Origin of the sequence: Spirosoma sp. 209 (assembly GCF_002006735.1) — a bacterium.
Classification (GTDB): Bacteria; Bacteroidota; Bacteroidia; order Cytophagales; family Spirosomataceae; genus Spirosoma; species Spirosoma sordidisoli.
On the sequence record NZ_MVEC01000011.1, the window covers coordinates 229700 to 272225 of the forward strand.

General features: G+C 54.2%; 36 protein-coding genes and 1 pseudogene (1 of these 37 only partly in view). 23 read left to right on the plus strand and 14 right to left on the minus strand.

Annotation, left to right across the window (positions count from 1 at the left end; translation table 11 throughout):
* Positions 1-1327, plus strand: partial view of a molecular chaperone HtpG gene (htpG, locus tag B1C80_RS19230; protein ID WP_077922829.1) — the 3' portion only. 503 nt of this gene lie to the left of the window's left edge; 1327 of the gene's 1830 nt are visible here — the last part of the coding sequence; its start codon lies beyond the left edge, outside the window; it ends in the stop codon at positions 1325-1327.
* A gap of 81 nt (positions 1328-1408) precedes the next feature.
* On the opposite strand, the gene B1C80_RS19235 is transcribed toward htpG, so the two are convergent.
* Together B1C80_RS19235 and B1C80_RS19240 are read right to left on the minus strand one after the other, a co-directional pair.
* Positions 1409-1987: a DUF4126 domain-containing protein gene (locus B1C80_RS19235; RefSeq protein ID WP_077922830.1), complete on the minus strand. Its 579-nt coding sequence runs from the start codon at positions 1985-1987 to the stop codon at positions 1409-1411.
* A gap of 100 nt (positions 1988-2087) precedes the next feature.
* Positions 2088-3581 carry an ATP-dependent RecD-like DNA helicase gene (locus B1C80_RS19240; protein ID WP_077922831.1) on the minus strand — a complete coding sequence of 498 codons (1494 nt, stop codon included), beginning with the start codon at positions 3579-3581 and terminating at the stop codon, positions 2088-2090.
* A 58-nt stretch (positions 3582-3639) separates the two neighbouring features.
* On the opposite strand from B1C80_RS19240, the gene B1C80_RS19245 reads away from it, so the two are divergent.
* From B1C80_RS19245 to coaD, 4 genes are all read left to right on the plus strand, one after another.
* A complete protein-coding gene (locus B1C80_RS19245; protein WP_077922832.1) occupies positions 3640-4077 on the plus strand; it encodes a CBS domain-containing protein in 438 nt (145 codons plus the stop codon).
* A gap of 142 nt (positions 4078-4219) precedes the next feature.
* Positions 4220-4750 (plus strand): NUDIX hydrolase, encoded by a 531-nt coding sequence (locus tag B1C80_RS19250; protein ID WP_077922833.1) that lies wholly within the window; start codon positions 4220-4222, stop codon positions 4748-4750.
* Between the two features lie 78 nt (positions 4751-4828).
* Entirely contained in the window at positions 4829-5719 is an 891-nt protein-coding gene (locus B1C80_RS19255; RefSeq protein ID WP_236648840.1) for a DUF3822 family protein, read from the plus strand.
* 62 nt (positions 5720-5781) lie between these two features.
* Complete coding sequence (coaD, locus tag B1C80_RS19260; protein WP_077922835.1) at positions 5782-6246, plus strand: pantetheine-phosphate adenylyltransferase; 465 nt, start codon at positions 5782-5784, stop codon at positions 6244-6246.
* A gap of 8 nt (positions 6247-6254) precedes the next feature.
* Here coaD and B1C80_RS19265 read toward each other — a convergent pair whose 3' ends face one another.
* On the minus strand, positions 6255-6989 hold the full coding sequence (locus B1C80_RS19265; protein ID WP_077922836.1) for an NUDIX hydrolase: 735 nt from the start codon (positions 6987-6989) through the stop codon (positions 6255-6257).
* A gap of 115 nt (positions 6990-7104) precedes the next feature.
* Between B1C80_RS19265 and B1C80_RS19270 the strand changes: the two genes are divergently transcribed.
* Both B1C80_RS19270 and B1C80_RS19275 read left to right on the plus strand, forming a co-directional pair.
* Complete coding sequence (locus B1C80_RS19270; protein ID WP_077922837.1) at positions 7105-8394, plus strand: hemolysin family protein; 1290 nt, start codon at positions 7105-7107, stop codon at positions 8392-8394.
* A gap of 64 nt (positions 8395-8458) precedes the next feature.
* Positions 8459-8788 (plus strand): hypothetical protein, encoded by a 330-nt coding sequence (locus B1C80_RS19275; protein WP_077922875.1) that lies wholly within the window; start codon positions 8459-8461, stop codon positions 8786-8788.
* Between the two features lie 43 nt (positions 8789-8831).
* Here B1C80_RS19275 and B1C80_RS19280 read toward each other — a convergent pair whose 3' ends face one another.
* On the minus strand, positions 8832-10607 hold the full coding sequence (locus B1C80_RS19280) for an ABC transporter ATP-binding protein (RefSeq protein WP_077922838.1): 1776 nt from the start codon (positions 10605-10607) through the stop codon (positions 8832-8834).
* Positions 10608-10761: 154 nt separating this feature from the next.
* Here B1C80_RS19280 and B1C80_RS19285 point away from each other — a divergent pair, with 154 nt between their 5' ends.
* Positions 10762-12018 carry a DUF2264 domain-containing protein gene (locus B1C80_RS19285; RefSeq protein ID WP_077922839.1) on the plus strand — a complete coding sequence of 419 codons (1257 nt, stop codon included), beginning with the start codon at positions 10762-10764 and terminating at the stop codon, positions 12016-12018.
* Between the two features lie 58 nt (positions 12019-12076).
* The gene (locus tag B1C80_RS19290) at positions 12077-12538 is read left to right on the plus strand and encodes a hypothetical protein (RefSeq protein ID WP_077922840.1); all 462 of its coding nucleotides are present in this window, start codon (positions 12077-12079) and stop codon (positions 12536-12538) included.
* A gap of 42 nt (positions 12539-12580) precedes the next feature.
* Here the strand turns inward: B1C80_RS19290 and metG are convergent, their stop codons facing one another.
* Complete coding sequence (metG, locus tag B1C80_RS19295; protein WP_077922876.1) at positions 12581-14647, minus strand: methionine--tRNA ligase; 2067 nt, start codon at positions 14645-14647, stop codon at positions 12581-12583.
* Between the two features lie 146 nt (positions 14648-14793).
* Between metG and B1C80_RS19300 the strand changes: the two genes are divergently transcribed.
* The 4 genes from B1C80_RS19300 to B1C80_RS19315 all read left to right on the plus strand — a co-directional run bounded on the left by B1C80_RS19300 (position 14794) and on the right by B1C80_RS19315 (position 18926).
* Positions 14794-15858 carry an ATP/GTP-binding protein gene (locus B1C80_RS19300; RefSeq protein WP_077922841.1) on the plus strand — a complete coding sequence of 355 codons (1065 nt, stop codon included), beginning with the start codon at positions 14794-14796 and terminating at the stop codon, positions 15856-15858.
* Positions 15851-16369 (plus strand): hypothetical protein, encoded by a 519-nt coding sequence (locus tag B1C80_RS19305; protein ID WP_077922842.1) that lies wholly within the window; start codon positions 15851-15853, stop codon positions 16367-16369. The genes B1C80_RS19300 and B1C80_RS19305 overlap by 8 nt, the downstream gene beginning before the upstream one ends.
* The gene (locus B1C80_RS19310; RefSeq protein WP_077922843.1) at positions 16347-17363 is read left to right on the plus strand and encodes an NAD-dependent epimerase/dehydratase family protein; all 1017 of its coding nucleotides are present in this window, start codon (positions 16347-16349) and stop codon (positions 17361-17363) included. Before B1C80_RS19305 ends, B1C80_RS19310 begins: the two co-directional genes overlap by 23 nt.
* A gap of 159 nt (positions 17364-17522) precedes the next feature.
* Entirely contained in the window at positions 17523-18926 is a 1404-nt protein-coding gene (locus B1C80_RS19315; RefSeq protein ID WP_077922844.1) for a tetratricopeptide repeat protein, read from the plus strand.
* A gap of 53 nt (positions 18927-18979) precedes the next feature.
* Here B1C80_RS19315 and B1C80_RS19320 read toward each other — a convergent pair whose 3' ends face one another.
* The gene (locus B1C80_RS19320) at positions 18980-19825 is read right to left on the minus strand and encodes a DUF2490 domain-containing protein (RefSeq protein WP_077922845.1); all 846 of its coding nucleotides are present in this window, start codon (positions 19823-19825) and stop codon (positions 18980-18982) included.
* 113 nt (positions 19826-19938) lie between these two features.
* Positions 19939-20850, minus strand: coding sequence for a mechanosensitive ion channel family protein (locus B1C80_RS19325; protein WP_077922846.1), 912 nt, complete (start codon positions 20848-20850; stop codon positions 19939-19941).
* Positions 20851-20964: 114 nt separating this feature from the next.
* On the opposite strand from B1C80_RS19325, the gene B1C80_RS19330 reads away from it, so the two are divergent.
* Positions 20965-22131: a cysteine desulfurase family protein gene (locus B1C80_RS19330; protein ID WP_077922847.1), complete on the plus strand. Its 1167-nt coding sequence runs from the start codon at positions 20965-20967 to the stop codon at positions 22129-22131.
* 82 nt (positions 22132-22213) lie between these two features.
* Here B1C80_RS19330 and B1C80_RS19335 read toward each other — a convergent pair whose 3' ends face one another.
* Together B1C80_RS19335 and B1C80_RS19345 are read right to left on the minus strand one after the other, a co-directional pair.
* Positions 22214-22816 carry an NAD(P)H-dependent oxidoreductase gene (locus tag B1C80_RS19335; protein WP_077922848.1) on the minus strand — a complete coding sequence of 201 codons (603 nt, stop codon included), beginning with the start codon at positions 22814-22816 and terminating at the stop codon, positions 22214-22216.
* 427 nt (positions 22817-23243) lie between these two features.
* The gene (locus B1C80_RS19345) at positions 23244-24371 is read right to left on the minus strand and encodes a PLP-dependent aspartate aminotransferase family protein (protein WP_077922850.1); all 1128 of its coding nucleotides are present in this window, start codon (positions 24369-24371) and stop codon (positions 23244-23246) included.
* A gap of 155 nt (positions 24372-24526) precedes the next feature.
* Between B1C80_RS19345 and B1C80_RS19350 the strand changes: the two genes are divergently transcribed.
* The 4 genes from B1C80_RS19350 (at position 24527) to B1C80_RS19365 (ending at position 29559) form a co-directional block, all read left to right on the plus strand.
* Positions 24527-26173: a DUF1800 family protein gene (locus tag B1C80_RS19350; RefSeq protein WP_077922851.1), complete on the plus strand. Its 1647-nt coding sequence runs from the start codon at positions 24527-24529 to the stop codon at positions 26171-26173.
* A 16-nt stretch (positions 26174-26189) separates the two neighbouring features.
* Positions 26190-27695, plus strand: a complete 1506-nt coding sequence (locus B1C80_RS19355; RefSeq protein WP_077922852.1) for a DUF1501 domain-containing protein — start codon at positions 26190-26192, stop codon at positions 27693-27695.
* A 54-nt stretch (positions 27696-27749) separates the two neighbouring features.
* Positions 27750-28589, plus strand: a complete 840-nt coding sequence (locus tag B1C80_RS19360) for a crotonase/enoyl-CoA hydratase family protein (protein ID WP_077922853.1) — start codon at positions 27750-27752, stop codon at positions 28587-28589.
* A 70-nt stretch (positions 28590-28659) separates the two neighbouring features.
* A complete protein-coding gene (locus tag B1C80_RS19365; protein WP_236648841.1) occupies positions 28660-29559 on the plus strand; it encodes an SDR family oxidoreductase in 900 nt (299 codons plus the stop codon).
* 112 nt (positions 29560-29671) lie between these two features.
* Here the strand turns inward: B1C80_RS19365 and B1C80_RS19370 are convergent, their stop codons facing one another.
* Positions 29672-31570, minus strand: coding sequence for a TlpA disulfide reductase family protein (locus B1C80_RS19370; protein WP_077922855.1), 1899 nt, complete (start codon positions 31568-31570; stop codon positions 29672-29674).
* Between the two features lie 49 nt (positions 31571-31619).
* Complete coding sequence (locus B1C80_RS19375) at positions 31620-33083, minus strand: sodium:solute symporter (protein ID WP_077922856.1); 1464 nt, start codon at positions 33081-33083, stop codon at positions 31620-31622.
* 170 nt (positions 33084-33253) lie between these two features.
* On the opposite strand from B1C80_RS19375, the gene B1C80_RS19380 reads away from it, so the two are divergent.
* From B1C80_RS19380 to B1C80_RS19390, 3 genes are all read left to right on the plus strand, one after another.
* Positions 33254-33532, plus strand: a complete 279-nt coding sequence (locus B1C80_RS19380; RefSeq protein WP_077922857.1) for an ATP-dependent Clp protease adaptor ClpS — start codon at positions 33254-33256, stop codon at positions 33530-33532.
* A 92-nt stretch (positions 33533-33624) separates the two neighbouring features.
* The gene (gene recR / locus B1C80_RS19385; RefSeq protein WP_077922858.1) at positions 33625-34236 is read left to right on the plus strand and encodes a recombination mediator RecR; all 612 of its coding nucleotides are present in this window, start codon (positions 33625-33627) and stop codon (positions 34234-34236) included.
* Positions 34237-34375: 139 nt separating this feature from the next.
* A complete protein-coding gene (locus tag B1C80_RS19390) occupies positions 34376-35077 on the plus strand; it encodes a superoxide dismutase (protein ID WP_077922859.1) in 702 nt (233 codons plus the stop codon).
* A 64-nt stretch (positions 35078-35141) separates the two neighbouring features.
* Here B1C80_RS19390 and B1C80_RS19395 read toward each other — a convergent pair whose 3' ends face one another.
* Positions 35142-36716 (minus strand): ATP-binding protein, encoded by a 1575-nt coding sequence (locus tag B1C80_RS19395; RefSeq protein WP_077922860.1) that lies wholly within the window; start codon positions 36714-36716, stop codon positions 35142-35144.
* A gap of 180 nt (positions 36717-36896) precedes the next feature.
* On the opposite strand from B1C80_RS19395, the gene B1C80_RS19400 reads away from it, so the two are divergent.
* A complete protein-coding gene (locus B1C80_RS19400; protein ID WP_077922861.1) occupies positions 36897-37853 on the plus strand; it encodes an isopenicillin N synthase family oxygenase in 957 nt (318 codons plus the stop codon).
* 94 nt (positions 37854-37947) lie between these two features.
* Positions 37948-39150 carry a chromate efflux transporter gene (gene chrA, locus B1C80_RS19405; RefSeq protein ID WP_077922862.1) on the plus strand — a complete coding sequence of 401 codons (1203 nt, stop codon included), beginning with the start codon at positions 37948-37950 and terminating at the stop codon, positions 39148-39150.
* A 15-nt stretch (positions 39151-39165) separates the two neighbouring features.
* On the opposite strand, the gene B1C80_RS19410 is transcribed toward chrA, so the two are convergent.
* Together B1C80_RS19410 and B1C80_RS28900 are read right to left on the minus strand one after the other, a co-directional pair.
* The gene (locus tag B1C80_RS19410) at positions 39166-41247 is read right to left on the minus strand and encodes a putative Ig domain-containing protein (RefSeq protein ID WP_369822715.1); all 2082 of its coding nucleotides are present in this window, start codon (positions 41245-41247) and stop codon (positions 39166-39168) included.
* 387 nt (positions 41248-41634) lie between these two features.
* Positions 41635-42216: pseudogene (locus B1C80_RS28900) on the minus strand (sorbosone dehydrogenase family protein); the annotation flags it as partial.
* Positions 42217-42526 lie beyond the last annotated feature (310 nt).

Consider the following 42526-nt stretch of genomic DNA (forward strand, 5'->3'; position numbering starts at 1 on the left):
ACGGGCCGAACGCGGTACCGATGTGGTGCTGCATATTGCACCCGATTCCGAAGAGTTCCTGGACAAAACCCGGCTGCGGGGTATACTCGACAAATACGCCCGGTTCCTGCCGGTAGCGATCGAGTTCGACGGGCAGACGATCAATAATACCGCACCCATCTGGACAAAAGCGCCCGCCGACCTGACCGACGAGGACTATAAGTCGTTCTACCGGGAGCTGTACCCGATGAGCGAAGAGCCCCTGTTCTGGATTCACCTCAACGTCGACTACCCGTTTAACCTCACCGGTATTCTATATTTCCCGCGGGTGAAAAACGAACTGCGGTTCCAGCGGGAGAAAATCCAGCTCTACAGCCGGCAGGTGTTTATTACCGACGAGGTAAAAGACGTGGTGCCCGATTTCCTGATGATGCTGCACGGCGTAATCGACTCGCCCGATATCCCGCTGAACGTGTCGCGCTCCTTCCTGCAGGCCGACTCGAACGTGAAGAAAATCAACGGCTACATCACCCGTAAAGTGGCCGACAAGCTGAACGACCTGTTCAATGCCGATCGAACAGCTTTCGAAGAAAAATTCGATGATATCGGACTCTTCATCAAGTACGGTATTCTGTCCGATGACAAGTTCTGGGAGAAGGCAAAAAACTTCGTTCTGCTCAAAAATACCGACGGCCAGTACGCGACACCCGATGAGTATCGCGAGAAAATTCAGGCGAACCAGACCGATAAGAACGATACGCTGGTGTTGCTCTATACCAGCGACCGCAAGCAGCAGGACGCTTATGTGGCTTCGGCCGTTCGGCGGGGATACGATGTGCTGCTGATGGATAATGTGATTGATCCTCACTTCATCAACGCGCTCGAATACAAGCTGGAGAAAGTACATTTCGTACGCGTCGACGCCGACACGCTCGACAAGCTCATCGACAAAGGGCTTAGCAACGAGAGCGTGCTGTCTGAAGACGATCGTACAAAAGTGAAAGAAGTATTCGAGCAGGTTCTTGACAACAAAACGCTGACGGTTAGTGTAGAAGCGCAGCCAACGGATGAGCTGCCCGTAACGATCACCCTGCCGGAGTTCCTGCGTCGGATGAAAGATATGTCGGCGCTGTCGGGCGAACAGTCGTTTTACGGAAACATGCCGCTGGGCTATAATGTGGTCGTGAATGCCAACCACCCCCTCATCGGAAAGCTGCTGGCCCAAACCGATGCCGACGCGCAGAAGTCATTGGCCAAGCAGGTGTACGACCTGGCTCTGCTGTCGCAGAATATGCTGACTGGAGCTGACCTGACCGCTTTTGTTAAGCGTACCGTCGAGACGCTGTAATTAGCCATAGGGTCAGAAAGCCAAACGAGAGCTGGGACCGATGTCCCAGCTCTCGTTTTGTATAGGGCACTCTCGTTGGAGTTACTCCCGTCGGGTGAACCACACTTTCCGCCGGGTGGTCATCCGCTTGATGACGTAGATAAGCACCAGCGCGACGAAAATGATGGCCACCAGCGGTAAAAGAACCGTCAAAAGTGACAGAACGAACGACGCGATATTCTCGCCGGTGGCTACGACCGGGTTGGCGGCCCCGCCGGTTGTGGTGGTAGAACCGAGCCGGAGCAAACTCGTACCCGCCTGAATAATGCCAGCCGAGCCTCCGCCCAGCATTAACCCCAGCCCCCAGTGCAGAATCGGATTCTCGATCTGAAGAAACGAGGTGCTGAGCAGCGTACCGGCAATGATGGAAGCCGGGGTGGCGATGCCATCGAGCAGGTTGTCGAGCCACGGAATGTAGTAGGCACCCACTTCAACGATGGTGGCCACCGTCAGGCCTGCCAGCGCGGGCCAGCTGCTGAGCCACTCAAAGCCCTCAAACGTACCAACGATGCCCAGCTTAGTGGCCACGCTGGCAATCAGCATTGGTACAAAGACCCTGAAACCGCAGCAGGCAGCCAGGCCAAGGCCGACACAGGCACTCACAATCCAGTCGTAGGTCATAGGGCAAAAAAAATAATGGTTTACGCTTATTGATTTCGGGCTTCTGGCCTCAGCGGAGACCATAGACCGTATAGCAAAACCGAACTAGGGCCTGGGTTGTTTAGCCGAAGAACTGCGGGTTGAAGTTCATCAGAAACGCTTCATCCGTGGCGCGGGTGAGTGCCGTATAGAGCCAGCGGACAAACTCCTGGTTCACCTGGCCGTCTGGCAGGTAGCCCTGATCAACGAATACGGCGCTCCACTGGCCGCCCTGGGCTTTATGGCAGGTGAGGGCGTAGGCAAACTTAACCTGTAAGGCATTCAGGTACGGGTCGCGCCGGATGGCTTCGGTTCGCTCTTTCTTGCTAGTGATGTAGAAATAGTCACGCTGAACGCTCTCATACAGCGCTTTATGCTGCTCGGACGAGAGCGAAGGCGTAGGCGAGTGCAGCGTATCCAGAATGATTTTGGCTTCAAAATCGGGTTGCTCCTCGTAGTCGACCAGCCGCAGCGTGACGGTAGCAAACCGGAAGCCGTGAATCTCTTCGTGGTTGCGGATTTTAAGCACTTCGGCAAACTCGCCGTTGGCCAGAAAGCCTGCCGGCGAGTCCTCTTCCAGGGTCGTGTAGTTGTTGCGGGCAATCATCAGCATATCGCCCGCGTCGAGTTCTTCTTCACATTGGTCAATCATCCGCCTGACAAACTGGTTATACTGCACCGCTGTCTTGTTCGACCGACAAAGGATCACCGTATTTTCGCGGCCATATTTGTTGTAGGCGTACTGAATCCCGTCTTCCAGCTTGTTGGCCGGCATTTTATAGATGTCACTGAATGAGCGTACATTGAGCTGAATAGGGGGGGCATCGGTGGCTGATTCGGCACTATCTGTGCCAAGCAGGGTTTCGAACGAGACGGCTTTGGGAGCCGGACTGAAGGTACCCGACAGCAGGGTGCGCAGATTGGTGGCGTTATAAAGAATACCCGACTCTTCGTCCTGCCGCATAACTTCTGTCAGCTCCTGTTCATAGACCGTCATGTCGAACTGGGCGGCCAGGAATCCCCGGTCGAGCGCCGGACTCAGCTCGCGGCCCACGGGGGGCAGCTGGGCCGTATCGCCAACGAGCAGCAGTTTGTTGCCCTGGTTCTCGAAAACAAAATCGATCAGGTCAGTCAGCAGGCCTTTACCCCCAAAATCAGCTTCGTCGGAGATCATGGAGGCCTCGTCAACGATAAAGAGGGTGTCTTCGTGGTAATTTTTTTGCCGTTGAAAACTCAGCGTACCCGACGCCGGGTCGGCCACCTGCCGATAAATTTTGCGGTGGATGGTCTGAGCTGGCTTCTTGGCGTAGCTCGACATCACCTTCGCAGCCCGGCCGGTAGGGGCCAGCAGCACCGATTTGTAGCCAAAACGGGGAAGCACTTTGATGAGCGTACCAACCAGGGTTGTCTTACCGGTACCGGCATATCCCCTGAGCAAGAAGCAGTCGCGATAGTGTTCAAACTCTTCGTGGGTGATGAACGCGCCGATCTGTTCGAAGAATTGTTCCTGACCGGATGTGGGCTTGTAAGGGAAACGTTTGGCCAGCAATTGGGCGGCCGTATGGGTTTCGTTCATGGTTCTAATTTACGAAATATTTCGCTAACTTCACCCCCATACTAAACCCTTCTATGTCATGAAAATACGCCAGATTTTGCAAGGAAAGGCCGTCAACGCGCTCTACTCGGTATCGTCCCATCAATCCGTGCTGGATGCCCTGAAACTGATGGCCGAAAAAAATATCGGCGCGGTGCTGGTGATCGATGAGGGTGTGCTGACGGGTATTTTCTCGGAGCGGGATTACGCCCGCAAGGTTATCCTGAAAGGGCGTCACTCCGACGATACGCCGGTAGCTGATGTTATGACCCCCAATGTCATTACCATCGAGCCAGACCAGCGGCTGGACGAGTGTATGCTGATCATGTCTGAGCGGCACATTCGCCACCTGCCCGTCATGAGCGGGGGGGAGCTGACGGGTATTATCTCGATCAATGACGTGGTAGCGGCCATCATCCGCGACCAGAAGACCCGGATCGACTCGCTGGAAAGTTATATATCGGGCAGCCCCTACTAAGCCCGGAGCCAACTATAGGTTTCGCTCTGAACTACCCGAATCTGGACGTAACTCCCCACGTATCTTACCATAAACCAGAAACGGTAACCTAAATTCTTCTACCTTTGCGTCCCAAAATTAGCTGTGACTTGTGACGCATGTAATGGATCGACCCGGGGTGGATACATCCCGTCAGGAAGTGTTGAAGTTATACGGAAACCGGCTGCGACTGCGCGTTTGCGGACTTTATCGGGAAGACGACCGGCTCCTGATGGTACGACATCGGGGTATTGGCCCCACCGATACGTTCTGGTGCCCGCCGGGTGGGGGCGCTCAGTTTGGTGAGACCGCCCCCGACGCGCTGACCCGTGAGTTTATCGAAGAAACCGGTTTGTCGATCAGTGTCGGAGAGCTGCTGTTCGTCAATGAGTTTATGCTGCCGCCCCTGCACGCTATGGAGCTTTTTTTCGATGTGCGCGCAACGGGCGGCTCGATCCGGCAGGGTATTGATCCCGAAATGGGGCTCGATGAACAGATTATCTCGGACGTTCGGATGATGAGCTTCGACGAAATCAAGCGGTATCCGCCCGAGGAAGTACACGACCTGTTCCGGTATTGCCAGTCGATGGACGATGTTTTCCACCTGCGTGGCTACCTGCCCAATCGGGACCGAATGGTAGGTTCGGGCCGCTAAGTTTGGGGTAGGCCGCGCCAATGTGCTATTTTTTTGTAAACTTAGCGTTCTGCTAAACCGTTATCCTTTCTCTGAATCGTGCAAATTGCTGTGACATCCGCACCTACCGTAACGATCCGTTCTGATTCGTTCGACCCCAGCCAGACAGCCCAATCCGTGCTGTGTCTGGAAGTGGGGCGCGATCGGTTTCGGTTTCTGGTGCAGAACGCCTTGCAGCAGGTCTGTTATCTCGAAGATTACACGTTTCCGTCGCTCCTGACCGATCGGCCCCTGGTTGGTCTGCTGCCTGATGTGATCCGTGGGCACTCGGTTTTGTCGGCCGGTAACTGGCAGGAGATTCGGGTGGGCGTTAATTCGTCATCGTTTACGTTTGTACCGCAGCCGCTGTTCCGGAAGGAATACGCCAGCAGTTACCTTACCCTGATGCGGGGTAGCACCTTACCCGCCCATGAGTTTGCCCAGGCCCACCTTCACGAAGCGGAAGGTTTTTTGTCGGTCTTCAACCTGGAGCACCCGGTAGCCGATTATTTTGCAGAAACGTATCCGCTTCAGCCACTGACCTTTATTCATCAGACGGGCTCGCTGATACAGGCCACGGCCGCGCTGGCCCGCCATTCGCTGCTGTCACAGCAGGTGTGGCTGTATTTCGAAGATGAATTTGTAACCATTATCTACCGGCAGAACAGGCAGCTTCGGTACTGTAACCGCTTTGGCTACAAGAATGCCAGTGATCTGACTTATTACGTGCTATATGTGCTGGATGAGCAGCAGATCAAGGCCGATGAGGTGCCTATAGCTCTGTACGGAGAGATAACCCCCTTTGCCGACACATACAGCGCGCTCAGCCGGTTCCTGCCCAATCTGACCTTTGGCCGGGCTCCGCAGCCGATGACCCTGACGGCTGAATTTGACGAACTACCCGAACATCGGTATTTAAGTTTATACGGACTTTCTTTACTTAATGAGTAAGAAGGACCAGCGGGCATAAACACGTTTCTGTTCGTGCCAGCGGCCCTGTCTACTCGCTCGCTATGAAGCGTACTGCTCTGTTTCCCGGCTCATTCGATCCATTCACTAAAGGCCACGAAGACATTGTGCGGAGGGGACTGAAGTTATTTGATGAAATAATCATCGGTATTGGCCGGAATGCACGCAAGGAACGCTACTTTCCGCTGGAGCAAATGATTCAGCTGATTGAAGAAGCGTTTTCTGACGAGCCCGCTGTGCGTATCATCAGCTATGAAGACCTGACGGCCAGCGTCGCCCGGTCCGAGGGGGCCCGCTTCCTGCTGCGGGGCCTGCGCAACACCACCGATTTCGAATACGAAAACGGCATTTCTCAGGTAAACCGATTTGTCTACGAAGAAGTAGAGACCGTCTTTCTGATCACCTCTCCGCATCTGGCACCCATCAGTTCGAGTATCATTCGGGATCTGCACCGCTACGGCCAGAACGTAGACGAGTTCCTGCCGTATAAGCTGGTTCAGCCATCGTAAGCAGGCAGTTACTTCCGAACGGTAAGTTCCTGCAGTTGTTCAATTACGTACCGGATCGAACTGAACGAGTTGGTCAGGGCCAGCTGGGTTTCGCGCCAGTCGAGCCAGGCCAGCTTTTCGATGTCCTCGTCTTCCTGTGGCGCCATATGCGAATCGTCGACGACGCTCATCCGGTACCATTTGGTGCGTTTGAGAATGCGGCTTCCATTCAAGGTGTAGGTGTGCCAGGTGGTGCAGATCCGGTCGCCGACGTCAACCGCTACCCCCGTTTCTTCCTCAACCTCACGGGCCGCGCCCTGCCTCGACGATTCACCATCGTCGAGTTTGCCTTTGGGTAAATCCCAGACGCCCCGGCGAAACATCAGCAGTTGTTTACTGTCTTTAAGAACGACCCCACCAGCTGCTTTGATGATTTTGAATGGTTTTTTGATCGCTTCTTCGCAGTCATTTTTGTTCAGACAGCCTAGTGTGATCGATAAAAGTCGACTGGGATTGGCTTTTTGAAGCAACGACAGCAACCGGTCTACGGTAGCGGGTGTGGCGTTGAGTACGAGCAGATGACCATGCAGCGCATCCACTTTCAGCACTTCGAGCCGGGCGTCGATAATCTGGTCAAAGTCGGCAAATGAATTGTCAGACAGCGAGTTAGACTCGGACGGGCGAGTGGGCCTGGCACCCGTTAGTTGGGTGGTAGTTTTGGGGCCAACCAGCCGGATGGGGCGGTCGTTGATAAAAACAATCATCAGAGCGGGGCGATAAAGGCCTCAAAAGTACTAAAAGCCTGTCTGATCGCACAGATGAATCGAGTGGAAACAAACCTGCTTTCGTTATTTTTGCAACCAGCCAACCCGCTCCTTTGTGGAAATTTTAATCATTCTATTACTGACCATTCTGAATGGGGTGTTCTCCATGTCAGAAATTGCCCTAGTTTCCTCGCGTAAATCCAAGTTAGAAACGGCTGCTAAAAATGGCGATCGTCGGGCACAGGTCGCTCTTGACCTGGCCAGTTCTCCCAACCGGTTCCTGTCGACGGTACAGATTGGCATTACGCTGATCGGTATTTTACTCGGTATATTTTCGGGCGATAAGCTAACTACCGATGTGCAGCAGGCGGTGGCCCAGGTAGAGGTGCTCCAGCCGTATGCTCATTCGATCGCGGTTGTGCTGGTGCTGCTGTTGCTCACCTATCTGTCGCTGGTGCTGGGCGAGCTGGTACCCAAACGCATCGGACTGTCCAATCCTGAAGGCATAGCCAAGACCATGGCCGCGCCCATGATTCTGCTGTCGCGCGTTACCTCGCCTTTTATCGCTTTGCTAACCTTTTCCAGCGATTTACTCATTAAACTCCTGCGCATTACCCCAAACGAGAGCGCCGTAACGGAAGAAGAGATCAAAAGTCTGATTCAGGAAGGAACAACGGGCGGGGCCATTGAAGAAATTGAGCAGGAAATCGTACAGAACGTTTTTCAGCTGGGCGACCGCCGGATCACATCGCTGATGACGAACCGGCAGGAAATTGTTTATCTCGATCTTGACGATGAGCTCGAAGAAAACCGGGCCAAAATTCTCGAATACCGGCATTCGGTATTTCCACTCTGCAACGGCGGGGTCGATGAAGTCGTAGGGCTTATCTACACCAAAGATTTTTTGGGGAAGGACCTGGATACGGAGTTAACCCGCCTGGCGGATATCAAGCGGGATGTGCTGTTCGTGCCCGAAAACAACCGCGCCTATCAGGTGCTGGAGCGGTTTCGCGAGCGCAAGCAATACGTAGGCATCATCGTCGACGAATACGGCGGGGTGCTTGGTGTCGTAACCCTCAACGATATTCTGGACGTACTGGTGGGCGATATCAACGACGAGGCTGATTCCGATTACGAGATCCGGGCGCGGGAAGACGGCAGCTACCTCATCGATGCCCAGCTGCCATTCGAGGATTTTCTGTCTTATTTCGATATCAACATCACCGCTCAGAACCGGCGCGACCTGACGGGCTTCGATACGCTGGGCGGTTTTGCGCTCCATATCCTGAAAGACATACCCAAGACCGGCGAAACCTTTGTTTGGCAGGCTTACCGGTTCGAGATTGTTGACATGGACAAAAGCCGCATCGACAAGATGCTGGTTCAGAAGCTGGACGAGGAGTAAAAGCCGGTTCAAACAGCAGCCCCGGTGTTTTAGTTAAGGTTGTATACCAAACGCGATGAAACCTATGCGTTACTACAGCCCAGACTCCAGCGATTCATCAACCGGTACTACCGACTCCAGTCGGATACCTTCTGTGATGGACAATGATCCCGGTGCCGACGAGCAGGTTATCAACCAGCAGGCGGGTGAGCAGTATCCGAAAGACGTTGAAACCCCGGCCGATACGCCAGCGCGGATTGCGCCAGACGAACTGGCCGATTCCATAGCCTATGCCATTGACGGAAGCGGCCCCGGCCCGACCAATGACAAGCCAAATGTATCGGGACATAAAACCGTGTCGGAAGGGATAACCGGCGCGGGACCGGACGAGGAGGAAGACGCCCTGCGGGACTGATAGTATTTGGCCAAGCTTGGCTGGCAGTCCTTGTTTTGCCCGACTAGACCACTTCTTTGTACTGCATCCGATACAGGTTCGCGTAGAAGCCTTCCTGCTGCAGAAGCTCCTCGTGTTTACCCTGTTCAACAATACGGCCTTTGTCTACTACGATGATCTTATCGGCTTTCTGAATGGTCGAGAGCCGGTGCGCAATGACAATGGCCGTACGTCCTTTCATGAGCTTGTCGATAGCATTCTGAATCATTTCCTCCGTTTCGGTATCGACCGACGACGTGGCTTCATCGAGCACAATTATCTTGGGGTCCTGCACCATAGCCCGAACGAAGGAGATCAACTGGCGCTGGCCAACCGACAAGGTAGAGCCGCGCTCCATAACGTTGTAATCATAGCCGTCGGGCAGACGGTCGATGAACTCATGTACGCCAACGAGCCTGGCCGCTTCGATCATTTTTTCACGGCTGATCCGGGTGTCGCCCAGCGTGATGTTGTTTTGTATCGTGTCGGAGAAGAGAAAAACATCCTGCAAAACAACCCCTATATTCCGGCGCAGCTGACCGAGTTCGTACTCGTGAACGTCAACGCCGTCGATATTGATGTGGCCCTTGTTGATGTCGTAGAAGCGGCTTAACAGGTTAATGATCGACGATTTTCCCGCTCCGGTTGCTCCGACGAATGCAACCGTTTCGCCAGCCCGTACCCGAAAGCTGATGTCGCGCAATACCCAATCTTCATTGTTGTAGGCAAACCATACATTTTTAAACTCCACTTCGCCTTTGAACGTAGCGGGTGCATAGGTGCCATCGTTGACCGTAAACTCGTCGCTGTCGAGAAGTTTGATGATCCGGTCGGTGCTGACAATGCCCATCTGTAAGGTATTGAACCGATCGGCCAGCATCCGGATCGGCCGGAAAAAAAGGTTGATAAACATCACGAAGGCCGTAACGGTCCCGAACGAGACATCGGCGTGGATGATCTGGCGGGCACCGTACCATACGACCAGCCCCACCGCCACCGCCGAAATAATGTCAGCTACCGGGTAGTATACCGAATAATACCAGATTGACCGGATGTTGGCCTGCCGGTGTTCATCATTGATGGCCCGGAATTTTTCGGCCTCTATTTTTTCGCTGCCGAAAATCTGGACGATGTTCATGCCGGTAATGTGCTCCTGCACGAATGAATTCAGGTTGGCTACGGCCGTACGAACCTCGTTAAACGACGATTTTATTTTTTCCTTGAATACGTACGTACTGAACAGCATCAGTGGAATGGTCGACAGGCTGATAGCCGCCAGCCGCCAGTCGGTATAAAACATGACCCCAATGATCAGTATCAGCTGCAGAATGTCGCCCGCAATGGCAGCCATGCCTTCGCTGAAGACATCGGCCAGGGTTTCAACGTCTGAGATAGATCGAGTAACCAGTCGGCCAATTGGTGTGTTGTCGAAAAATTTAAGCCGAAGCTGCAGAATCTTACGATACAGCTGCACCCGGATGTCGCGGATAACGTGCTGGCCCAGCCAGCCAGACAGGTAGGTATTGGAAAACTGAACGATAGCCTGAACCACGAGCACCCCGATCATGAGCATGAGCATAACCGTCAGGCGGCTTCCGTCGCCGGTGGCAATTACGTTATCGATGGTATAGCGAATGAGCAGGGGCGTCAGTGGGGCCAGACAGGCGGCCAGCATGATAATGCCAATCAGGAGGTAGAAGCGTGTCTGGTACGGTTTAACAAAACCATAGAGCCGTCGGAGAATGACCAGGTCGAAAATTCGGCCCGAAGGAGATCCGGTGCTTTTTGTGTCTGCGTTCACAGGGGAGTGTCAATAGGGGGCGTATAGTCGGGTAACAGCGTTGGTGGGTCGAACGTTTCAGCCCGCGCCGGATTTGGCCGTTAGCAACGGCCCAAAACAGTAAGAAATCGGCCGGTCTGCTTTACTTCTGAAACATCTGACTGAAATCTGATTTATGAAACGGCGGTTATTTACCCGGCTCGTCACGGCGCTACCGGTAAGTTGGCAGATTGGTAATGAACGCCCGGGCGACCCTGCGGCTCAGTCCGGCCATGCGCTGACAACCGGCCAGGAGGACCGCGCGTACTGGTTAAAAACAATACTGGCTGTGGCCGACCCGGTCCTGTCGGCGCTGGCCCAGAACCGGCTGAAGGCAACGATGCCCGTCGAGTCGGCAGCCGGGCAGGAGGTGGGGCGCCGGGCCGTGTCGCATCTCGAAGCGCTCGGTCGCACAATGGCGGGGCTGGCTCCCTGGCTGGAGTTAAACACCCCAGACGGGGCCGAGAGTCAGTTGCGCCAGCGGTATCTGTTACTCGCCCGGCAGGCAATCGCCAATGGGGTAGACCCCAATTCGCCCGATTACCTGAACTTCACCAAAAACGGCCAGCCGCTGGTCGACGCTGCTTTTCTGGCCCACGGCCTGATTCGGTCGCCCCGGCTATGGCAGGCCCTGAGTCCGACTGAACAGGCCAATCTGGTGCGGGCCCTGCAAGCCAGTCGGGTTATCAAGCCGGGCTACAACAACTGGCTGCTGTTCAGTGCCATGGTAGAAGCGGCTCTGCTGAAGTATACCGGCTCGGGCGATGAGATGCGTATGGATTACGCTATTCGTCAGCACCAGGCCTGGTACAAGGGCGATGGCGTGTATGGCGACGGTCCCGATTTTCACTGGGATTATTACAACAGCTACGTCATTCAGCCTATGTTACTGGATGTGGTTCGGACGCTGGTCGATGCTGGTAAAGCGGATAAAAATCTGCTGGAGACGTTGCTGGGCCGCGCCCAGCGGTACGCCATCGTACAGGAGCGGCTCATCCATACCGATGGGTCGTTTGCCGCCTTTGGCCGGTCGCTGGCCTATCGGTGCGGGGCGTTCCAGCTGCTGGCCCAGGTGGCGCTGCAACAGAGCCTGCCGCCCGAATTACCACCCGCTCAGGTCCGCTCGGCCCTGACGGCGGTTATGCACCGGACTATGGATGCGCCCGGCACCTTTGACGCCAAAGGCTGGCTGCGAATCGGGCTGTGTGGCCATCAGCCATCCATCGGCGAAACCTATATTTCTACAGGCAGTTTGTACCTGTGTTCGGTCGCTTTCCTGCCGTTGGGGCTACCCGCAACCGACCCGTTCTGGGCGGCCCCGGCAACCGACTGGACGGCCCGAAAAATCTGGTCAGGTCAGGACGTTAAAGCCGATCATGCTATCAAAGGATAAACCGCCAATACCGATTTGACTTACTTGTTATTGCCCAACCTCTATAACCAACAGGCTCATGAAAAGGTACGTCGCTTTCGCGTTCGTTCTACTGGCCGGGTGCTCGCCTAAAGCCGGGCCAACACTTACCCTACAGCCCAATCGGCTGCTGTATACCAGCGCGGATATCAACCGGGTTAGCCTTGTCGACTCGATACGCCGGATAAGGTCGGGCGGTTTACTGTTGGGGAGAAACGTAAAAATTACCCTGCGTGATGGGACACAAAAGAAAATACCCCAGCACGAAATCTGGGGTTACTCTGATGGGAAGGGAAACGTATGGCGCCATTTCCGTAAATCGTTCTTTCAGGTGGTACGCGTAAGTGACGTGGTCGAGTATGTCAGTACGCGGAGTCGATTCGTTGGGCAGGGCGTTACTGTACACGAACCTGTTTGGCTGTATAGTAAGACGCTGGACAGCCGGATTGTTGGCAGTCGGAAGCGAGCGCTTAAGATCGATGGCGAACCCCTGTCAGATTAGAAGGAGAGGAGCCAGCTTACAAGCTGGCTCCTCTCAGGTTACTCAGGAGACCGTACCGCCGTTCCAGACGGCATCGCCGGGTGCGATGAGGGCCAGCTTGCCGTCCCGGTCTTCGGCCATCAGGATCATTCCCTGCGACTCGAAGCCCATCATTTTGCGGGGAGCCAGGTTAGCCAGAAAGGTTACCTGTTTGCCAATGATCTCTTCGGGTGAAAAATGTTTGGCGATGCCGCTCAGAATCTGCCGTCCGCCCATACCGTCGTCTACTTTCAGCTTCAGCAGCTTATCACTTTTAGGAACCCGTTCAGCCTCGGTGATGGTGCCGATGCGGATGTCCATTTTGGCGAAATCGTCGTAGGTGATTTCGTCGCGCAGGGGTGCTACAGTTTTGGTTTCTAATTCATTCATGCGTTTGGCATTCTGTAATTTCTGAATCTGTTTGTTGATCTCCTCATCTTCGATCTTGGCGAACAGCAGCTCGCTTTGGCCCAGTTCATGACCGGCTACCAGCAGGTCGGCCCGGCCCGCGTTCTGCCAGTCGAGCCGGTCCTGAATCCGGAGCTGATCACAAAGCTTACGGGCCGTAAACGGCAGGAAAGGCTCGGAGACGATAGCCAGGTTGGCCGCAATCTGCAGCGCCAGATTCAGGATGGTGTGTACCCGGCCCGGATCGGTCTTGATTACTTTCCAGGGCTCGGTTTCGGCCAGGTATTTGTTCCCGAGCCGGGCCAGATCGATCAGGTGACCCAGTGCCTCGCGGAACCGGTACTGCTCAATCGATTGCCCGATGCGGTCAGGAAACTGAGCCAGCTCGTCCAGCACGCTCCGGTCATAGTCGGTCAGGTCGCCCCGAACCGGCACCCGGTTGTCGCAGAACTTCTGGGTCAGCACCACGGCGCGATTGACGAAGTTGCCGAAAATACCCACCAGCTCGGCATTATTGCGCGTCTGAAAGTCTTTCCAGGTGAACTCAGAATCTTTGGTCTCGGGGGCATTGGCAGCCAGCACGTAGCGTAGCACGTCCTGCTTGCCGGGCAACTCGTCGAGGTATTCGTGCAGCCAGACGGCCCAGTTCCGGGAGGTGCTGATTTTGTCGCCCTCCAGATTCATGAATTCGTTGGCGGGCACATTGTCGGGCAGGATAAACGAACCCTCCGCCATCAGCATGGCCGGGAAAATAATGCAGTGGAAAACGATATTGTCCTTGCCGATAAAATGCACCAGCTTGGTCCGTCCGTCCTGGGTATGATCATTGCGCCAGTACAGCTCCCAGTCGCGCCCCTGCTGGGCGGCCCATTCCTTGGTCATCGAGATATAGCCGATCGGGGCGTCGAACCAGACGTACAGTACTTTACCTTCGGCATCGGGCAGGGGAACGCTGACGCCCCAATCGAGGTCGCGGGTCATGGCGCGGGGACGCAGGCCTTCTTTCAGCCACGACTGGCATTGGCCCAGCACGTTCGTTTTCCACTCGGGATGGCTGTTGACGAAGTTCTCAATAGCCGGCTGCATCCGGTCGAGTGGCAGGTTCCAGTTCCGGGTCTGGCGCAGCACCGGTTTCGATCCTGAAAGGGTCGAGTGGGGGTCTATCAGCTCGAGTGGACTCAGGGCGGTGCCGCAGCGTTCGCACTGATCGCCGTACGCACCGGGATTACCGCAAACGGGGCAGGTACCTACAATGTACCGATCGGCCAGGAACTGATTGGCTACTTCATCATAGTACTGTTCCGTCACTTCTTCGTCGAAATCGCCTTTGTCGTATAAGGTCGTGAAAAACGCCTGCGACGTCTGGTGGTGAATCGGGTTCGACGTTCGTGAATAGATATCGAAGGAGATACCAAAGTCAGCAAAGGCCTGTTTGATCTGTCCGTAGTATTTGTCGACCACCTGCTGGGGTGTCAGTCCTTCTTTTTTGGCCCGGATCGTGATCGGTACGCCATGTTCGTCGGTGCCGCTGATGAACGCCACGTCTTTACCCGTGGCCCGGAGGTAGCGTACGTAGATGTCAGCTGGCAGGTAACAGCCGGCCAGGTGGCCAATATGAATGGGCCCGTTGGCGTAGATTAGAGCCGCTGTGACGGTGTATCGTTGGGGATTTTCGAGTGACATGTGTAGAGGGTATACGGCCGTTAAGTACGATGTAGCGGATCGGCGCCCGACCGTAACCGGAGCGTCGTAAACCGTTTTGGCCCGCAAAATTAGCAATTCAGGGCCGAACGTTGTTATGTTTACGCACACAGCAATGCCAGACCGCGATGGAGAACACCAGCCAAGAGTCGAATAATTTCCTAAACTGGGTTGAAATCAAAAACTTCAAGTCGATTAATGATCTTCGCTTCGACTGCAAGCGGGTGAATGTTTTTATTGGCAAACCAAACGTAGGAAAGTCAAATATTCTGGAGGGGTTAGGGTTACTGGGTGCGGGGTACAGCGTTGGGAAAATCCTGAATGGATTCGTTCGGTATAGAGACATAAAGCAGCTATATCGGGATAATGATAAGCGGGCTAAAATAGAAGTAGTTACTGACAAGCAACAAATCCAAATTAATGCCCTTCCATCCTTATCCGCAATCGGTGCACAGGGTACTACTAGTATCAATAAAGAAAATTACAGCATAGGCGGACGCGATGGAATCAGCCGTATCATCAGCGCTTCTGGTGCTCCGTCGCGAGAGATCAGTGTTGGCAATGAAGATCATGAAGAGCGGTTCCAGCGCTATTTTCGGGCCGTTAAGAAATATGACTATGGTAACCTTGTAGATTTTACTGACTCACTGGAAACCTATTTAAGTCCTCCCAACGGCTCAAATTTGTATTCCTTAGTTCGGAGTGACAACGTCTTGTGGGCTGAGTTTGCCAAGCTCTTTACCGAGCAACAGCTAGAACTTGTTCTCTATGATGAAAAACAGGAGTTTATTCTGCAAAAAAAGAATGGCCCGTTTGTTACGCAGTATCCTTACTTTTCCATTGCCGATACGTTCAGGCGGTTTATGTTTTACATCACGGCCATTGAATCGAACAGGAACTCTATTCTAGTTTTTGAGGAGCCGGAAGTGCATTCATTTCCTCCTTATGTAAAAGCTATGGCGCATCGAATTGTAGGAAGTGAATCCAACCAATTTTTCGTGTCTACGCACAGCCCTTACTTACTGCAGACGTTGATTAGCGAATTAGATGAGTCAGAATTAGCCGTGTTTATTACGTTTTACAAAGATTACCAAACACAGGTACGCCAGCTAACTGTCGATGAATTACAGGAAGCGCAGGATTTGAGTATCGACTTGTTTTACAACCTTAGTCGCTACGAACCCAATGCCTGATCGCCCAGTTCAATTTCTGCCCGAGTGCCATGCCGACACTGCGCTGATTCGTTTCCTTTTTCCTGACCCATTATTGAGCATTCACACACTGGGTTGCACTGAAGTGGCGAGAACCATGATGTCGCCCCGTGCTCAGCAGTATATGTTGGTTGGTATTGTTGACAACGATAAGAAGCTTGATATTCACTGCAAAGGATTTTTTAGAGACTTTGTTCTGACTGAAGAACGTGATCGGCTTTTAGTGAAAAGATATGTTCAAGCCAACCAGCACATCATAGTTATCGATAAAGCAATCGAAAGCTTCCTGTTGTGGAATGCAGAAACGGTAGATATTGATGTGAGTCAGTACGGGTTTGAGAAGTCGGTCAAGCGGTTGGGTCTTCAACTTAAAACGCCAACGATAGAAACGGATGTTGGCTATCACCAGTTACTAACTGACATTTACAACCGCCAAGCTCCTGGCCTCATCACCCTCGAACGTATTTTGAATGACCTCACCGCTACGCACTAATTCGGTTTTTATCACGGGGGCTACCGGATTTATTGGCTCTCACATGGCCCGTCATTACCTGCAGGCGGGGTATACGGTCTTGGCCCTGGTCAGACCCGGAAAGGGATACGGTATGCTGGCCGACGTTGCCGATCAGATTACCTGGGTCGAAGGTGATGTACTTGATATTCCGGCCCTGGAGACCGCAATTACTCCCGGTATCGACGTCATTCACGCGGCTGCAGTTGTGTCATTCGTTCCGAAAGACCGACGCCTGATGGACCAGATCAATGTGGAGGGTACGGCTAATGTGGTCAATGTATGCCTGAAGGCAGGCGTGCGTAAGCTGGGCTATGTAAGCTCCGTAGCCGCCCTGGGCCGACCAACGGCGAAAGGAGCAAAACCGGGCGAGGCCGTAGTCGTTAACGAGACGCAGAAGTGGGAAGAGTCACCGAATAATTCGGCATACGCCAAGTCGAAATACCGGGCTGAACTGGAAGTCTGGCGCGGGGTGGCAGAGGGACTAAACGCCGTTATGGTTTGCCCCAGTATCGTGCTGGGGGTCGGTGACTGGAGCCGGAGCAGCCTGCAACTGGTCAACTACGTCAATAACGAACGACCCTTTTACCCGGCGGGGCTTGTCAACTATGTTGATGTGCTGGACGTGGTCGAATCGCTGTTCTGGCTCATGCAGGCTGAGGTAACGGCCCAGCGCTATATCCTGAATGCAGGCACCATTCCGTACCGATCTTTGTTAGAACAATTGGCAGGTTCATTGGGCAAACGGCCACCTACGCTACGAATAGCCCCTGTACTGACGCAATGGCTATGGCCGCTGGAAGCAGTTCGCGCCTGGGTTACGGGCAAACCCCCGTTGATCACCCGCGAAACAGCCCGGTCGGCCAGTTCGTTATACCGGTACGAAGGTCAGAAAATAGAGCAGGTGGCTGGGTTTCAGTACCGTCCGTTAAACCAGACGCTGCAACGCATTGCCCGCTCCATTTCAGGGGGCTGAACAAGCCGAAAAGAGGCTTAATCGGGCAAGGGAAACGGTTCGTAATTTTTTGAATCGCGGTGTTGCAGTTTCGTTTTTTTGGTTTAAATTTCACTGCCAAAGGATAAACCGCGCCAATGGCTGCGGCCCCTATCCGCCCCACAATTTTAAGGCAATAGCATGGAGCAAGAGTTCGAGGAACGAGAAGGTGACATAAAAGAATCAATCCGGCGTTTTGAGCAAATGCTGGATCAGCAACAGAGTCAGTTTTTCGATCTGGACGTCTATGAGCAAATGGTTGAACATTATCTCAACCAGGGCGATTTAGACAAGGCGTTTAAAGCCGCCGAAGCCGGTTTGGAAAACTTTCCGTACGCGCTGGAACTAATGCTCGATAAAGCCCAGATTCTGGCCAACTACCAACGGTTCGATGAATCGCTGGAGTTACTGGAACGGGCTTCGTTGTTTAATCCGGGTGATCTCGACGTACCCTTTATGCAGGGATCCGTTCTGAACATGGCCGGTCGGTATGAAGAATCAATTTCAGTGCTGGAAGATCTGCTCGACCGCGCTGATGAAAAAGAAGATATCTTATTTCAACTCGGTCAGAGTTATCAGAACTGGGGTAAATACGACGAAGCCATCACCCAGTATAAAAAGTCGATAGCGCTGAATATCAACAACGAAAACGCGCTATACGAACTGGCTTTCTGCCTCGACGTTACGGGCGAGCTGGAGAATAGTCTGGCCTATTATCAGCAGCTGATCGATGCGGATCCGTACTCCTACAATGCCTGGTACAACATCGGGATAGCGTATAGCAAACTGGCCCGCTATCCGGAAGCGGCCGAAGCCTACGATTACGCGGTTATTATCAAGAGCGATTTTGCGTCGGCTCACTTTAACCTGGGTAATACGTACATGAACCTGAGCCTGTTCGAGAAGGCGGAGAGCTGTTACCGCGAAACGCTCAAGTACGAAGAGCCCACCGCCGACACTTACTGTCATCTGGGGGCCAGCCTCGAAAAGCAGGACCGGTTGCCGGAAGCCATCAAAGAATACCGCGAGGCCCTCAAGCTGGACCCTATGTGGGATGAAGCCTGGTACGGAATTGGCGTGTGCCTGAGCGAAACCGGGAAATGGTACGAAGCGCTGCCGTTTTTGCAGAAGGCCGTTAAACTCAACGACAACAACGGAGAGTATCTGCTGGCCGTAGCCGAAACAGAGTATAAAATAGGCAACGTGCTGTCGAGCCTCGAAGCGTTCGAGAAAGCCGCCGAAGTTGACGCCGAAAACCCGGATGTGTACCTGACCTGGTCGCTGGTACCGTTCGATCAGGGCGATTTCCTGCGGGCTAACGAGATTATACAGAATGGGATCGAAGACATGCCGCGCGAAGCCGACCTGTACTACCGGTCAGCCGTTTACCTGATTCATGCCGGTCATTACCGCGAAGCGCTGATCCAGCTTGAAGCCGCCTTGTCGCTCGATTACGATTCTCATGTTCAGCTGTTCGAGTTTTTTCCGGAGCTGGAGAAGCAAAAGGCGCTCTACAAGATCATTCAACAGTACAAGCCCAGTTAAACCGGGTATTTCTGAAACAAACAAGCCGCTGACTGATCAGCGGCTTGTTTGTTTTATTCAGGTCCAACGGGTGATTTCGTTTTCGTTCGGCGTCGGTTTTCCAGATACAGGTACGCGTGCAGGGCGTGATTGAAGCGGAACGTCCGTCGTTGTTGAATGGGGTCTGTTTGCAGGGTGAACTGATTCAGGTACCCGAGTTCGACCCGCAGATTGTCGCGCAGCCGCTTTCCCAAAGCCAGATAAATTCGGCTCTGGTCAAAGCGCCGGGCTGTCCTGGAAACGACCACCATGGGTTCAGCGCTGGTTTGTATGTACCAGGTTTTATCATCTTTATTTTTCTGGAAAACGGGCTTAATCCACCGGATCATAGCCCGCAGCCGAACGTTGAACCGATCGGCCAGCACATCATCAGACTCGCCATCCGACAAAAAAACGTATTCGCTGGTGAGCGTGTCGGTGCGGGAGGGCCAGCGCAGCTCGGAGCGAAACCGGTAAACCAGCTCACTCTTCGGAAGCGGTTTGGTGATGGTTAGTTGCGGAATGATTCGGACTTCCTGAAAAAAGGTGTAAGGCTGAAAGTCATTCGGGCGGCTCCAGGTCCACCATAGACCGATAGGCGAGATCGAAAGACGGACAGGGTCGGTTAACTGGTAGTTGATCCAGGGACGAAACACCTGCTGAAGGGGATACCGAAACACATTCAGGTCGCGCCCATTCTCGTCTCTCGATTGCCGCCGGTACTGGTGATCCATCTGAAAGCTCCACTTGCCGGCGGTCTTGTAAACCAGATTCAGTTCAGACCAGAAAACCGGTCGGTGGCGCACCACATTCTGGTAAGTCTGCGCTATACCAGCCGTCCCGGACAAGCTTATGAGTACGCTAAAAAAAACAGTTCGCATGCAGGGTCATTCCTTATCAGGCCGCAAACTTAAGCAAAGTGCGTCAGGTGCGGCTCATCGAGTGACGGTTCTCTTTGTTAATGAATTGATATGGAGTGGTTTAAGGGGGTTGGCTATTTTTCTTTCTCCGGCTGGAGTACCGAGATGATCCGGTCTGCTTCGGCCTCGTGCTGGCTGGCGAGCTTCTGCTTGAGGTCGAACGTATGGCCGGCAAAAACAATCAGTATATCCTGTTGATCGAAGGCCTGCTTTACGGCTTTGATCGCTTCACTCAGGGCCGCCGGGGCGCTGGTCCTGGCGGGGTTGATCCAGAACCAGAGCATGAACTGGATGGTGTTATCACCAAAGTTCCGATAATGCAGATCGACCGGCCGCTCGGGTAGCACGAAAGGAAGTTGGCGGACGGCCTGTTGCGCCACCTGCTGCGCTTTGGCCAGATCGTCGAGGTACGACACGCCGGCGGTCAGCTCGATCCGGCGGAGGCCGATTCGGGAAAAGTTGGTAATTGGCTTCTGAAATACGTCTTTACTCGGAATCTCTACGGTTTGCCCCTGGCCATTATTAAGCACAATGGAGCGGAGTTTGACATCCAGTACCTCGCCGGTGAAGCCGTTGGTTTCGACGACGTCGCCTACCTGAATAGGCCGGGCCAGCGCAATCATGGTACCTGAAATAAAGTTGGTTGTCAGGTCTTGGAAGGCAAACCCCACGGCCAGCGCAATAACACCGGCCCCGGCCAGCAGAGACGTCAGTGCTTTGTCGAGGCCCAGCACCCCCAGGGCAACGAATAACCCAATGGCCATGACGGCTACGCGCGCTACCGCTCCTGTCAGGTTGATTAACGACTGGTTGTTGCTGAACCGGTCAACACCTCTGGATACCCACCGGCTGATCCAGCGCGACAGAAAGGTAAATACCAGCAGCAACAGAATAGCAACGGCTACTTTGGGAATGAATCGGATAGCCGCCCGGGTCCAGTTGGCCAGATCGGTATAAAGGATGTTATAGGTCTGCGAAAAGTCCATAGAAACGGGGTTGGTGGTCTTAGCAGAACGTCCGTCGCTTGTATAGTGTTTCATTGGTAGGCCTATACGCCGTACCTTTGCCGCGGTACGTACTACCATCCGATCTGACTGACAATGACAACTGTTGCCCCCGTTTATCTCGATAATGCCGCTACCACCCGGCTCGATCCTGAAGTACTGGACGCCATGCTGCCGCTGATGACGGAGCAGTTTGGCAATCCATCATCCATTCATAGCCACGGTCGCCAGGTTCGTACGGCAATCGAGAAAGCCCGGAAGTCGGTGGCATCGCTGCTGAATACCTCACCGGCTGAGATTTTTTTTACCTCGGGTGGTACGGAGGCCGACAATACCGCTATCCGCAGCAGTCTGGAAACGTTTGGCATCACGCACGCCATCACCTCGCCAGTTGAGCATCATGCCGTACTGCACACCCTCGAGCATCTGCAGAAGCAGGGACTGGTTCGGCTGAGTCTGGTCAACGTCGACGATCGGGGGCATGTTGATCTGGAACACCTCGAAAAGCTGCTCCGCAGTTTTCCCCGCTCGTTTGTGTCGCTCATGCACGGTAATAATGAAATCGGTAACCTGCTCGATCTGGACCAGGTGGGCCGGTTGTGTCGGCAGTACGACGCCATCTTTCATTCGGACACGGTGCAGACCATGGGCCATTTTCGACATGATCTGCAAAGCCTGCCAGTCGATTTCATCGTAGGCGCAGGTCATAAATTTCACGGGCCCAAAGGGGTTGGATTTCTGTATGTGAACGCCGAGCGCGCAAAAATTCACCCGTTCATCTATGGCGGAGCCCAGGAGCGAAACATGAGGGGCGGTACAGAAAACGTATACGGTATTGTCGGGCTGGCCAAAGCACTGGAAATTGCGTACCGCGATATGGATGCGCACCGACAGCATATTACCGCGCTGAAACAACGGATGATTGAGCAACTGGCCGAAAAAATGCCTGACGTCCGCTTTAACGGTGATTCGGCTGCCATAGGTAGCAGTCTGTATACGGTGCTGAATGTAAGTCTGCCCGCTTCTGACATGAGCGATATGCTGCTGTTCAACCTGGATATTGCTAAAATATCGGCGTCGGGCGGCTCGGCCTGTTCGAGTGGATCAAGCATCGGGTCACACGTGCTGGCGGCACTGCCAGGTCTTGACTCGGAGCGGGGCTATGTCAGATTCTCATTTGGTAAGTACAATACCGCAGCCGAGATCGACTACACGGTCGATACCCTGGTCGGGCTGTATCGGAAAGAGGCCCGGCTCGTTTAGGAAGGACGGTAAGGGATATAAACAGCAGAGCCCGGAGCGCAAACTCCGGGCTCTGCTGTTTATGAGATCTTGGGTGGCTGGCTTATTTGGTTTCGGCCAGTTGCTCGCTGCCAATCCACCGATGCGCTACATTCAGGGTGTAGTCGATAAAGGCGCGGGCGGTACGGTCGTATACTTCGTGGCCAATGAAACGGCCCGCTTCGTCGAGGTTCTTGTCCGTCTCGTGCGATTCGTAGAGTTTGGGCGAGATAATCGAATAGCTGTTGGTGAAGCTGATGATCTTGTTCATGACCGTGGTCATGTCCAGCGCGGGTTGGCGGCCACCACGACCGTTCGAAATGCCGACCATGGCAAAGACCTTGTTTTCGAACAGGTGCTTGAAGGCGGGCCCTCCTAACTGGTGAATGGTATTGCTGGCCTGCGGGGGCGCGGTCCAGTTGTATTCAGGCATGGCAAAGATGACCAGGTCAGCGGCTGCCCAGCTGCTGATAAGCTCCTGCTGAAACGGCGTTAGGGTCTCCTGCTTTACGGAGCCCTGGCCTACATAAGGAATGTCATAGTGTTCAAACGTAACCACCGATACGTCGTGCTGGCCGGTTTCGTTCAGTACGTTACGTACAAAATTTATGAAGCGTAGCGAATTGCCATTCTTACGCGATGAAGTAGAAATCAGGGCGATATTCATAGAGTCGGTTGTGCAAATACAGGGGTGTAACGGTCGGTACAAGGCTTTAGTTTCCCGAAAAAAAGGGGGCTGTCAGGCAACGGTTATGGATTCATATTCCTCTTTGCATCATCCGTCGTTGGGAAACTACAATCAGCAGTTATCATGTACAGCATCCTGGCCATCTGCCTTATCTCCCTACCGATTGGTACGACCCCTGCTCCGACAATTGCCCGGCACGATTCCATTCCCGGGTCTGCGCAACCCGGTATGCCAATAGTCCGGCCCAGGAACGAGTTCTACCGGGATCCGCATGACCCGAAACGGGTTACAAGAGCCACGCTGGATAACATGCCCGCCAGGCAACCCGATACGTCGGAAACCTATTTGATCCAGAAAAAGGTACCGGGCTACAAGCCCCGATTACAACTGCCCCCTAAGCCCTGAATCAGTGCAGCCGATCCAGCGCCTGGGCTAGGTCGGCAATGAGGTCTTCGGCATGTTCAAGCCCAACCGACAGGCGAACCAGGTTCTGCGGGGTCTTCGTGGCCGGCCCTTCAACGCTGGCCCGGTGCTCGATCAGACTTTCTACCCCGCCCAGGCTGGTGGCACGGGTAATGAGTTTCAGCTGCCCGATAAACCGAATAGCATCGTCGGCGCCCCCGTGTACCTGTACGGACAGCATAGCGCCAGGGCCGTTCATCTGCTGATGGATGAGGGCACGATCGGGATGATTGGCCAGGCCTGGGTAATGGACACGTTGTATGGCCGGGTGCCCATCCAGAAAATCAGCTACGGCCTGTGCGGTAGCCATCTGCGCCCGCACGCGTACCCCCAGGGTCTTCAGCCCCCGGCTCACCAGCCAGCAATCAAAGGGCGACGGCACCGCGCCAGACAACCCCTGAATCTGACGAACGCGTTTAGTGAATTCATCGTCCCGCTTAAAAATCAGGGCGCCCCCCAGCACATCGGAATGGCCACTGAGGTACTTGGTGGTCGAGTGCATGACAATGTCGCAGTTCAGGTCGATGGGCCGCTGTAAAACAGGGGTAGCCCAGGTATTGTCGCATACAACCAGCGCCCCGGCTTCGTGGGCCAGCCGGCTAATGGTCAGCAGATCGGTGATGCTAAGCATGGGATTCGACGGCGTTTCGCACCAGACCACCCGCGTATTTTCGTGGAGGGAGGCCTGAACGGCATCGAAGTTGCTCATATCCACGCGGGTATAGGTCAGACCCCAGGGGTGAAATACCTCTTCGAGCAGCGCCGGGGTGCCGTAATACGCATCCGTACCGACAAGCACGTGATCGCCGGGGCGCAGCGCCTGGAAGAGCGCCATGGTAGCCGCCTGCCCCGAGCCAAATGCCAGGCTGGCAGCTCCCCCCTCCAGCGTAATAAGGGCTTTTTCGAGCGCTTCGCGCGTGGGGTTGTTGACCCGCGCGTAACCGTACGGGCCCGGAAGCTCGTTGGCTGCGTTGCGGGCAAAAGTCGTTGCCAGATGAATAGGCTGGACCACGGCCCCGGTAATCGGGTCAGGCTGGTGAGTAGCCAATATGGCCATTGTATCGAATTGCATAAACGTAGCTGGGAAGTCAATCCTGAATCCAGGATCGGGTTAATGAATTATCAAATAGCAGTACCTACTTGATGAGAAAATGATCGGTTTGTAAAACTCAACGTAGTTAATTTTCTAAATTTGGTGGCTTCGCCCGCTCGAATCCGGCTTCTGAAATGCCCTCTCCTCTGGACCCGTATACTCAGCCGCTCACCGCCCAGACAGCCGCGCATCTGCTGCGACGGGCTACCTTTGGCCCTACAAAGGCCGAAATAACAGCTTTTACGGGATTAACAGCGCAGCAGGCCGTATTTCAACTGATCACGAATGCGAATTATACCCTGCCCGAACCCCTCGACCTGGACGAAAACCTGCCCACAGCGGCTCAGCCGTACCTGAACCTGCCCTTTAACGCCGATCGCAATTTTATCCTGGGTCATTACGCCCGGTTCCGATGGCTCGAGATGATGACTACGCAGGCGGCTCCGCCCAGTCTGCTGGATAAGCTGGCGCTGTTCTGGCAGAATCATTTCGTAGCGACCCGTAACGTAGTCGGGGATTATCGGTTTATGTTCCAGTACATTAAGTTAGTCCGGAACAGCGCCCTCGGTAATTTCCGCACGTTCGTCATCAACATGACCAAAGAACCGGCCATGCTGCGATTTCTGAACGGAGACGAGAACCAGGTTGGCCATCCGAACGAAAACTACGCCCGCGAACTACAGGAGATCTTCACCGTTGGTGTAACCGATTTTGCCGGGAACCGGAATTATACCGAAGACGATGTCAAGGCAGCGGCAAAGGTGCTGACGGGCTGGAGCCATACCAACTACAACGAACCGGGTTCCACTACCATCTCGACAACGTTTACAGACAGTTTACACGACGCTACGGACAAGGTATTTTCGGCTCATTACGCCAATACGGTTATCAGGGGACGTGCCGTATCGCAGCCGGGTACCCACTCGGCGGGCGATGCCGAACTGAGCGACCTGGTCGATATGCTGTTGCGGCATCCCCAATGCCCCCGGTTCATCTGCCGCAAGCTGTACCGCTGGTATGTGAATCCGAACGTTACCCCAACCGTTGAGACGACTATTATCGAACCACTGGCCGATTTCTTTGCCAGCCCGGCCAATAACTTCGCCATCCGGCCGGTAATTGAAAAACTGCTGACCAGCCAGGCCTTTTTCGATACCGCTAACCTGGGGGCCATGATTAAGTCACCCGCCGACCTTATAATCGGCGCGATGCGTTTTTTCGAACAACCCGTGCCGGCATTGCCCACCGACTACGTCGCCTACCGAAAATACTTCGACTTCATCTATTACCAGATGGATAGTATGCAGATGGGCGTGCTCGAACAGCCTACCGTGTTTGGCTACGACCCATATTACCAGACGGGCTTTTCTAAACTATGGATCAATACAACCACAATTGGGCTGCGGGGAAACCTGACCGATGCGTTTATCTGGCGGTGGCTGGAGCTGAAGCCGGGCTATACGGTCGGCATCGACCTGCTCGGCTGGGTAACGCGGTTACAGCCTAACTTCACCGACGTGGGCGGTACGCCATCCATCACCTGCGTCGACATTCTGGCTGAATTTACCAGGCATCTCTATGCGACCGGCTTATCGATGGCTCAGCAGGATTTTGTCATCGATACGATTATGATGCAGGGTATACCCCGCCTGTCCTGGACATTCGAGTGGAACAATTACCGACGTAATCCCGCCGATCCCGGAAGCCGCTACGGCGTATTGTGGCGGCTGCAGAACCTGATGAAATTTCTGCTCCGTATGGCGGAGTACCATGTCTGCTGAGCTATGACTAGTTAATATGAAACGTAGAGACTTTATCTCCGCCGTATCGGCCAGTATGGCACCGGTCATGCTCGACGGGTTTGGGCTGAAAGCCATGAACCGGCAGTCGGCCCTGGTGCAGTCGCTGCTCCAAACATCGGCCGTCAATACGGATCGGGTGCTGGTCATTGTTTACCTGAACGGGGGCAACGACGGGCTCAATACGGTCATTCCGCTCGATCAGCTATCGCTCTATAACTCCCTCCGGAGCAATATCGCCATCCCGCAGAATCGGGTGCTGACCCTCGACGGTAATCCGACAACGGGATTTCATCCGGCCATGACGGGCATGCGGGATCTGTATAACGACGGAAAACTAACGGTAATCCACTCGGTGGCATACCCCAACCCGGACCAGTCGCACGCGCGATCGACCGATATCTGGATGACAGCCGCCGATTCTCAACAACTGTTAACGTCGGGCTGGGCGGGCCGCTATCTGGACAACCGATTCCCGGACTATCCGGCCAGCTACCCCAATCCCCAGATGGACGACCCGCTGGCTATTCAGATCGGGTACGTAACCTCGACGGCTTTGCTGGGCAGCCAGCAGTCGATGGCTATTGCGCTGAACGACCCCGACAATTTTTACGCCCTGGTCGGAACGGATCCACCGGCGCCGGGTGAACAGCAACCCGGCGATGCGGGCGAGCTGATTACGTTTATCCGCAAACAGCAGACCCTGGCCGTTGGCTACGCCGACAAGATCCGGCGGGCGGCTGAGGCCGGCCGGAACCTGGCTGTTTATCCCGAGTCGTACGAAAAAAATTACCTGGCCGATCAGCTCAAAATCGTGGCCCGTCTTATTCACGGGGGCATGAAATCAAAAATTTACTATGTGTCGCTGAACGGGTTCGACACCCATTCGGGGCAGGTCGACAGTACCGACGTGACCCAGGGAGAACACGCCATGTTACTGGGGAAAGTCGCCAAAGCCATCGCCACCTTTCAGCGCGACCTGGCCCTGCAGGGTACCGAAGACCGGGTCATCGGGATGACCTTCTCTGAATTTGGCCGGCGGGCTAATTCCAACAACTCGAAGGGGACAGATCATGGCGTAGCCGCGCCCATGTTCGTTTTCGGCTCGGGGGTTAAACACCAGACCATTGGCCAAAATCCTGACCTGGCTAACCTGAGCGGACAGTTTGGCAACAAAGAAGTGACCATGCAGATCGATTTCCGGCGCGTTTATGCCGACATCCTGAACGACTGGTTTGGTACGGCTCCGGCTACCACCAATACGATACTCGCACGCAGCTTCCCGACCGTATCCCTGTTTTCGAACGTGGTAGAAACCCTGTCGTCGGGAAGCTGGCAGGAGCCGGGCCGCTGGACGGTAGGGCGGGTGCCGTTTGCCAGTGAATACGTAAAAATCAACGCCGGCCATACCCTGATCGTGGATCGCAATATTACCGTCCGACGGATGCAGGTGGCCGGCCAGCTGAAGTTTACGGGGCCGTATTCGATCCGCATGACGGGCTAATGCCTAAATCTGTTACCTTTACGCCTAACCGTATGCAAGCATACTATTCGCGAAATGGAACAGACCTATCAATCGCTCCAACTAACCGAAGCCGACGGCGTCATGACCGTTGTGCTGCTTGGCCCTGGCAAAGGCAACGCCATGGGACCCGAATTCTGGGAAGAATTACCCCGGGCTATGGATGAGATAAACCAGATGCCCACCGTGCGCTGTATCCTGTTTAGGGGTAGCGGAGATCATTTCAGTTATGGGCTCGACGTAGCCCGAATGCTGCCCCGAATTGCCAGCATGGCTACCGGCAACCCCATGGCCGACGAACGTCGGAAGCTGATGGGACAGATTCGATTCATGCAGTCGGGCTTCGTAAAGATGCACGAGTCTCCCAAGCCGGTCATTGCCGCTGTGCATGGCTGGTGTATCGGGGGGGGGCTGAACATGATTGCCGCGGCCGACATTCGGCTTTGCTCACGGGATGCGCGCTTCAGCCTGCGTGAAGCCAAATTGGCCATTACCCCGGATATTGGTGGTCTTCAGTTTCTGCCGCATCTGATTGGGCAGGGCTTCACCCGCGAAATGGCCTTCACCGGGGGCGACTACGATGCCGCTTTTGCCGAACGAACCGGTTTAGTCAATCACGTGTACAATACGCCCGAGGCCCTGTTCGACGCGGCTCAGGCGCTGGCCCGTCAAATTGCGGACAATCCCGCTCCGGCCGTACAGGGTGCCAAAGAGGTCTTAAACTATGGCATCGGAAAAGATCTGGAAGACGGTATGCAGTACGTAGCCGTCTGGAACTCGAGCCAGATGCAGTCGGCCGATTTTAGCGAAGCCATGCAGGCCACCCTGGATCGGCGCAAGGCCGAGTTCAACAAAAAAGTAAACCGAGGGTATTAACGAGTGCGTTGGTCTGCGGTTTCCCCGCGACAACCACTCACTTTTTTCTTTACGCCTAGACTGTTAAACCATGACCACAGGAATGCTGCGCGATGGAGCGCTGAACGGAAAAACCATCATTGTTACGGGCGGGGGCACCGGCCTCGGTAAGTCGATTAGCCGGTACCTGATTCAGTTGGGTGCCAACGTCACCATTTGTAGCCGGCGGCAGGCTGTGATCGATGAAACGGCCCGCGAGCTTACCGAAGAAGCGAGCCAGTTGACCGGGGCGGGGCAGGTGCTGGCAGTGGCCTGCGACGTCAGAAATCCCGAACAGATCGAGCACGTAATGGCCGAAACCATTGCCCGATTCGGTCAGATCGATGGGTTGCTCAATAACTCGGCCGGTAACTTTATTAGCCCTACCGAGCGGCTTTCCTACAAAGCGTTTGATACCATTGTCGACATCGTACTGCGCGGGACGTATTACTTCACGCTGGCCGTCGGGAAATACTGGATCGATAACAACATCAAAGGCACTATACTGAATATATCAACGACCTATGCCACGACCGGTTCTGGTTATGTGGTGCCGAGTGCGGTTGCCAAAGGCGGAGCCCTCATCATGACCAGGTCGCTGGCCGCTGAGTGGGGGAAATACGGCATTCGTCTTAACGCCATTGCTCCGGGGCCGTTTCCTACCAAAGGAGCCTGGGATCGTCTGTTTCCCGAACCGCTGGCCAGCATGATGGACCCGACCAGCCGTATTCCGTTAAAACGCGTTGGGGAACACGGTGAGCTGGCCAATCTGGCCGCTTTCCTGCTTTCGGACTATTCGGGTTATATCACGGGCGAGAGCATCACCATCGACGGGGGTGAAGTGCTGGCTGCTGGTGAGTTCAGCCACCTCGAAAAAGTGACCAATGACCAGTGGGATATGATCGAGCAGACCATCAAGCAGGCCAACAAAGCCAGCAAAGGCCAGGCCTAAAAACACCCCCGGGTCTCGATACGCCTATAGGCTACGTGTCCTGCTTACTTGGTTTGCTGGTAGAGTCAATCGCCAGTGAGCAGGACACGTAGAAAAATCAGTCGCCGGCCGGTTATTTCCCTTCTTTAAGCAGCTCGACAACTAGGGTTACTTCATTTACGGTAGCTTCGGGCGTGCCGGTATAGCCTATTGCCCGGTAGCGGATTCGGCCATCGGGTCCGATCACCACTTTGGTCGGTATTCCCAGGACGCCATAGGCCGTTGACACTTTCTGCTGAAGATCGAGCGGAACAACGAACGGGTAGGGGTTCTTGCTCATATACTCCCGAACCCGCTGCACCCGGCCACCCTCGCGGGTATTTACAAACAGGAACCGAACGGCCGGGTCGTTCTGAAAACGGGCCTGCGCCTGCTGCATGGCCGGAAACGACGCAATACAGGGCGCGCACCAGGTAGCCCAGAAATCGAGCACGACCACCTTGCCCCGCAGGGCTGCCGATGAGATCGTTCGACCCTGCAGGTCGGTCAGTGAAAAAGCCGGAGCGGGTTCGTTGATCAGCCGTTCGCGCAGTTCGTCCCGCTGGTCGGCGCGCAGGTCGGCTTCCAGTTCGGTCAGGTAGGCATCGGCTTTGGCCGCGTTCTGACCGGGTTGTTTGGCATACCAGTCGTGCAGGGCTGCTTTAAGCCGGGGCGTTGCTTTTCCTACGCTGACAGCCGCTTCGGCCAGGGGACGGGCTTCGGTAGCGTGGTTTGTCCGCAGGGCACACAGATAGTAACGCTCGTTGGTACGCGGGTCGCTGGTTTCGGCCTCTTCCGGATTAATAACCCGCTGATAGGCAGCATAGGCCTCGGCATCTTTACCCTGTTGTTCGAGCGCGCGGGCCAGGGTATTATGGAGAGCCCGGTGCCGGTTCTGCCGCTCCTGATTCCAGTCGCCCCGGAAGGTGGCGGGTTTTCCCTGGGTGTCCAGCAGGGCCATTGCTTTTCTGACCAGCTTTTCTGCTTCGGGGAGCGACCGGCGCTCGTCGGCGAGCTGGAAAGCCATGGTATTCAGCATCAGTACATCGGTATGAGCGGGCGGCTGCGTCTCCACAAAGGTCAGCAGGCCGGGGAGATCGTTGTTTTTGAAGTAGCCATCAGTAATTAAAACCGTCAGACCGGGGGCGTAGGGCGAGTTAGGGAACTCCCGTATGTAAGCCTGATACAGCGCCCGCCGACGAGTCCAGTTCGGCTCATTTCGGATAGCGGCTGCCCGGTCTTTCTGCGCCAGCGACCCCGCTGGGTCGACCGTTTTCATGCGTTCCCGTTGCAGGTTGGCGCTTTTAAAGTCGCCCAGACTCTCGTAGAGTAGGGCCGCAGCCGTCAGGTCGGCCGTAGATGGCGCTGGTACAGACTTCAGATAAGCCCCAATGGCAGTCTTGACTTTGGGGCCGTAGCCCGGTTTTTTCTGCTTGACCAGGGCGGCCAGGTAATCGGACCAGTACTGTGGGTAAACATCCGGATGCTGGGCCAGCTCCTGTTCATAAAGCGCGATGATGCGGTTGAGATCGGGTTTGCTGGCTGGCGCTGTCTCGTATACAAAGTGGGTTCGTGTGAACACAGAGGCTTGGCCCCCGATGGCGTGCGGAAGCGGTTGCCCGCTGCTGTCGCAAACGGGGATGACGTACAGCTGACCATTGTTCAGATCGGCCCGCTGGGGCTGGCGGCTGTTTCGAAACAAAAGCATTACCCCCGCCACATCCTTTTTCGGTAACCGGAATTCGCCTACGAAGACGTCGCCCCGTCGCGTGAGCACCAGGGGCGTAGGCCGGCTCAGCTGCATAACGGCCGGGGCTCCGTACCGAACGTACCGGCCTTCGATCAGACTGTCGGCCGCGAGGCCCGTACCCTGTGGCGAATAGGTGAGGGAAACGACCTGATCGACTTGCGGACTAGCCGGCAGGAACCGAACCTGAGCCGTTGCCGCAAACGAGAGCAATACCAGTATGACCAGGCAACGTAAAGCGTTCATAACGAAGTTAGAGTAGACACGGATGAATTGTAAAGCCAGCACTGTTTAATTAAGCGGTTACCGGCTCCGCTTCTTTAACGGGGCGTGACACTGCCCACAGACCGACAAATGTGAACAGGCCGTTCAGCAGCAGCCGCTCGAAACCAAACTGGTAGCCGTTGAACCAGGCCGCCGAGTTTTCGTTGACAATGTAGGTCAGTACGGGCGACGCCAGACAGATAAACGGTACAACCCAATCCAGCACGGGCCGTTTGCTGAAGATACCGAATGCGTACAGCCCCAGCAGCGGTCCATACGTGTATCCTGCAATATCAAAAACGGCCGTAATCACTTCTTTACTGTTAAGCTGCCGGAAAACAATGATTACCACATAGAACAACAGCGAAAACCCAATGTGTACAATGTGCTTGATGCGGGACCGCTCGGCTTCGGGTCGCGCTTCAACATTCATGAAGTCGACGCAGAACGAGGTAGTCAACGCGGTCAGGGCCGAATCGGCGCTGGCGTAGGTAGCTGCTGTGATGCCGAGCAGAAACGTAATACCTACCACCAGCCCAAGGTGGTTCAGGGCCAGTTGCGGGTAAAGGTCATCGGTCCGGGTCGGTATGGCGATTCCTTCGCGCTGGGCATACTGGTAGAGGAGCACGCCCAGCGACAGGAACAGAAAGTTCACGATCACCATCGTAAAGGTGAACCAGAACATGTTTTTCTGCGCTTCGCCAATGTTTTTGCAGGTCAGGTTTTTCTGCATCAGATCCTGATCCAGACCCGTCATCACGATGGCAATGAAAATACCCGAAATAAACTGCTTGAAGAAGTTCTTCGGATCATTGGCATCCCAGTAAAAAACCTGCGACATGCTGCTATCCTGAACGGTTTGTACCAGTCCCCCAAACGACAGCCCCAGTTCCCGGGAGATCAGGTAAATGGTCAGGATAACGGCGGTGACCAGAAAAATGGTCTGCAATGAATCGGTCAGGATGATAGTTTTTACGCCCCCTTTAAAGGTGTAGACCCAGATCAGACCGATCGTGATCAGCACCGACACCCCGAACGGGATGCCCAGTCCGTCGAACAGCGCGATCTGCAGCACCCCAGCCGCTACGTACAGCCGAACGGCCGACCCCACCGTACGGGCCAGCAGAAAGAAACCGGCTCCGGTCTTGTAGGACCAGAATCCGAATCGTTTTTCGAGATAGCCGTAGATAGAAATCAGATTGAGCCGGTAATAGAGCGGCATCAGAACGGTTCCGATGACCAGATAGCCGATGATATAGCCCAGAACGACCTGAAAATAGGAGAACCCGATCTTGCCCACAGCGCCGGGAACCGAGATAAAGGTAACGCCGGACAAGGACGTGCCGATCATGCCGAACGCAACCAGCCACCAGGGCGACTGCCGGTTTGCGGTAAAAAAAGTAGTGGTGTCAGCACCCCGGGCGGTATAGAACGAGACGGCAATCAGCATGCCGAAATAAGCAACCAGAATGACAAGAGCAATGGTGGTATTCATAGGCGGTTGTTACGCAAGACGCAGTGAAGTAAACGAGCGTTCAGGCTATTGATAAACAGCAGAAAGAGCAACTTTTTAGCCTGAAACGAGGTTGTTTATACGGTGGCCTTCGGCTTTCAAAAGTGCCAAATCTGCCGTAAATTTGCTAAATAATCAGCATTTCATTGCCCATGCAACCTTTTGAAGAAACATACACCGACGTGCTCGACGAGGTGGTCGATACCGACGTGCACAACCTTGTTGTCTTCAATGATGACGTAAATACCTTTGATCACGTGATCGAAACCCTAATCGACGTTTGTAAGCATACGCCCGAGCAGGCCGAGCAGTGTACGCTGCTGATTCATTACAAAGGAAAATGCAGCGTCAAAAACGGCTCCTGGGAGGAGTTGGTGCCCATGCGCAATGAAATTTGCCGACGCGGAATTTCAGCAGAGGTACTGAAGTAGTGAGGAGGGATGAATTGTGAATGCCGACGTTCATGAGTTCATCGTTGTACCGGCCACCCGGTCATAATTCACATTCATAATTCAATATACCCTTGGAGTATCCGTCTAAACTGATAGAAGACGCGGTGAACGAGGTGTCGAAACTGCCGGGTGTCGGGAAGAAAACCGCACTCCGGTTAGTACTGCATCTGCTCAAACGTGACGAAGAACAAACCGAATCGCTGGCCCAGAGCCTGACGGCCATGCGCACCCAGGTAAAATACTGCCAGAAGTGCCATAACCTCTCCGACCATGACCTCTGTGGCATCTGCGCCAGTACCAAGCGTGATCAGACGCTGATCTGCGTGGTTGAAGATACACGCGATGTGCTGGCTATCGAGAATACCGCGCAGTACAAAGGACTTTATCATGTGCTCGGTGGCATTATCTCGCCGGTAGAAGGTATCGGTCCCAGCGATCTGCAGATCGACTCGCTCGTGAACCGGCTGCGGGGCGACGAAGGGGAGCAGGTGCGGGAAATTATCCTGGCGATCAGCCCGACCATGGAGGGCGATACCACGGCCTTCTATCTGCAGAAAAAACTGAAGCCCTTCAACCTGAAAATCTCGACCATTGCCCGTGGCATTCCCATCGGGGGCGATCTGGAATATGCCGATGAAGTTACACTGGGTCGTAGTATCCTCAGCCGTATCGCCTACGACTAATGGTGCCCTGGTGCCGGCCGTGGCGGGCGGTTACTCGCTTTATTGGTAAAACTGCCTTTCTTTGCGCTTATTGAAACATCTGGCCCGCTGGCCCGTTCGTTCAGTAAGCGCATTATTTTTTCTACAAACCAACATTCGCATGAACCGTACTGAGTTTCTGAAGCTGGCTTTGGGGGCGTCGGCAGGCCTCGTGGCTACCCGTTCCTTTGGTTTTTTACCCTCGCAGGCCGAAGGTCCGTTTAAACTGGCTCCTTTACCTTTTGACGCCGGTGCGCTCGAACCCCATATCGACAAAACAACGATGGAGATTCACCACGGCAAACACCATAAAGCCTATGTCGATAATCTCAACAAAGCCGTGGCTATGCCCGAAAATGCCAGCATGGCCAAAATGAGCATCGACGATCTGGTGAAAAGTATCGATAGCAAAACGCCGGCTGCGGTTCGGAACAATGCGGGTGGCCACTGGAATCATACGTTTTTCTGGAATACCATCGGCCCCAACGCCGGAGGTGCGCCAAAAGGAGCACTGGCAGCTGCCATCAACAAGAAGTTCGGCTCGTTCGATAATTTTAAAACGGAGTGGGGTAAAGCGGCTACCGCCCGTTTCGGTTCAGGCTGGGTATGGCTTATCAAAACCGGCGACGGGGTTGACATTACCACCACACCGAATCAGGACAATCCGTTAATGGCCCTGGCTGAGAAAAAGGGCACCCCGCTTATGGGACTTGACGTCTGGGAACATGCCTACTACCTCAAGTACCAGAACCGCCGGCCCGAATACGTCACGGCCGCCTGGAACGTGTTCGACTGGAACAAGATCGGAAAGAACTTCGGCTAACAGGCTGAAAAAAAGGAGATCAATCCCTGGTAACCCGCTTCTTGGCTTACCAGGGATTTCATTTTCAGGGAATAATCTGTTCGGGTACGTGCATGGGCAGATAGACCTGAAACGTGGTTCCCTGATCAGGCTGGCTATCGACCACGATTGTTCCGCCGTGATTTTCAACGACGCGCTTGCAGGTGGCCAGCCCGATTCCGGACCCCGCGTACTGCTGCCGCCCGTGCAGCCGGTTGAATAAACCGAAGATTTTATCAAAGTTCTCGGGCGCTATGCCAATGCCGTTGTCCTGAACACTGATCTGGGCATATTCATTAGTCCGGTCGATGCCGATAAACTCAGGCACCTCTTTACCACGAACCAGCTGCCCGTTTATCTGAACGTCGGGACGCTGGTCAGGCCGGGTAAATTTGATGGCATTGGTCAGCAGATTCTGGAACAGCTGCCGTAGTTGGGTAGCATCGCCCGGAACCATAGGGAGCGTCAGATTACTTCTGATGCGGGCGTTTCGTTCTTGAATGATCACATCCAGATCAGCCAGAATATCATTGAGAATGTCCTGGGTGCTGATCAGATCCTGCTTTTGCTGATGGGCAAGACCGGCCGGGGTTGTGATCCGGGCGTATGTAAGCAGATTTCGTATAAGCGCGTTCATCCGGTCGGCCGCCGACTGCATGCGGTGGACAATATCCTGGCCAGCTTCGTCGAGCTGACCCGCGTACTGATGACTCAACAAATCGCCGAACGACTTGATCTTACGAAGGGGCTCCTGCAGGTCGTGGCTGGCCACGTAGGCAAATTGCTCCAGACTACGGTTCGATTGCTGGAGATCGTTATTCATGCGTTGTAGGGTCTGCTGCTGCCGAAACGCTTCGCTTATATCCCGGTACACACAAATGACCATGACCACATCGCCCCGTTCGTTCCGAACCGGACCCACGTAACATTCGCACCGCCAGCCGCCCCAGTGGTCGTTGAATGTATGCTGCTCGCCGTCGAGGGCCGAACTGATGTATTGTTTCCAGTCTGGCTGATACTCAGGTAATATTGTATCGTAGATGCGTTTTCCCAGCACCTCGTCGGCGCTTCGGCTGACGTACAGACCTGGCAGTTCGCCGTTGGCAAAGAGTATTTTCTGAAAATAATTGACCACCACAACGCTCATGTCGGGCACCTTGGACGATATCGTTTTGAATAGAATCGACTCGCCGAGCAGGGCCTGCTGTGCATTTTTGAGAGCGGTAATGTCGGTAGAGGATACAACGGCAGACTGCCCATCGCCGAGAGGCTCAATACCCAGATCGAACCAGGCACCGGAGTGGGTAGGGTCGGGGCTGAAAAACAGCTCACGGTGCAGGGCCTGTCCCTGCTCCACGACTGTAGCAATATCAGTCGTGAACGTTTTGAGCTGGTTAGGAAAGGGAAATAGCTGGTCGAGGGTTTTTTCTAGCACCGCCTGACTGCTAACCCCGAAAAACTGTTCGGCCCGACGATTGGCGAGTTTCACCCGAAACGTTTGAATACGGCCATTTATATCCCGAACGGCCGTGTAGACGGTAATTCCACTGGCTGACTGATTTAAGGCAGCCTGCCAGAGCGAAACCGGCACATCGGTCGAGCCGGTATCTTGTATGCTCATAACGCTGAAAACTTACACAGGCGAACAACATGAGTCCCCTTAATCTATAGTCAACAAGGCCCGGACTTGACTTGTTTAAAAGGTCTGGGTGTAATTGACTAATTCCATAGATTCATACAGGGGTGGCTATGAGCCCTGCGGTATGCCAAAGTTTCTTAATTTTGTGGAAACAGTACATCTATGTCATCTCAAGAACTTTATGACGAAATCCCCTCGCTGGATTTAGCTGATTTCACATCGGGCGACCCCGTGCGGAAAGAGCAGTTTGTGCAGGATCTGGGCCGGGCTTTCAATCAGATAGGATTCGTTGCCATCAAGAATCACGGACTCACCGAAGACCTGACTCGTGCGTTATACGACTCAGCTCAAGCGTTTTTCTCGGCACCTGACGAACTCAAACAGAAATATGAACATCCCGAACTGCACGGGCAGCGCGGGTATATCGGTAAGGGTAAAGAAACCGCAAAAGGCTTTAAGGTAGCTGACCTTAAGGAGTTTTACCACATTGGTCAGCCCGAACCCGAAGACGGCATGCCTGCCAATGTGCTGCCTGCTGAATTTCCGGCGTTTGGCGAGGCTACCCTAACGGCGTATCGAACCCTGGAGAACGCTGGTAAACAGCTGTTGCGGGCCATTGCGCTGTATCTGAAACTGCCCGAAACCTATTTTGACGACAAAGTTAGAAATGGGGATAGCATCCTGCGAGCGCTCCATTACTTTCCGCTCGATCCGGATACAACCCCCGACGGCGCCGTTCGGGCGGCTGCGCATGGCGACATCAACCTGATCACGCTGTTGATGGGGGCTTCGGCCGATGGTCTGGAAGTGCTCCGGCGCGATGGTAAATGGATCGGTATTACGGCCCTGCCCGACCAGGTTATTGTCAATGTGGGTGATATGCTGGATCGACTGACCAATCACAAGCTTAAGTCGACCATTCACCAGGTGGTTAACCCCCCGCGGGAAAAAATGAACCAGTCCCGTTACTCGATACCATTCTTCATGCATCCGCGTGCCGAGATGGATCTGACCAGCCTCGAAAGCTGTATTGATGCTGAGCATCCCAAGCTGTACGTCGATATGACCGCCGGCGAGTTTCTGGATGAGCGACTTCGTGAACTGGGGTTGAAGAAATAAGAGATGTCGATCAGCCCGGGCGTCCGAAAGGTTATGGGCCCGGGCTGATCGAACGTAATAACTACTGCCTGCTGACCGCCACTGTCTACCCCTCATGACTGGCTACCTTCCCCAACTAAAGCCTGTCCGTAAGATTCGCTACATCATTTTTCTGAAAGATGTGGCTTTTCTGGCCTTAACAACCTTTGGCGGTCCACAGGTGCACCTGGCTATGTTTTACGATCGTTTCGTGAAGCTGCGTCGATATCTGACCGAAGATGAGTTGATGGAGCTGAATGCCCTCTGTCAGATACTGCCTGGACCTACTTCTACCCAGACCATAACGGCGCTGGGTTTTAAAATTGGCGGCCCCAATCTGGCTTATCTAACCCTTCTGATCTGGGTTTTGCCCGGGGTGTGTATCATGACAGCGGCTGGTATGGGCGTTTATTACCTCGAACAACATAACCTGTCGATGCATTTTGCCCGGTTCGTTCAACCCATGGCGGTGGGCTTTCTGATCGTGGCCGGCTATCGAATCGGGCAGAAGGTCATAAAAAACCAGGTTAGTCTGGCGCTGGCGCTTACGGCGGCTCTGGTGGCTTACGTATTTCGTTCACCCGTCATGACGCCCATCGTAATAGCCATCGGGGGGCTGACAACGGCGTTAACATACGAAAAGCAGGAACGGATGGAAAAACAGCCACTTCGCATAGAGTGGGCTAATTTTTTCTTGTGGCTGGGTGTATTTCTGGCTGCTGCGGGGCTGGGTGCTATTACGCAGTCACTGCCAGTTCGGTTGTTCGAGAACTTTTACCGGAACGGCAGCCTGGTGTTTGGAGGGGGTCAGGTGCTGACGCCCATGTTGTATAACGAGTTCGTCGCGTTCAAGCATTACCTGTCTCGGGAAGAGTTTTTGTCGGGCCTGGGGCTGGCGCAGGCTATACCCGGACCTGTCTTCGCGTTTGCTTCGTATATAGGGGCGTTATCGATGCGAGCCGATGGTCCGAACGCCCAGTTTTGGGGTAGTTTTGTTGCAACAGCCGGGATATTCCTCCCGGGTATGTTTCTGATCTTTTTCGTCTATCGGTTCTGGGATCAGCTAAAGCGCTACCGGGTCGTGCGGGCCTCACTCGACGGGATCAACGCGGCCAGTACGGGGTTAACGGCGGCTGCTGCCGTCGCCCTGTTTGAGCCGATGGCTCCTCACTGGCCTTCGGTCGTCATTGTGATAGGAACGATGATCGTGCTGCTTTACACCCGGCTGCCTCCCTTCGCGCTCATTGGGATTGGGTTGGTGGCAGGGCTGATACTTTGACGAGATAAGCTCCCGTTACTGACTAAAATAAACCAGCGCGTTTTGCCCCATTTGAAGGGTTATACCGGTTGCGAACGTTATTCTCAGCGCCGAAGCCGCGTAGTTATCGGGTAGGTTGACCGGGTGCTCAAGCCGTACGGCATCGGCACTGTTGGGAACCCGATTGCAGGACCATACCGAGGGGTCGTTCCAGCTACCGTTTTTCACGGTAACCATACTGCAAAAGCCTGCGTTAATCACCACCCGAACCGAAGCCGACAAGCTGCGCGGATCCGTAGCTTTTACAGTAACGGAATAGCTGCCCGCCTGGGTGGGCGTTCCGGTTAATACCCGGGTTGTGTTTGTAAACGTCAGCCAGTTTGGTACGTCACTGGCGCTATAGGAAAGGAGTTGCCCATCCGGGTCTGTAAAGGCGGGTACAGTATAACTAAATGGATAGCCTAGTTCTGCCGTCTGAGCGTTTACTGCCGGTGGTACCGGTGGCTGATTAACAAAGGCTCTGATGCCCACTATAACCGTAGAGAACAAACTCAACGGATCGGTAGCCCGGATGGAGACGCTGTGAAAGCCGGCCTGGGTAGGGGTACCGTAGAGCTGGCGGGTCGAGGTGTTGAAATTGAGCCAGCCAGGTAATCCGGAAGCGCTATAGGTCAGTAGCTTTCCCTCGGGATCGGTGAAGGCGGGTACGGTATAGCTGAAAAACTGGGTTGTCTCTGCGGGTTGGGTAGTAGAGGCAGGGGCTACGGGCGCCTGATTTGGACCGGCAACGATAACTACCGGCACCGAAGTGGTCAAACTCCCCGGATCTGTAGCACTGACGGTAATCGTGTGACTGGCAGACTGGGTAGGTGTTCCCGTCAGAATACGGCTTGTGCTGTTGAAACTCAGCCAGGCAGGTAAACCACTGGCTGTATAGGCCAGGGTTTGACTTTCAGGGTCAGTAAATGCTGGTATGGCATACGAATATACCTGACCGGTAGCTGCAGCAGGTGGTTGTATGGTAGAGGCAACCGGCGGCAGGTTAGGTATTGAACTGACCTCTACGCCCCCGTTCCAGGTATTTCCTACCCGTGTGTAAACCCTGAAATAGTACTGAACTAACGGGTTCAGATTCGTGATGGTTACGTTTGTACCGATCCCTCTGTAAACAACCTTACCGCCTTCGATCGGGGTGCCGTTTCCTGTAAAACTGGTGTTGGCAGTATAGGCAGTGCCAGTAGGTCTATCCGTGAATCCAATCTCGGCCCGGGCCGCTACAAGCACTTCATCAAAGGTAGCGGTAGGGTTAACCCAGTTGACCCGCACCGCATTCAGCTCGGGCACGGCGGAGACATTGGTGACCAGCGAGCTGGCCGAATTGCAATCTGGGTAGAGTGTAACGGACTGGGTCGCTTTGAGGCCGCCATTATCGGTAACCGTCACTGAAATCAGGTAATAATAGGTTTCGTTGGGACTACAGCCAACCGGAGAAATATAGATAGTCGGGCTGGCACTAGTTAATACGGGTTCTGGGTGAGTGTGATTGTTGTGTTCAAGCGAGACACGCCACTCGTACGACATATTGCTCGGGTCGGTGTCAGTCACATTGGCCTGCAACTGGTAGGGGGTTTCCTGATTCATGGGATACAGGGTACCGGCTACTGGATTTATAATCTCGACCGTCGGGGGCGTGTTATTGACCGAGACCGTAATTTGCTTGGGGGTTGAAACCTGATTCTGGTTGTCTTTTACGGTCAGCGTTACGGTATAGGCCCGCACGTTGGGATCGGAGAACACATGTACCGGGTTGGCGGCCGTTGAGGTCGTACCATCGCCAAAATCCCATAAATAAGTGAGTGGCAAGCCTTCGGGGTCGATCGAGTTTGAGCCGGTAAACGAGACACTCAACGGTGAGGTGCCGTACGGTGTAGTAGAGGAAGCATTGGCAACCGGTGGCTGGTTACCGCCATAGCTAATCCTTGAAATGACTCCCTGCACCCGAACGTAAAAAAGAGATCCGTCGCGGGGGTTCATCTTCAAATCGACAATGCCAACGTCAAAATTGTTGGCGGCAAAGTTTTTTACTTCGTGTACGACATGGTCGCCCTCGTCGTGCATCTCGAGGCTCTTGATCCAGTTCTGCCCATGATCGGCAAAGAAGTAGGTATTGCGGTATGGCTCAGGAAACTGAGTACCGGTATAATATAGACCACCGATAATGCAGTTGCCGTAAAACGATGTTCCTGCGGGAGCTCCCGTAGTGCCAATAAGACGGGTTATAGGCGTAGTGCCGCTAAAGGCGGGTACCCTCGTCTGAGCCGTGCTGTGGCTGTAGTCGAGCGCCGGTCGCGAATGGGTAAAACGGCGCAGCGTTGGATCGGGGTTGTCGACAAAAGAGGTAGGCGGCACACAAAGGCTTTCAAAGGTTGGTTGTCTCGGTTCGTCCAAATTAGGAACGTTGGTTCCATAATAGGATATAGTGCGATCAAGGCCTTCGTAGAGGGGCCAGCCGCAGTTCAGACCAGCTTTATCGACAACGTGGAAATCTTCAATTTTGTACCAGCAGACATCGCCAATCAGCAGGGTGCCGGGGTTACCTTCGGCGGGGTCAATGCTACCAGTATTTGGTTTGAGGCTCATTCGGTACGGGTTTCGAAGGCCGAGGGTCCAGACGCGTGATTGGGGAGAACGTGGATTCGCGGCATCATAAAATGGGTTGCTCGGTACGCCGTTTCCCGTTGCAGGGTCTAGCCGAAGTACTTTACCACATAGCGAATTGACCAGTTGAGACCGGAGCGCACCGACATTTTCGTTGGCTCTCATCATCCCATAATTAAGTGAAGCCTGAAAGTAGGTCTCTGATCGACTACCCACGTCAACCCCTTCATGATGAGCACCATCGCCAGTTGAGACCAACAGGGTGCCATCTTTTCCGAACAGAATAGTACCGCCCGCGTGCGACTCGTATGTAACCGGAATACCGGTGGTTTTCGATTCACCAAGGAGTACGGTCCGGCTGGCGTAGTTAGTGGTCAGCAGGCCAGCTGTATTTTGTAGTTGATAGCGGGTTACCCGGCTGATTGTGGCGTTGTGGTATTGATTGCTGGAGCTACTGTATTGCGGGGTGCCGTAATATAATACGTGATGAAGATCAACGGTGTAGACAGGGCTTTCTTATAAAAAAAGGCAAGTAGTGCTTAGCCTTACTTTTGTGGTTGACTAGACTACAAAACCATGACTACTCCTGCTTGCCCAGCTAAAGCTACCACCTTTTTCCGACTCCTTGAGCAAACACCTAACTTAGATCTGCGGGATAATCGAGGTAAACGCCATTCGGTCGCCTTGGTGCTTACCGGTCTGGTAGCCGCCCTCTGCTGTGGCCGGGATGGCAGTCTAT

What these genes read in the sequence shown, in the direction of transcription:
- B1C80_RS19325 (WP_077922846.1), bottom strand. Translation starts at nt 20,850, where the DNA reads ATGGACTTTTCGCAGACCTATAACATCCTTTATACCGATCTGGCCAAC.
- B1C80_RS19400 (WP_077922861.1), top strand. Translation starts at nt 36,897, where the DNA reads ATGTCATCTCAAGAACTTTATGACGAAATCCCCTCGCTGGATTTAGCT.
- B1C80_RS19245 (WP_077922832.1), top strand. Translation starts at nt 3,640, where the DNA reads ATGAAAATACGCCAGATTTTGCAAGGAAAGGCCGTCAACGCGCTCTAC.
- B1C80_RS19345 (WP_077922850.1), bottom strand. Translation starts at nt 24,371, where the DNA reads ATGCAATTCGATACAATGGCCATATTGGCTACTCACCAGCCTGACCCG.
- B1C80_RS19250 (WP_077922833.1), top strand. Translation starts at nt 4,220, where the DNA reads ATGGATCGACCCGGGGTGGATACATCCCGTCAGGAAGTGTTGAAGTTA.
- B1C80_RS19315 (WP_077922844.1), top strand. Translation starts at nt 17,523, where the DNA reads ATGGAGCAAGAGTTCGAGGAACGAGAAGGTGACATAAAAGAATCAATC.
- B1C80_RS19380 (WP_077922857.1), top strand. Translation starts at nt 33,254, where the DNA reads ATGCAACCTTTTGAAGAAACATACACCGACGTGCTCGACGAGGTGGTC.
- B1C80_RS19390 (WP_077922859.1), top strand. Translation starts at nt 34,376, where the DNA reads ATGAACCGTACTGAGTTTCTGAAGCTGGCTTTGGGGGCGTCGGCAGGC.
- B1C80_RS19330 (WP_077922847.1), top strand. Translation starts at nt 20,965, where the DNA reads ATGACAACTGTTGCCCCCGTTTATCTCGATAATGCCGCTACCACCCGG.
- B1C80_RS19395 (WP_077922860.1), bottom strand. Translation starts at nt 36,716, where the DNA reads ATGAGCATACAAGATACCGGCTCGACCGATGTGCCGGTTTCGCTCTGG.
- B1C80_RS19320 (WP_077922845.1), bottom strand. Translation starts at nt 19,825, where the DNA reads ATGCGAACTGTTTTTTTTAGCGTACTCATAAGCTTGTCCGGGACGGCT.
- metG (WP_077922876.1), bottom strand. Translation starts at nt 14,647, where the DNA reads ATGTCACTCGAAAATCCCCAACGATACACCGTCACAGCGGCTCTAATC.
- B1C80_RS19300 (WP_077922841.1), top strand. Translation starts at nt 14,794, where the DNA reads ATGGAGAACACCAGCCAAGAGTCGAATAATTTCCTAAACTGGGTTGAA.
- B1C80_RS19350 (WP_077922851.1), top strand. Translation starts at nt 24,527, where the DNA reads ATGCCCTCTCCTCTGGACCCGTATACTCAGCCGCTCACCGCCCAGACA.
- B1C80_RS19285 (WP_077922839.1), top strand. Translation starts at nt 10,762, where the DNA reads ATGAAACGGCGGTTATTTACCCGGCTCGTCACGGCGCTACCGGTAAGT.
- B1C80_RS19290 (WP_077922840.1), top strand. Translation starts at nt 12,077, where the DNA reads ATGAAAAGGTACGTCGCTTTCGCGTTCGTTCTACTGGCCGGGTGCTCG.
- B1C80_RS19275 (WP_077922875.1), top strand. Translation starts at nt 8,459, where the DNA reads ATGCGTTACTACAGCCCAGACTCCAGCGATTCATCAACCGGTACTACC.
- B1C80_RS19265 (WP_077922836.1), bottom strand. Translation starts at nt 6,989, where the DNA reads ATGATTGTTTTTATCAACGACCGCCCCATCCGGCTGGTTGGCCCCAAA.
- B1C80_RS19365 (WP_236648841.1), top strand. Translation starts at nt 28,660, where the DNA reads ATGACCACAGGAATGCTGCGCGATGGAGCGCTGAACGGAAAAACCATC.
- B1C80_RS19355 (WP_077922852.1), top strand. Translation starts at nt 26,190, where the DNA reads ATGAAACGTAGAGACTTTATCTCCGCCGTATCGGCCAGTATGGCACCG.
- B1C80_RS19375 (WP_077922856.1), bottom strand. Translation starts at nt 33,083, where the DNA reads ATGAATACCACCATTGCTCTTGTCATTCTGGTTGCTTATTTCGGCATG.
- B1C80_RS19410 (WP_369822715.1), bottom strand. Translation starts at nt 41,247, where the DNA reads ATGCACGACGAGGGCGACCATGTCGTACACGAAGTAAAAAACTTTGCC.
- coaD (WP_077922835.1), top strand. Translation starts at nt 5,782, where the DNA reads ATGAAGCGTACTGCTCTGTTTCCCGGCTCATTCGATCCATTCACTAAA.
- B1C80_RS19240 (WP_077922831.1), bottom strand. Translation starts at nt 3,581, where the DNA reads ATGAACGAAACCCATACGGCCGCCCAATTGCTGGCCAAACGTTTCCCT.
- B1C80_RS19360 (WP_077922853.1), top strand. Translation starts at nt 27,750, where the DNA reads ATGGAACAGACCTATCAATCGCTCCAACTAACCGAAGCCGACGGCGTC.
- B1C80_RS19370 (WP_077922855.1), bottom strand. Translation starts at nt 31,570, where the DNA reads ATGAACGCTTTACGTTGCCTGGTCATACTGGTATTGCTCTCGTTTGCG.
- B1C80_RS19310 (WP_077922843.1), top strand. Translation starts at nt 16,347, where the DNA reads ATGACCTCACCGCTACGCACTAATTCGGTTTTTATCACGGGGGCTACC.
- B1C80_RS19305 (WP_077922842.1), top strand. Translation starts at nt 15,851, where the DNA reads ATGCCTGATCGCCCAGTTCAATTTCTGCCCGAGTGCCATGCCGACACT.
- B1C80_RS19335 (WP_077922848.1), bottom strand. Translation starts at nt 22,816, where the DNA reads ATGAATATCGCCCTGATTTCTACTTCATCGCGTAAGAATGGCAATTCG.
- chrA (WP_077922862.1), top strand. Translation starts at nt 37,948, where the DNA reads ATGACTGGCTACCTTCCCCAACTAAAGCCTGTCCGTAAGATTCGCTAC.
- B1C80_RS19235 (WP_077922830.1), bottom strand. Translation starts at nt 1,987, where the DNA reads ATGACCTACGACTGGATTGTGAGTGCCTGTGTCGGCCTTGGCCTGGCT.